At 37.7% G+C, this 57,671-nt stretch carries 43 protein-coding genes, 3 tRNA genes and 3 pseudogenes (1 of these 49 running past the window's edge); 14 read left to right on the top strand and 35 right to left on the bottom strand.

All coding sequences use genetic code 11. The features are described 5' to 3' along the window. Positions 1 to 211 (top strand): annotated as a pseudogene (locus tag H4J66_RS08815) (hypothetical protein); the annotation flags it as partial. Positions 212 to 669: 458 nt separating this feature from the next. Here the strand turns inward: H4J66_RS08815 and H4J66_RS08820 are convergent. Beyond that, on the bottom strand, positions 670 to 1,143 hold the full coding sequence (locus tag H4J66_RS08820; protein ID WP_182173327.1) for a hypothetical protein: 474 nt from the start codon (positions 1,141 to 1,143) through the stop codon (positions 670 to 672). 402 nt (positions 1,144 to 1,545) lie between these two features. On the opposite strand from H4J66_RS08820, the gene H4J66_RS08825 reads away from it, so the two are divergent. After that, the gene (locus H4J66_RS08825) at positions 1,546 to 2,958 is read left to right on the top strand and encodes a 2OG-Fe(II) oxygenase (protein ID WP_182173330.1); all 1,413 of its coding nucleotides are present in this window, start codon (positions 1,546 to 1,548) and stop codon (positions 2,956 to 2,958) included. 200 nt (positions 2,959 to 3,158) lie between these two features. On the opposite strand, the gene H4J66_RS20620 is transcribed toward H4J66_RS08825, so the two are convergent. Next, positions 3,159 to 5,993, bottom strand: a complete 2,835-nt coding sequence (locus H4J66_RS20620) for a cellulose-binding domain-containing protein (protein ID WP_182173333.1) — start codon at positions 5,991 to 5,993, stop codon at positions 3,159 to 3,161. A 465-nt stretch (positions 5,994 to 6,458) separates the two neighbouring features. Here H4J66_RS20620 and H4J66_RS20780 point away from each other — a divergent pair. Continuing rightward, a pseudogene (locus H4J66_RS20780) lies at positions 6,459 to 7,415 on the top strand (IS1595 family transposase). A 1,269-nt stretch (positions 7,416 to 8,684) separates the two neighbouring features. On the opposite strand, the gene nhaC reads toward H4J66_RS20780, so the two are convergent. Beyond that, positions 8,685 to 10,220 carry a Na+/H+ antiporter NhaC gene (gene nhaC, locus H4J66_RS08840; protein ID WP_182173336.1) on the bottom strand — a complete coding sequence of 512 codons (1,536 nt, stop codon included), beginning with the start codon at positions 10,218 to 10,220 and terminating at the stop codon, positions 8,685 to 8,687. Positions 10,221 to 10,358: 138 nt separating this feature from the next. Next, the gene (locus H4J66_RS08845; RefSeq protein ID WP_182173339.1) at positions 10,359 to 10,814 is read right to left on the bottom strand and encodes a hypothetical protein; all 456 of its coding nucleotides are present in this window, start codon (positions 10,812 to 10,814) and stop codon (positions 10,359 to 10,361) included. Between the two features lie 445 nt (positions 10,815 to 11,259). On the opposite strand from H4J66_RS08845, the gene H4J66_RS08850 reads away from it, so the two are divergent. Then, positions 11,260 to 11,463 carry a hypothetical protein gene (locus H4J66_RS08850; RefSeq protein WP_182173342.1) on the top strand — a complete coding sequence of 68 codons (204 nt, stop codon included), beginning with the start codon at positions 11,260 to 11,262 and terminating at the stop codon, positions 11,461 to 11,463. A 333-nt stretch (positions 11,464 to 11,796) separates the two neighbouring features. Here the strand turns inward: H4J66_RS08850 and H4J66_RS08855 are convergent, their stop codons facing one another. From H4J66_RS08855 to H4J66_RS08895, 9 genes are all read right to left on the bottom strand, one after another. After that, entirely contained in the window at positions 11,797 to 12,525 is a 729-nt protein-coding gene (locus tag H4J66_RS08855) for a PRC-barrel domain-containing protein (RefSeq protein WP_182173345.1), read from the bottom strand. 244 nt (positions 12,526 to 12,769) lie between these two features. Beyond that, complete coding sequence (locus tag H4J66_RS08860; protein ID WP_182173348.1) at positions 12,770 to 15,811, bottom strand: efflux RND transporter permease subunit; 3,042 nt, start codon at positions 15,809 to 15,811, stop codon at positions 12,770 to 12,772. 2 nt (positions 15,812 to 15,813) lie between these two features. Then, positions 15,814 to 16,932 (bottom strand): efflux RND transporter periplasmic adaptor subunit, encoded by a 1,119-nt coding sequence (locus tag H4J66_RS08865; protein WP_182173351.1) that lies wholly within the window; start codon positions 16,930 to 16,932, stop codon positions 15,814 to 15,816. Between the two features lie 90 nt (positions 16,933 to 17,022). Beyond that, positions 17,023 to 17,493 (bottom strand): Dps family protein, encoded by a 471-nt coding sequence (locus H4J66_RS08870; RefSeq protein WP_182173354.1) that lies wholly within the window; start codon positions 17,491 to 17,493, stop codon positions 17,023 to 17,025. Between the two features lie 226 nt (positions 17,494 to 17,719). After that, positions 17,720 to 21,544: a bifunctional proline dehydrogenase/L-glutamate gamma-semialdehyde dehydrogenase PutA gene (putA, locus tag H4J66_RS08875; RefSeq protein ID WP_182173357.1), complete on the bottom strand. Its 3,825-nt coding sequence runs from the start codon at positions 21,542 to 21,544 to the stop codon at positions 17,720 to 17,722. 133 nt (positions 21,545 to 21,677) lie between these two features. After that, positions 21,678 to 23,363 (bottom strand): thiamine pyrophosphate-dependent enzyme, encoded by a 1,686-nt coding sequence (locus tag H4J66_RS08880; protein ID WP_182173359.1) that lies wholly within the window; start codon positions 23,361 to 23,363, stop codon positions 21,678 to 21,680. Between the two features lie 98 nt (positions 23,364 to 23,461). Beyond that, positions 23,462 to 23,959: a pyridoxamine 5'-phosphate oxidase family protein gene (locus tag H4J66_RS08885; protein ID WP_182173362.1), complete on the bottom strand. Its 498-nt coding sequence runs from the start codon at positions 23,957 to 23,959 to the stop codon at positions 23,462 to 23,464. A gap of 331 nt (positions 23,960 to 24,290) precedes the next feature. After that, positions 24,291 to 24,998 (bottom strand): Crp/Fnr family transcriptional regulator, encoded by a 708-nt coding sequence (locus tag H4J66_RS08890; RefSeq protein WP_182173365.1) that lies wholly within the window; start codon positions 24,996 to 24,998, stop codon positions 24,291 to 24,293. A 413-nt stretch (positions 24,999 to 25,411) separates the two neighbouring features. Further along, on the bottom strand, positions 25,412 to 26,176 hold the full coding sequence (locus H4J66_RS08895) for a Crp/Fnr family transcriptional regulator (RefSeq protein WP_182173368.1): 765 nt from the start codon (positions 26,174 to 26,176) through the stop codon (positions 25,412 to 25,414). Positions 26,177 to 26,713: 537 nt separating this feature from the next. On the opposite strand from H4J66_RS08895, the gene H4J66_RS08900 reads away from it, so the two are divergent. Both H4J66_RS08900 and acnA read left to right on the top strand, forming a co-directional pair. Beyond that, positions 26,714 to 27,163, top strand: a complete 450-nt coding sequence (locus H4J66_RS08900; RefSeq protein ID WP_182173371.1) for a universal stress protein — start codon at positions 26,714 to 26,716, stop codon at positions 27,161 to 27,163. 391 nt (positions 27,164 to 27,554) lie between these two features. After that, positions 27,555 to 30,293 carry an aconitate hydratase AcnA gene (gene acnA, locus H4J66_RS08905; RefSeq protein ID WP_182173374.1) on the top strand — a complete coding sequence of 913 codons (2,739 nt, stop codon included), beginning with the start codon at positions 27,555 to 27,557 and terminating at the stop codon, positions 30,291 to 30,293. A 229-nt stretch (positions 30,294 to 30,522) separates the two neighbouring features. On the opposite strand, the gene H4J66_RS08910 is transcribed toward acnA, so the two are convergent. The 4 genes from H4J66_RS08910 to H4J66_RS08925 all read right to left on the bottom strand — a co-directional run bounded on the left by H4J66_RS08910 (position 30,523) and on the right by H4J66_RS08925 (position 33,891). Beyond that, positions 30,523 to 30,675 (bottom strand): hypothetical protein, encoded by a 153-nt coding sequence (locus tag H4J66_RS08910; RefSeq protein ID WP_310650643.1) that lies wholly within the window; start codon positions 30,673 to 30,675, stop codon positions 30,523 to 30,525. Positions 30,676 to 30,813: 138 nt separating this feature from the next. After that, positions 30,814 to 31,797: a protease modulator HflC gene (gene hflC, locus H4J66_RS08915; protein WP_182173377.1), complete on the bottom strand. Its 984-nt coding sequence runs from the start codon at positions 31,795 to 31,797 to the stop codon at positions 30,814 to 30,816. Then, positions 31,794 to 32,912 carry an FtsH protease activity modulator HflK gene (gene hflK, locus H4J66_RS08920; protein ID WP_182173380.1) on the bottom strand — a complete coding sequence of 373 codons (1,119 nt, stop codon included), beginning with the start codon at positions 32,910 to 32,912 and terminating at the stop codon, positions 31,794 to 31,796. The genes hflC and hflK overlap by 4 nt, the downstream gene beginning before the upstream one ends. 469 nt (positions 32,913 to 33,381) lie before the next feature. Next, complete coding sequence (locus H4J66_RS08925) at positions 33,382 to 33,891, bottom strand: hypothetical protein (RefSeq protein ID WP_070373523.1); 510 nt, start codon at positions 33,889 to 33,891, stop codon at positions 33,382 to 33,384. Between the two features lie 584 nt (positions 33,892 to 34,475). On the opposite strand from H4J66_RS08925, the gene H4J66_RS08930 reads away from it, so the two are divergent. The 4 genes and pseudogenes from H4J66_RS08930 to H4J66_RS20785 all read left to right on the top strand — a co-directional run. After that, complete coding sequence (locus H4J66_RS08930; RefSeq protein ID WP_182173383.1) at positions 34,476 to 34,931, top strand: cytochrome C; 456 nt, start codon at positions 34,476 to 34,478, stop codon at positions 34,929 to 34,931. A gap of 17 nt (positions 34,932 to 34,948) precedes the next feature. Next, positions 34,949 to 35,305, top strand: a complete 357-nt coding sequence (locus tag H4J66_RS19985; RefSeq protein WP_220463256.1) for an MBL fold metallo-hydrolase — start codon at positions 34,949 to 34,951, stop codon at positions 35,303 to 35,305. A 549-nt stretch (positions 35,306 to 35,854) separates the two neighbouring features. After that, the gene (locus H4J66_RS19990; protein WP_409049361.1) at positions 35,855 to 36,160 is read left to right on the top strand and encodes a hypothetical protein; all 306 of its coding nucleotides are present in this window, start codon (positions 35,855 to 35,857) and stop codon (positions 36,158 to 36,160) included. Between the two features lie 12 nt (positions 36,161 to 36,172). Continuing rightward, positions 36,173 to 36,262, top strand: a pseudogene (locus H4J66_RS20785) (MBL fold metallo-hydrolase RNA specificity domain-containing protein); the annotation flags it as partial. A 190-nt stretch (positions 36,263 to 36,452) separates the two neighbouring features. Here H4J66_RS20785 and H4J66_RS08940 read toward each other — a convergent pair. From H4J66_RS08940 to rlmKL, 10 genes are all read right to left on the bottom strand, one after another. Continuing rightward, positions 36,453 to 36,692: a CDGSH iron-sulfur domain-containing protein gene (locus H4J66_RS08940; RefSeq protein WP_182173385.1), complete on the bottom strand. Its 240-nt coding sequence runs from the start codon at positions 36,690 to 36,692 to the stop codon at positions 36,453 to 36,455. 359 nt (positions 36,693 to 37,051) lie between these two features. Then, positions 37,052 to 37,903, bottom strand: a complete 852-nt coding sequence (locus tag H4J66_RS08945; protein WP_182173389.1) for a LytTR family DNA-binding domain-containing protein — start codon at positions 37,901 to 37,903, stop codon at positions 37,052 to 37,054. Beyond that, entirely contained in the window at positions 37,900 to 38,973 is a 1,074-nt protein-coding gene (locus H4J66_RS08950) for a histidine kinase (RefSeq protein WP_310650644.1), read from the bottom strand. The genes H4J66_RS08945 and H4J66_RS08950 overlap by 4 nt, the downstream gene beginning before the upstream one ends. 120 nt (positions 38,974 to 39,093) lie before the next feature. Next, complete coding sequence (locus H4J66_RS08955) at positions 39,094 to 39,444, bottom strand: HIT domain-containing protein (protein WP_182173395.1); 351 nt, start codon at positions 39,442 to 39,444, stop codon at positions 39,094 to 39,096. A 102-nt stretch (positions 39,445 to 39,546) separates the two neighbouring features. Continuing rightward, the gene (locus tag H4J66_RS20340) at positions 39,547 to 39,735 is read right to left on the bottom strand and encodes a nitroreductase family protein (RefSeq protein WP_259368592.1); all 189 of its coding nucleotides are present in this window, start codon (positions 39,733 to 39,735) and stop codon (positions 39,547 to 39,549) included. A 5-nt stretch (positions 39,736 to 39,740) separates the two neighbouring features. Beyond that, on the bottom strand, positions 39,741 to 40,163 hold the full coding sequence (locus tag H4J66_RS20345) for a nitroreductase family protein (protein WP_259369096.1): 423 nt from the start codon (positions 40,161 to 40,163) through the stop codon (positions 39,741 to 39,743). A gap of 58 nt (positions 40,164 to 40,221) precedes the next feature. Then, complete coding sequence (locus tag H4J66_RS08965) at positions 40,222 to 42,018, bottom strand: DUF3466 family protein (RefSeq protein ID WP_182173398.1); 1,797 nt, start codon at positions 42,016 to 42,018, stop codon at positions 40,222 to 40,224. Between the two features lie 24 nt (positions 42,019 to 42,042). Then, positions 42,043 to 43,950, bottom strand: a complete 1,908-nt coding sequence (locus H4J66_RS08970; RefSeq protein WP_182173401.1) for an ABC transporter ATP-binding protein — start codon at positions 43,948 to 43,950, stop codon at positions 42,043 to 42,045. 3 nt (positions 43,951 to 43,953) lie between these two features. Further along, on the bottom strand, positions 43,954 to 44,199 hold the full coding sequence (locus H4J66_RS08975) for a glutaredoxin family protein (RefSeq protein ID WP_182173404.1): 246 nt from the start codon (positions 44,197 to 44,199) through the stop codon (positions 43,954 to 43,956). Continuing rightward, positions 44,199 to 46,334: a bifunctional 23S rRNA (guanine(2069)-N(7))-methyltransferase RlmK/23S rRNA (guanine(2445)-N(2))-methyltransferase RlmL gene (gene rlmKL, locus H4J66_RS08980; RefSeq protein ID WP_182173407.1), complete on the bottom strand. Its 2,136-nt coding sequence runs from the start codon at positions 46,332 to 46,334 to the stop codon at positions 44,199 to 44,201. The genes H4J66_RS08975 and rlmKL overlap by 1 nt, the downstream gene beginning before the upstream one ends. Before the next feature lie 363 nt (positions 46,335 to 46,697). On the opposite strand from rlmKL, the gene H4J66_RS08985 reads away from it, so the two are divergent. The 3 genes from H4J66_RS08985 (at position 46,698) to H4J66_RS08995 (ending at position 47,237) form a co-directional block, all read left to right on the top strand. Next, positions 46,698 to 46,774 (top strand) — tRNA-Met (locus H4J66_RS08985). Between the two features lie 150 nt (positions 46,775 to 46,924). Further along, positions 46,925 to 47,001: transfer RNA gene (locus tag H4J66_RS08990), tRNA-Met, on the top strand. Between the two features lie 159 nt (positions 47,002 to 47,160). Further along, positions 47,161 to 47,237 (top strand) — tRNA-Met (locus H4J66_RS08995). A 360-nt stretch (positions 47,238 to 47,597) separates the two neighbouring features. Here the strand turns inward: H4J66_RS08995 and H4J66_RS09000 are convergent. The 5 genes from H4J66_RS09000 to H4J66_RS09020 form a co-directional block, all read right to left on the bottom strand. Next, positions 47,598 to 48,662: a metal-dependent hydrolase gene (locus H4J66_RS09000; protein ID WP_182173410.1), complete on the bottom strand. Its 1,065-nt coding sequence runs from the start codon at positions 48,660 to 48,662 to the stop codon at positions 47,598 to 47,600. Positions 48,663 to 48,998: 336 nt separating this feature from the next. Then, positions 48,999 to 49,826 carry a prohibitin family protein gene (locus H4J66_RS09005; protein WP_404842793.1) on the bottom strand — a complete coding sequence of 276 codons (828 nt, stop codon included), beginning with the start codon at positions 49,824 to 49,826 and terminating at the stop codon, positions 48,999 to 49,001. A 302-nt stretch (positions 49,827 to 50,128) separates the two neighbouring features. After that, positions 50,129 to 52,627, bottom strand: coding sequence for a hypothetical protein (locus tag H4J66_RS09010; protein WP_182173415.1), 2,499 nt, complete (start codon positions 52,625 to 52,627; stop codon positions 50,129 to 50,131). Between the two features lie 254 nt (positions 52,628 to 52,881). Further along, on the bottom strand, positions 52,882 to 53,355 hold the full coding sequence (locus tag H4J66_RS09015; protein WP_182173418.1) for a hypothetical protein: 474 nt from the start codon (positions 53,353 to 53,355) through the stop codon (positions 52,882 to 52,884). A 35-nt stretch (positions 53,356 to 53,390) separates the two neighbouring features. Then, the gene (locus tag H4J66_RS09020) at positions 53,391 to 54,068 is read right to left on the bottom strand and encodes a 2OG-Fe(II) oxygenase (RefSeq protein WP_220463258.1); all 678 of its coding nucleotides are present in this window, start codon (positions 54,066 to 54,068) and stop codon (positions 53,391 to 53,393) included. Between the two features lie 297 nt (positions 54,069 to 54,365). Between H4J66_RS09020 and H4J66_RS09025 the strand changes: the two genes are divergently transcribed. After that, positions 54,366 to 55,595 carry an HD domain-containing phosphohydrolase gene (locus H4J66_RS09025; RefSeq protein WP_182173421.1) on the top strand — a complete coding sequence of 410 codons (1,230 nt, stop codon included), beginning with the start codon at positions 54,366 to 54,368 and terminating at the stop codon, positions 55,593 to 55,595. 56 nt (positions 55,596 to 55,651) lie between these two features. On the opposite strand, the gene H4J66_RS09030 is transcribed toward H4J66_RS09025, so the two are convergent. The 3 genes from H4J66_RS09030 to H4J66_RS09040 form a co-directional block, all read right to left on the bottom strand. After that, a complete protein-coding gene (locus H4J66_RS09030; RefSeq protein WP_182173424.1) occupies positions 55,652 to 56,179 on the bottom strand; it encodes a DUF3750 domain-containing protein in 528 nt (175 codons plus the stop codon). Positions 56,180 to 56,391: 212 nt separating this feature from the next. Next, positions 56,392 to 56,661: a hypothetical protein gene (locus tag H4J66_RS09035; protein WP_182173427.1), complete on the bottom strand. Its 270-nt coding sequence runs from the start codon at positions 56,659 to 56,661 to the stop codon at positions 56,392 to 56,394. Positions 56,662 to 57,151: 490 nt separating this feature from the next. Then, positions 57,152 to 57,671, bottom strand: partial view of an acyl-CoA dehydrogenase C-terminal domain-containing protein gene (locus H4J66_RS09040; protein ID WP_182173430.1) — the end only. The gene runs 1,277 nt beyond the window's last position; only the last 520 of its 1,797 coding nucleotides appear in the window; the start codon falls outside the window, past its right edge; the stop codon is at positions 57,152 to 57,154.

The following is a 57,671-nucleotide window of genomic DNA, read 5'->3' on the forward strand; positions in this document are numbered from 1 at the left end:
GCCGACTCCGACGCCGACTCCGACGCCGACGCCGACGCCGATAGAAACTGCATATGTAGCTGGTACTTCTTATGTTGCAGGTGAAATTGTTAGTAATGTTGGAAATATGTACCAATGTGATATAGCTGGATGGTGTTCATCAGTTTCTGCTTATCATTACGCTCCTGGAACAGGTAGTGCTTGGACAAGTGCATGGTCATTAGTAGAGTAAGAAATACAACGCTTACCACAACTGATTCAACAGCGAAAATACCGGTGTCGAATCAGTAATATTTAAATGATAGGGGTGGGGAAGGTATACCTTTTTCAATAATAATCCCTTAAAAGGCCTATTCGAAAGATTAGGCCTTTTTTATGTGTTAGCTATAAAAGCAAAATTCAAGCGCTTTGCCCTGATTTATTTTCTCTACGTACAACAAGATCACAAACTTAATGACAATGGTATTAAACGAAACTTAATATAATTTAACTATTGGGTATTGGGAAATCAATGTACTACTGGATTTACTCGAATTATTTTGGAGGGTGTTGTACTTAATAATCAATTAGAAGTTAATAGCAATGCGGATAAGAAGCTTCTTCAGTCGCTTTAATTAATAATAAAACGCCTGAAGCATAGAGATAGAAAATCAATAATTATTTACCTACTGCCACAACACCTTCTTAATCTTACTGCTGGGTTTTCTTGGTGCTGTCTTCAGGTAAGTCAGAACGGGGATCATCAAGCATCACCACTAATTTATCACAAAGACTTTTTTTACCTATTTGATCAAGCTTACTATGTTGTATTTTAGTTTGTTGTTTTGCATGGGCTAAGCTTTGGATTTTAAATTTGCTATAATGTGCTTTAAACCCTTCATTCTCATCGGCAGATTTTTCCATTAATAACCAATAGATCTGCCAGCGATTAGCATTACGCTTTTGCCAAGTTTTTAGACTGCTATTTAATGCTTGTTTATCAACAAAGTTATATGACATGCATTGGTTAAAGTAACTTTCCCACATATCTTTAGCAGTATGAGCCTGCAATGGAATTGCCAGTGGATTTAAATTAGCTTGGTTATTTTTTGCCGCAATAGTACTTATTGGGTTTGCTGCGATAAGAGCTAATAGGCTTGATGTCATTATTTTTTTTATATTCATATAATCCCCCGTTGAACAACGTTGCAATAAACCTAATTACTTAAATAAAAAAGGTTAATTATACCGTTTTTTGGAAAAACTAATGCCATTTACCAAGCATTTAAAGTGCCATTATTATAACCTATTAGTCGACTATTAACGGTACTGTTTTTGGTAAGGTTTAGTTGTTTTTTCGTTTAGAGATAGCAAAATAGCGCAGGGTTACTCTGAACCGTTATTTAAACTTGAATTCGGAAAGTTAACTCTGATGTTTATTGTTATTATGTTGTTGTTATTTAATGGATTATATTGATATTACCTGTTGGTTTTTTGCCTTTTTATAACACTGGTATATTAGGTTGTAAAAGGTCAAGATAAGAGGACAAAAATAATTATAATAAAGTAAGTTCAGGAGTAATAACCATGAAGAGTACCTTTGACACAGGATGGCAGGATTGGATAGAAATCAACATTAATCGCAGCTGCGATATTATAGGTATGTATGACATTTTATTAGAACACGATTTCTGTCCAATACTTATAAAAAGTCGATTAAAGCTAACTGATCAAGATATAGAAAAATCGAACAAAACATCTAAAAAAAGTACAAAAAAAGATAGCGTACAGGCTAAATTATTACAACAAACTACGGAAATTATCGAGGCTGAAGACCGCGTATTTTTGCCAAACGCTGAAAAAATTGTTACTGATAATAAATTAGAATTATTCAAAATTGATAACTTTCTTAATTCTCATGAATGTATTGAGCTCATATCCCTTATTCGCGATAATCTCCGCCAATCAACAACAACAAATGAGTCTGGAGATCTTAAAAATTACCGCACGAGTAAAACCTGCGATTTAAGTTTACTCAACCATCCGCTTGTGAACGATATTGATCGACGCATATGTAATGCGCTTGGTTTTGACTCCAGCTATTCTGAGGGTATTCAAGCACAATGGTATGACGTAAACCAAGAGTTTAAACCTCACACCGATTATTTTGAACCCAATAGCAAAGAGTTTGAAGACCATGCCAGAGTAAGAGGTCAACGGACTTGGACTTTTATGCTTTTCCTCAATAATACCCTTGAAGGTGGCGCAACCCAATTTACCCGTGTAGATAAGACTTTTTCACCTAAACGAGGAACCGCTTTATTATGGAACAGTCTAACTCCTGAAGGTAGAGAAAACATTGAAAGCATGCATTGGGGCATGCCTGTTGAAGATGGCTTTAAAGTTATCATTACCAAATGGTTTCGCCTTAAAGGTAAAGGTAAACGTTTTATAAAAGAGCCTAATGAATATATACCCGCCTACACAGACGAAGGTTTCCTCAAAGCAAGGTTACCGGGGGCTTTATTTAAGAAGGTTTATGACTTTTATCAAGCGAATGAAAATACGGTGATAAATGAGCATGTCGAAGGATTTATTACCAGTAAAGCAGAGCAGGTACCTAGCGAACTTATCCCTCTTACAGATGACTTAAAGAAAGAAATTCATCAAGTGCTGCAACCTTTGGTAGAGGCGTGGATTGGCCATTATCTCAAACCAAGTTATGTCTTTGGGATCCGCAGGTATCGAAATGGCGCCGTATTAAAAGAACACCGAGACCGAGGTAAAACGCATGTTGCGAGTGTGATTATTAACATTGAACAGTTGGTTAGGCAACCTTGGCCGTTAGTCATTGAAGACCATAACTACCGTAAACATCACCTTTTACTCAGCCCTGGCGATATGGTCTTTTATGAAGGTGCAAAGCTTACTCATGGGCGACCTATCGCTTTTGATGGCGATGAGTTTTGTAATGTGTTTGTCCATTACCAACTGACTTAACCTCTTTTACGAAAGTTAAGCATTATCGATATACATAAACCTTCTACAAGGATGGACAATTACATTATGTAGTTGCCTGTTTTTCTTGTGGTGAACTTAATTTTTAGTGTGTTTATTAAAATAAAAGATGCCTGTCAGTGCTAAACCGACAGGCATTTTTCAGGGATAAAGACTATCCCTGTAATGTTCTATTATTTACATTACTGTGGATTGAGTCCTAACTTTTGAAGTACTAGTTTGAAGTTAGCACGGCGTTCTTCAATTGCGTGAACTTCACCACTAACTGGGCAATGATCATCTGGACAACCACGGTTGACGATACCAGAAACAGCATCAACAAACTCTGTACCTACCATACCACCATCAACATATTTTTTAAGTTCTGCATGATAGTTCCAATCGGCATATGGGCCACCTACATTATCGTAAGCTTGAACAGAACTAACCCAAAAGAATAAACCAGCAATCCACTTAATTTCTTTATGTTCTTCAGAGCTACAAATTAATCCAGGGTTTGAACATAAATCTAAATCAGCGTATAGCGGGCTATCAGGTGCAGCTTCAACAGTCGTTCCATCTATCGTAGTTCCAATGGTATCTGGGTCAACGTGAGAACGACCTACAAAATGGTTTAGTGTACCAAAGTTCTGACGACCTGTGGTTTGAATTACACCACGTCCCCACCAGCCACAGCCTTGAACACTTTCATCGCTACCATCCCAAATAAAGCTACCGGCTTTTTGACCAATATACTGCTTACATTCTTCACGTTCAAACACTTGCTTAGAGGTATCAATAGCGGTAGGTACCGTATTACAGTGACCTGCGTTAGTCCAACGACCAACTTTACCATTAACTAAAAGACCCTGCTCTGCAAGTACTGCGTCTGGCGCTGCAAAGATTGGTGCTGGCGCACCGTACCATTTGGCGTGAGTCTTAGCCGTTTGTTCCATTTTATCATCGCGAGGACAAGAATAGGCATGGTCTTTACCTGATACAGGATGAGTACCATAATCTGCATATTTCTGACCTAATTGGCCACAACTTGCTGTCATAGGGTAATCTACTTTTGCGCCGTATTTAACTTCAGACCAATTATTCTCATCACAAGCATCGAAACGTATAGTTTCTTGCATACTTTGTGAAAGGAATGCGGCAATAGCTACTTTTGCATACATAGCATTGGTTGCATCATCAGCGGTGCTATCTACTAACCAGAATTTATCGCCCGCTACACCAACATTGTGCATCGAATTTAAGCCTGTTAGGAAGTCAGCCCATTTATAGATAGTTGATGGTACCCAAGATGAAGCCGGTGTTTCATAAAGAAATACCTGACTATCCATTACTGACTCAATACCCGATAAATCACTATTTAGTGCAGCAATACTTGTTAATGGATTAACACCTGAGCCAGCACCTACATAATAAAGAGGCACTTTACTACTTTGGTAATTTGCCATTTTAGTGGTTAAAGCAGCGCTATCAGTATCGAATAAAATCGCGAAGATATTATTGTGTGCAGCTTTACGTATTTTACTCTCACCAGGCGTATTACCCATGAAGTAAGTTGTTGCTTGGGCTGTTGGCACTGATGACAACATTGCAGGAGCTTGTACAAAATCAGTAACTTGTTTCACGTATTCTAATGCGTTGTGCCATTGCTCACTTGATAAGCTTGCAGAGGCACTTGATTTAGTAAAGGCAATAAAGTTAGCTTTTGAAGCGCCTTTGTAAAGTGCTAACTTATCAAGAAGATCTGACGTTGCTTTAGAGGCAGAATTCCATACAGACCTTTTGCCAGAGTGCGTAGCATAAGCAAAATCACCAATGCTTAATGACCAACCAAAAGTAGCGTTTGTAGCAAGTGTCGACAGTATTAGGTTTTGAGCTTGAGCCCAACCCTTGGCATCATCAGTTAGTGCGTTAATGTCACTAACGCTGATACTGTTGGTATTCGTTGAGGCTAAAGCGGCCGTTAAGGCTTGTTTGACTTCAACTGTACCTAAAGATACGCCCTTATCTGCAGTAATGTTATCAAGTACATTGCTGTTAATAATGACAGATTCAGAGCCAAGCAGCTTGGCTGTTTCAATTAATGAAACGAAACCATTGGTTAGCTTGGTTATATCTGATAATTCATCGCTGTTGATTGCGTTAATTGTATACGTATCAGGTGCTGTGGAAGTAGGGCTTGCAACAACAAAATCACTCGGCCAGCCATTAACTTTCAAGCTTACCGGATCTTTAGCATTAGGAAGCGATAATAAAGGCGCAGTGCCTTGTTCAGTGCCATCACAGTTAACTTTCCAAGTCCACGTATCATCATTGCCTGGACGAGAAGATGTTTCCCATTTAGCGGTAAAAGCTATGTAGTCATTATTAACAAGAATATCGCCAGCTTTAGCTGTTTCACCCTGAGACCACACACTGAAGTCAGCACATAAACCGTCTGGCGTTGGCGTAGGTGTAGGTGTTGGCGTCGGTGTTGGTGTTGGCGTTGGCGTAGTGCCACCCACTAGAGTCCATGCGCTTTCCCACGCAGAACCAGTACCCGGTGCGTAAGCCCAACCAGATTCGGAAGAACACCAGCCAGCAACATCACAACGGTATGATTGACCACCATTGCTCACAATATCATCTGCAGCATAAGCTGTGCCAGCTACATACGTACCTGTCGGCGTAGGAGTCGGCGTTGGTGTAGGAGTTGGCGTTGGTGTAGGTGTAGGAGTTGGTGTAGGCGTAGGAGTTACATCACCAGAACATTCATGTTTTAGAGACCAACTATCGTCACTTCCCGGTGTTGATTTTGTCCACCACATAGCACTGTAAGCATTGCCATTAAATTGCATAACATCACCGAGAATAGCGTGTTCAGGGTTTCCCTCCCAGTCTACTTGAGGAAAATCGGGGTAAACATTGATGCCCTCACAGCTTTGTGCTGCAAATGTATTTGTTGAGATCACTGTGGTTGCAGCAAGTGATAACGCGATAAAAGTTTTATTTGGCCTGAAGCCTGCTTGTTTGAGTTTCATTAAAATTCCCATATTTAATTTATTATTATTTTTTGTTTAATACCGCATGGATCATACTTGAAGATCTTTTAAATAGTCCCTGTGTTTTTCTTGCCCGTTATGTTTATTTTTCATGCGTATTTCAAACTATCACGCTATTGACAGCGCTGTCAACTAGCTATTTTATTTGATGTTGCTATAAATTTAAAAATATACTTAAGGATAAAATAAATATAAACAGCTAATAAATAACAAGTAAGTAAAAAATCACTAAAACATTGATGGGTTTTGATGGAGGGAGTTATTGAAAGTAGGATAAAACCAATTCTAAATACTTTTCTAGTGAAATCTCATCATTGGAGCAGACTATCCAACCTAATTGTTATATGTTCCCCATCAAAATTTTGAGAGTAAATAAATGGCTCTGTTCCATCTAATTGTTGTCTTTACCTTAAAAAAGAGTTTAACTTATTTAAGGTAAAGACAATGAAGACAAAATCATTTCGATGCCAACTTAACCATATCACTAAAACACTTTTAGCCATGACACCAGCTCAAAGGCTGACTGTTCAGCAAGTTATTCAAGCATTTCAACCCGAAATCACTATTAATGAGCTGATACAACCTATTTTCGATTCTTCGCCTCAATGCCCGCATTGTAATTGTCTTCACTTTACTAAGTGGGGAAAAGCAGTATCAGTACAGCGTTATAGGTGCTCTTCATGCCATAAAACATTCAATAATAAAACAAAAACACCTTTAACCCAATTACATAAGTGTGAGTTGTGGGATAAATATGCAGAATGTATGTCGTAAAGACTTACGCTACGAGAAGCTACTGCTATTTGTAACATTAACTTAAAGACATCATTTCATTGGCGTCATCGTTTCTTAATGGCTCAATCGGCGCATAATCATGAAAAACTATCCGGTATTATTGAAGCTGATGAATTTTTTATGGCGTACTCTGAAAAAGGTAGCAAGCAACTAAAATACAACCGAAAAGCGAATAAACATGGCGGTCAAATGAGTAAAAAACATAACAAGAGTAAAGTGACTGTTCTACTTTCAATAGATCGCAGTGAACATATGTTAAGTCAGGTATTAGAGGCAAATACTAAAGCAGAAATACAGGCACATTTACAGCCATATATAGCTCAAGAGTCAGTCTTATGTCGTGATGATGCTCATGCCTATGAGGATAGCGAAAGTGGTAAAATGCGAACACAAGCGACTTATTAGTACAAAAAATAGAGTTATTGATAAGGTTTATCATATCCAAACAGTTAATGGTGCTATAGCCCACTTTAAAGATTGGACTGAAAGAAGAATGCGGAGTATTGCCACGAAGTATTTACCTCATTATCTCGCTTGGTTTAAAGAAACGAGAGCTAATCTAGATAAAAGCAAATATTGGCAGCTTCATATCAGCACCAACATTAATATGGAACAGAGCCAAATAAATATAGGGTGAAGTCTTGATTTATGAACTCTAAAGTTATTAAATTTCAAAATTTATTCTGTACTTCCTCCATATATTCAAGAAGCAGAAATTGAGCTTTAAACGTTGTTAATGTAGATAAAGTGATGCTTAGCTTTTATCTCACAATGGGGGCGATTGCGCCACAGAGTGTTTAATCTAAATTTATTTAAAACTTACGTGATTCAATCTCAGCTTTGGAGATTTGAGATCTAATTCAGTGCAAAAATTTTAGGCACAATCTCAATTGTGAATGGATGCGAATTTTTATATAAAAACGATAACTTTACGACCCCTGACCTGCCGTTTTCAACTCAAAAACTAACTTCCGCTTTTGGCTAGCTGAAGTCATAAGGTATTCATTGATGCTAATGTCTGCAATGTCAGATCAGAAGTCATCAGTGTATGATTAATATTGCCGACTGCTTTAAGTTTTGGAGGTGACGTTAGTAACGTTAGCACTACCATCAACAATGTGCACATTTTGACATTAGGTGACCTCTGATGAATCTTAATATTCTTGGAATGATTGCTAAAGGCAGTCGCTGCCAAAAAAGAAGTCATAGTATCCAGTGCCTGCCCCCCCTTTTAGGGGCAAAGCGAACAAAGAACAGGGTGACTTAAACCGAATATTAAGAATTTATCCATGGTAACATCAAAAGTTTGTATTTGATTTCTCAGACTTCGTTATGCTCAAAGTAAATATTAATAATAGAGTTTTCAGTACTTGGGTACGTTCTAAAGAATCTAAGGCTTAAATATTGTTAAGTAAAAACCATTATATGACTTTATCAATTGTAGATACTCTAAATATGTTAACTTAGGCATAATGCGATAACGTCATATGTTTTTTAGGGAAAAGGTAGGATATTATTCAGGAACTGCTCTACAGCCCTTTAAAATCGAAGAGGCATTTTAATGACCTTTAATGCCCATGCAAACAAACAGAATGCTATTTATTCCTTTACAATTCATATATTTAGTCACCAATCTCAATATATTTGACATCTGATTATTAGTGTTTTATACCAATAAAATCAATGATTTATGTATTTTTAATGTATTTAACAAAACTATCTTGAGCTATTTTTATAAGAAGGTAAAGAATAACTCTCGATAGAAAGTTACTTTATATCAAACTAAATTTAATGGCGTAATAAATCATATCAACACCACCAATTAAAATAATAGAAATTTACTGTTCCCACAGACTAAGGACTTAAATAACGCCACTATGACTTTTTCGTGTCTGAGTCGTTATCTCCATCATCTTTCTCAATATCTTCAATTTTTGGTGTACCGTTAGCATTAAATTCAGCTATCGCTTCACCAGAAGATTCCCAATGTTCTCTTTCTTCTTCCGTTGCTTTGGGCGAGAATAGCCCAGTAAAAGCATAGAAGATCCCAATAAGTGGTGCCATCCAGCAAGCAAAAGCAAGGGGAATATACAAAAGGTTTTCTATGTTGCCGTCAGCAATACCAAGACCTAGCGCTGAAATTACAAATGCACCACCCGCATTCCATGGAATAAGGGGAGACATTAATGTTCCACCTTCTTCGATTCCACGTGATAGATTTAAGGTTGAATAGCCCATACCACGATAAACAGGCGAGTACATTCGTCCCGGTAAAGCAATCGATAAATAAGGGTCACCGGCAACTAGGTTAGTCGCAAAGGCAGTACCAATCGCTGCAGTTTGAATACCGGCAAAACTACTCACCTTACTTTTAATAGCATTAATAATTGACTTCAAACAACCTGTTTTTTCGAGTGCACCGCCAAAGCCTAGTGCAATTAATATCAAGGAAATGGTCCACATCATCGATTGTATGCCCCCCCTATTTAACAAGCTGTCAATTTCTTCAATCCCTGTACTTATCGAGTAGCCATTATTGGCAAAATCAAAAATTGATTGCAAACTCTGCCCCTGTACAACCATTGCCGTTGCACCACCCGCAACAACGCCAGCGAATAATGATGGCATAGGGGGATATTTTTTTATCGCTAAACCCATGACAACCAAAGCAGGTAATAATACCCATCCTGAAATATAAAAGTTTTCGTCTAAGGTGTTAGTAATAGCGTCAATTCTTTCAAATGAAATGCTTTGAGTGTTGATGACGAAAAATCCAACCAACAAATAGATGATAAGAGCGATGAGCATAGCTGGGATGGTCGTTGCCATCATATTTTTTATATGAGAAAAAACATCGGTTCCAGTCACTGCAGGGGCCAAATTAGTTGTGTCGGAAAGTGGTGAAATTTTATCACCAAAAAAAGCACCAGAAACTACAGCGCCAGCTGTCCAATATGCAGGAATGTTAAAACCTTCGCCAATGCCCATTAAGGCCAAACCAACCGTACCGACACTCGCCCAACTAGTGCCAAGAGAAAGTGAAACAACAGCACAAATGACCATACCCGCAGCCAGAAATATTTCAGGCGAAAGGACCTTTAAGCCATAATAAATAATGCTGGGTACCGTACCGCTAGCAATCCAGACCCCAATAATCATCCCAACCGTTATTAAAACAGACACTGAAGGTAAAGCGACGTGAATAACGTGAAAAATTCCTCTTTCAATATCTTTCCATTTCAGCCCTAACTTAATGCCAACAATACTGGTAATGGCTAAACCAATGGCAAGGGGAATGTGTGGTTCGAAAACGCCAAAGTAAAATATTTGTGTCCCAAGAAGAAGCAGAGTTAACACGACAGGCGTCAAGGCAAGTAATAAACCCGGATTGGCATTTTTTGTCCGTTTCATTTAAGTACCTCATGTTTTGTTATTCATAGATTAGGTGAAGAACCGTCATCGTGATGGGTAAAGCAATAGGCAAATTTAACTTGTTACGGCTTTGAAAGCATCACTACATCGTCGATATAAAGGATAACAAAGGTAGGGTCACACATCATTCATCCTTTGAAGGCCATGCATTATTTGCTGATTTTTTTGATGTAAATTATTGATCAAATCCATAAGATACTCTTTACTATAATTGTTAATTATCAAGGGTAAAATAGATCTTAACCACATTTCTATCTTCTCATTTACCTCTAGCATTACAGTGGTTATTTTTCCACTGTTTGCATTAGGAGCTAACGCTAGTGTTTCTATATAAACTAATAACTGCTCGTCAATATCGTCATCGAACCACATTTCAAATGTTTTAATAGGCGCCTCTGTCAATGAGGTGATTAAATATTGATTTCTGACTTTTTGCTTGTCTGTTAAATAATGTAAAAACATTCTAGCTCGCTCTTGCTCTGTCACTTTAAGACTTCTCTCATAAAACGCTAGCGTTGCGGTATTCAATGTTATTAGGTGTTCAAATACTTCACTTAACTGGTGATAACGCATAACTTTCCTTCCTATTCTAAATTTTTGTGAGCCTATTTTCGAAGAACCTAACGATCAACTTATAAATTAAACAACGCCACTTGAATTTTCTGCTTATGAATAATTTAGTCATGTAGGATTTATTTTTACAACTTAAAGTAACAAAATATCAGCCTGCTAGATGTGCGCTAGCGCACATACTTAATTGATGTAGTAGAACAAAAATCAATTTTTAGCATTATAAAAAGCCTAAAGGGGGAGATGTTACTTATACCGCCAACATACATATTTAGATATAACCTAAACTACTGAAAATATTACAATATAGGGGTAATAAGCTTTGTAAATAAAAAAACCGTTAAGTTTTGTGTGATGGCGTACATATTTATTATCACATTCCGTGCAAAATAAAAGCCATAACCTAAAACTTAACTAATTTAACTGAACGTAACTATTGGGATTTAATATGAGTAATGAAAACGAACACAGTATCGCGACTTTTGCGGCTTTAAAAACTTGCATAGCAAATGGTGAAGTACAATCAGTAAAAGAATTATTAGCAAAGCAGCCAATACAAGCACTTGAGAAAAGCTATCTTATTGATTTGGCGTTGTTAAATAACAACCCCACTATAATAGAACTGATTAAAGAGAGTCCAATAAGAAAATAAATGTATTAAAAAATTAACATCACAAGTTAACGAGTGCCAAATAGAAACACCAAGCATTCAATGGAATTACTTTTAACTTACAGGGCTGGGAAGCAACAAGAAAGGCTAGTCTCTATATTATTGATTACTTCATTCTATTGATAACAATGCGGCTATAGGCAAGAATGTTAAGCGATACGAAAAAGCTTTATCGTCTTAAATAGTCGCGCAACTTAACCTATTACTACGTTAGAGTTTAAGAATGGGGAAGGTATCGTAATATATTATCCATTTTTGTTAGCCAACGCTTATTTACCTTGGCTAACGGTAACCCTTAACAAAGTTTAATAACTTTTAATAATACTTACGGAGCTCGTTTTCATATTCAGGGTCAATAAACCGTTCCAGATCGAATGGTGGATTTTCCATTATTTTCTCAGCATTTACATTAACGGTTATAGAACAGTCAGTCCAATTGACTGCCTCAATACATTTATGACTAATCAAAACCTTGCGACCACCAGGTGCCCAATTACGCGTATCTATGACGATATACGAAATAGTCCAATTATCGTCATTTAAAATAAAGTCTTCAATATGGCCAATTTTTTGATCTTTCGCATAGATCTCAAATTTCTTAACGTCATTGGTTGAGTGTAAATGCCAATCTTCTGATTTTATTTGAGTATTATCCTTAGATAACCTTGTATCAACTAAGGGTTTGGGACTAGGAGAAGTTCTCCATAATCCTTCGTTCATCCAATAGTAAGCATAACCATAGAATTGAAATAATGTAGTTTCATATTCATGAGATATTTGTTGGTGTTCTTCAAGTGGAGGACTATTTTTAATTTTTTGTTGAGTTAAATCAACAGGGAATTTGTACTGTTCCCACTGAGGTTCTTGCAGTGAGATTGTGCTGATTAATATTTTTCGTTCTCCACAGAGCCATTTTTTAGTATCAGGAACTATGTAACGTATTACCCATAATTTATCGTCAAAGAGGAAATATTTGCAAAGACCTATTTTTGTGTCAATACCTTGTAATTGAAAACGCATAAGTTCATTGAGACTTCGTAACATTGTCCTACCCTTCTATATTAATTAAACTTTAATTGTCGAAAGTCATGACTTTTATCATACTCGGTCAGTTATTTTTCGTATGTACGTCAACGCACTTAAGGCTGATATTTTCATTCCCAAATATGGAGATTTATACGCTTGTTCTGCTCGATATAGATATAAATAATGGCAAATTCAATCAACGTGAACTTTCTTATAAAGAAAGTTCACTCTTGCATAGTGGTAGCTTTGTCGTTTGAGGTCCTTATTCTTCCTGATTTGACGTCTGAATTTTCTTTGCTAGCACAATGTAGAACGCTGGCAACACGTACAATGTTAATATAGTGCCAATACCAAGCCCTGCAACAATAGTAATACCAATCGCAAAGCGCGACTGTGCGCCTGGACCAACGGCAATTAATAGTGGGATCATAGCCACAATAAGTGCCAGCGACGTCATAATAATGGGTCTCAAGCGAATCGCAGCCGCTTCAATTACCGCCTCGCGTTTATCACGCCCTCGCTGTTGAAGAGTATTCGCGAATTCCACGATGAGAATACCATTTTTTGCGACTACACCAATTAGAGTGATCAGGCCCACTTGCGTATAAATATTCATTGAAGCAAAACCAAGCATAATAAAAGCCATAGCGCCGGCAATAGACATAGGTACAGACACCAGTATAATAAGGGGATCGCGCCAACTCTCAAATTGTGCCGCCAGCACAAGGTAGATAACGAGTAACGATATAAAGAAGGTAACGATTAGTGCGCTACCAGAATTTTCGAATTGCCTAGACTCGCCCTTAAAATCGTAGCTAAAGCCCCGTGGCAAGATATCAGCAGCCTTGGCTTTCATAAAACCAACAGCATCTCCCATGGGTACTGATGGCACAGGAATACCTTCAATTGTGATCGAATTTAGCTGATTAAATTGTGTCCTTGACGAGGGTTCTACATCATGTTCGAAATTAACGACCGAGCCAAGTGGAACCAACTCGCCAGAGTCAGCCCGGATGTAATAATCGTTTATTGCCAGCTCACTATCTCTAGCGTAACGCTCAATCTGAGGAATAACTTCGTAGGAGCGCCCTTCCATATTAAAACGATTAATATAGCCACCGCCAAGCATACTACTGAGCTCCTGGCCAATTTCCTCCATCGACAAACCTAAATCTGCAGCGCGATCTCTGTCAACCTTTACCCGAGTAACTGGCTTGTCGATATCGATTGATTTTTGCACGAAGGTAAAATTGCCACTTTGCATGGCGGCTCCAACCAATTCATCTGCCACCTGGTTAAGCTGATTAAAATCACTCCCTGAAGTCACTACAAACTGAAAAGGTAAACCACCACTGGAACCAGGCAAGGAGGGGATCGGGAATAATGCTGTTTTTAAACCAGTAATATTTGCCACAGATGCCTGTAGTTGAGGCATTATGTCGAACTGCGATATATCACGTTCGCTCCAAGGTTTCATTTTGAAACCACCAAATACAGCATCTGAGCTTGTCATACCCACCAGCATAAATGTCTCGTCGTAACCTGGCACCTGCTCAAACGCTGTCTGCATTTCAGCGCCATACTTTTGCAAGTATTCAAGGGTAGCAGTCTGTGGCCCTTTGCCCTGAAATAGAATAATGCCACGGTCTTCAGTGGGTGCCAGCTCTTTTTCACTTAACATGACCATAAAAAATATCGACACGAGAACAACCAATGCAAACATGATCACAGGTGACACTGCCTTAACAACGATAGTCAATGAGCGCTGATAAACGTTGGCGAGCTTTTCAAACAAGCCTTCTACAGCACTTTCAAAACGCGACGACTCTCCATGAGGTTTCAGTACCTTGCTAGCTAGCATAGGCGATAAGGTCAAGGCGATGATCCCTGAAATAACGACCGCGCCTGCAAGGGTGAAAGCAAACTCAGTAAATAGCGAGCCAACTAACCCTCCCATAAAGCCAATAGGTGCATAAACAGCAACCAGCGTGATTGTCATCGCAATGATTGGACTTGCCATTTCTCGCGCGCCAATGATCGCAGCCTCCTTCTTTGACTTACCATTAACGATGTGACGATGGATATTTTCGACAATAATAATCGCATCGTCGACGACTAAGCCAATGGCCAAAACAAGTGAAAGTAATGTCAGTAAATTGAGTGAGAAACCCAGTACAAGCATTATAAAGGCACTACCAATCAGTGAGAGTGGAACCGCTAGTGATGGAATGATGGCAGCGCGAAGGGAGCCAAGACACAAAAACACAATAACAAGCACAATACCTATTGCCTCGATCAACGTTTTAATGACCTCATTAATTGAATCGTCGATAAATTCTGATGCATCGTAAGGCAGCTCAACCTGCAAACCAGACGGTAGCTGAGACTTAATATCAGGAAGAAGTTCTTTTACCCGTTCTGCCACAGACAGCGGATTTGAGCCAGGAGAGAGGCTAATAGCCACGTAGGTCGATGGTTTTCCTTTGTATAATGCAATGTTCTCGTAGGTTTGCGATCCAAGTTCCACCCTCGCAACATCCTTGAGACGAATAATCGTGTCTTCAGTTGATTTGATAACAAGATTCTTGAACTGTTCAGTGTTAGAAACGTCAGTGTTACTGGTAAGACTAATCTTTATTAACTCTCCTTTTGTTTGTCCAACACCAGAGAGATAATTGTTTTCGCGCAGGGTCTGAACAATCTCGGTCGAGGTAAGATTAACCGCAGCAAGTCTTTGGGGGTCTAACCAAACTCTCAGAGCAAAACGCCGTCCTAAAAGTTCAGCTTTACCCACACCCGATAGTGCCTGTAGTTTTGGCTGTACTTCACGAGCAAGATAATCGGTGATTTCTGGTACCCGCATAGTCTCACTGAAGAAAGCAATGTACATAAGCGCGCGACCTTCACCTGTTGTCGAATTAATAACAGGGTCTTGAGCGTTTACAGGTAATGCGTTCCGCTGACTAGCGACTTTAGATTGGATCTCGGCTAACGCGTCATTAGCATCATAATTAAGTTCCATCTGTGCTTCGATAGTTGAAAACCCCTGCGTGCTCGAAGAGCTTAAGAAGTCGATGCCTTTAGCTTCGGCGATGGCCTGCTGCAAAGGTTGGGTGATAAACCCCTGAATTAGTTCGCTGCTAGCACCTGGATATGCAGTCGTAACCGTGACTTTAGTGCTTTCTAGCAAAGGATATTCGCGGATCTCCATTTCCATGATGGACCGTACACCAACCAGTAATATCAGCAAGCTTACTACCGTGGATAAAACGGGCCGTTTTATGAATATGTCTGTAAAACGCATGGCTATTTTACTCCTGTGCTAACAGAAGCAGGGTCGCGTGAGGAGTCGTTCTGCTTGATTTTTACTTGCTGGCCAGCCCTGAGGCGCAAGAGGCCTGAGGCAATAATACGCTCTCCAGCTTCAAGTCCTTGCCTAACTTCTGTCATACTTACTCGTTTAAAACCTGTTTCTAATGTTCGGCGCTCAGTAACTAGTTGACCCGCTGAATTTTCTGTTAATACATAGGCAAAGTTACCGTAGGTGTTGAATGATATTGACGTGTTTGGGATCGCTACCACCTCTCGAGGACCTTCTGCGAAGGTTCTGACAGTAGCAAACATTCCAGGTTTGAGTCCTTGTTGTAAATTAAGAAGCTGAGCACGTAATTTAACGGTCCGTGTTTCAGGTGTGACCGAACTGTTGATAGCGGTAACAGACCCCTTAAATACCTCAGAACCTTTTGCCGCAACAGTGACTTCAACAGGATCTCCGATATCAACACTGAACAGCTCTATTTCAGAAAGTGTATATTCGACAAGAATTGGGTTAAGCATATTGATTTCAACGATAGGCGTACCTACGAATAGATATTGGCCAATGTCGGCTAAACGGAGTCCGAGAACACCATTGAATGGTGCTGTAATGACTTTTTTGCCAAGTTGTGCCTCTGCCTCTTGCACCCTCGCTCTGGCAGAATCTTCCGCAGCCTTAGCTTTATCATAGGCTAACTGTGAAACAGCTCGTGTGAAAATCAGCTCGACGTGATGTTGAAATTCTTTCGATGCAAGCTGTTCCTCAGCCCTACTTTTTTTAAGTACGGCTTGTTCTATTTCGCTATTCAGTCGAATAAGGATGTCACCTTTTTCAACACGCTGACCCGATTCGAATAAAACCTCAGTCACAACGCCAGGCATCTCATTGGCGATCCGGACACCATTTATAGCCCTAATACTGCCAATTGATTGAATGCTCGTTTGCCAGTTAGCAATAACAACCTCTGTGGCTTCAACAACCGCAGGTGATCGTGGCTGAGAGAACTTCGCCTTTATTTGCTCTAGTTGATAGAACTTGTAGCCAAATACGCCACCAAGCAAAACAAGCAGTAAAACTATAGCCATTGCAAAGCGTGAAAAAGTGCCCATTCTGGTGATATCCTTTTGAGTAAAATAGGTGAATAACGTTGAAATATATAACGAGTTTAATTTCAGAAAATTGAAGAGTGAATACTCAACCTACTTATTTGAAGCTCTTAGCACCCACGATGTTTTTTCATGAATTCGCATTCGGTCAGAAACAAGCGATACCGTTGATTCATCGTCTAATTGATGAGCCACTTTTAAAACGTCACGTGCGGTCTTTATAATTGTTTCATGCCCAACAGTTAATACTGCAATCATTTCCGTGGCATTAGGAACACCATCCACCTCGTGGATTGAGCTTAATCTGTAAAATTCTTTATAAGTGCCTGGCGCGGCAACATCAAGCGTTCTAATACGTTCAGCAATGTCGTCTACAGCAATTGCCAATTCTGTATATTGATCCTCAAACATTAAGTGTAACTCTCTAAACCTCAACCCCGTAACATTCCAGTGAAAGTTATGTGTTTGTAAATAAAGCGTATAAGAGTCTGCTAGTAATTTTTTTAATCCTTCAGCGATTTTACTTCTATCTTTTTCATCAATACCAATATCAATGATGCTCATAATTACTTTTCCTTTTTTCATTAAAAAAATCAGTATAGGGAGGCGATTTTTACCGCTCCACCAAAAACATAGTGTACGACTTTATCGATTTAGGCTCTGTGCGATATCGAACCAAAAAACGTTTGGCTGATGAGTATACGGTGAATAACTCTATTGGCTTTAGGTTGCCTGCCGATAGTTATTGTAGATTTATAACAATATCTAACGGCTAACAATGGGTTATTAACTAATATTCTTCCTCTAAAGTCATAAGCGATGTGTTACCACCAGCAGCGGTAGTATCAATGCTAACTGATTTTTCTGTTAATAAACGCTGAATTAAATTATCCAAATATTCAGAACTGATCACCGGTAATATTGCGCCTTGACGTTCCGCTAACTTCTCACTGATATAATGTTTTCGGTCGCAATGACTATCAACAACAACACCTGACAAAGCAGGATGCGCTAACAGCGCTGATAAATGACATAACTTGGCAACTTGAAAAACATTTTCATCTTCGCCTGTTGCAACAAACTTATCTCTAAAGGCTAAAGCTTCCTGATAAAATAAATCAGAGACAACCGTAATAACCGTATTACCCGTTGCCAACGCCGTTATAATAGACATCAACAAAAACTGAAAGCTGACATTTTTATCCGCAAAACAAATAATATTACCGCGGTTTTCTAAATACAACATATTAGACTCACCTGTTGGCCCAGGCAGAGTTAGTGGTTTTTTCAGGTGCTTTTCAATACGTATTAATTGTTCACGAGCCGCTGTTAACGTAAGATTTAGGTCATCAAATAAATCATCAACAATATCAACATCAGCAATTTTGGCTAACAATTGACGCACGCAAGAAATACGCGTATTTAACTCTGTTAAACGCCAGCATTTTTGCGCAACATCGGCCTTATCCATAAGTAAAACCGCCTCTTTTTCAGCTTTTTCATCTCCCTCTAACACTGTCTCTTGTGATGGCGATATATTAAGTTTCGCCGCATCAGGGGTAGATTTTTCTTTCACTAAGCGCGTTAAATAATTGGGACCCCCTGCTTTTGGCCCCGTCCCCGAAAGACCTCGACCACCAAAAGGTTGGACACCAACAATGGCGCCAATGATATTACGGTTGATATAAACATTACCGGCACGTGACCGCTTAGCTAAATCAAAGGCACGGTGTTCTATACGCGTATGAATACCCATGGTTAAACCAAAACCTGTACCATTAATTTTATCGATAACCCCTTCTATCTCTTTACCTTTAAAACGTACAATGTGCACACAAGGACCAAAGACTTCTTTTTCTAACACACTAATATCTTCAATTTCATAAAGACGCGGGGCAAAAAAGAAATGCTCATTATTCTCTACCTCGGCAGATATTTCACATTGATATAATAACTGACCATGTGTTTTCATATAATCGCTGTGTGCATTTAAAACGCCGAGTGCTTTTTTATCTATAACGGGCCCTACGTCAGTGCTTAAGTACGCTGGATTACCGACATGTAATTCTGCTAAGGCGCCTTTAAGCATTAAAATCACATTATCAGCAATATCTTCTTGTAAAAATAATACCCTAAGCGCAGAACAGCGTTGACCTGCCGATTGAAATCCTGAAGAAATAACATCGTCAACAACTTGCTCAGGCAAGGCAGTTGAGTCAACTATCATACAATTTTGTCCACCCGTTTCAGCGATAAAAGGCACCTGATCGCCACCTCTAACAGCCAAGGTTTGCGAAATTATTGTCGCTGTGTCACTAGAGCCAGTAAAAATAACGGTTTTAATACGATCATCTGTAATAATCACACTACCCACTTTACTACCACGGGCAATAACCTCTTGCACAACGCCTTCAGGTAGTCCAACAGATTTCATCAGTTCAATGGTGCGCAGTGCAATCAAACTGGTTTGTTCAGCGGGTTTTGCCAATACAGTATTACCCGTAACAATGGCTGCAGCGATCTGCCCTAAAAATATCGCTAATGGGAAATTCCATGGGCTGATACAGAGCACTACACCACGAGCTTCGAAACGTTCGTCTTCTGCAAGAATAATAGCTTTTTCAGCGTAATAACGACAAAAATCAACCGCTTCACGTACTTCATCGATGCCATCTTGAGCTGTTTTACCCGCTTCTTTAATACATAAGGCGATAAGCTCGTCCATATGATGTTCAAGAATATCGGCAACGCGGCACAATAACGCTGCGCGTTCAGATACTGGTGTTTGTGACCATGATGAAAATGCTGTTTTAGCCAACGTTATCATTGCCAGCATTTCATCTTCGTTGTGATGAAGATAAAAGCCTATTATTTCAGTTTGGTTGGCAGGATTTTTAACGGCTACAGCGCCTTCTGGAACGTTACTTTCAGAGAGTAGATGATCAGTAAACCAGCTATCTAAAAACGACTTTAAGGGTGTGATTGTATTAATATCAGCTAAATCGACGCCTTTAGAATTATCACGACCAAGACCTTTTTCATCATGGTATAAGGCTATGGGTTTGGTGATTTTGTTGTTATATTTATCTTTTAAACGCTGCGTTTTTTCAACGGGATCTCTCAGTAAAGATTCAACCGGTTGAGTCTCATCAACAATGGCATTAACAAATGAAGAGTTAGCTCCATTTTCTAGCAAACGCCGCACTAAATAAGCTAATAGCTCTTCATGATGACCAACTGGGGCGTAGATGCGACATTGAATATTTTCACTAGAAACTATTTGATCATACAAAGAGTTCCCCATGCCATGTAAACATTGAAATTCAAACCCCTCTTTATTGCCATCAACGAGTTCAAGAATGGCGGCAACAGTGTATGCATTATGCGTAGCAAACTGTGGATAAATGGTATCTCTGTAGGCTAATAATTTCTTTGCACAAGCGCGGAAAGAAACATCAGTAGAAGATTTTCGCGTAAATACAGTGAAATGCTGATGGCCATCTTTTTGAGCATTTTTAATTTCAGTATCCCAATAAGCGCCTTTTACTAAGCGGACCATCATTTTTCGGTCAACTCGCACCGTTAATTCACGTAACCAATCAACGACAAAGATAGCCCGCTTTTGATAAGCTTGTAATGCCATACCAAAGCCAGTCCAATTTGCTAAATCACTATCACTAAAAACCGCTTCAATAATATCAAGTGATATATCTAAGCGTTCAGACTCTTCGGCATCAACGGTTAAACCAATATTGTAGCTTTTAGCTTGTAAACAAAGCGCCTTAAGTTTTGGCACAACTTCAGCCATAACGCGTTCTTTGTGGTTAAATTCATAACGAGGATGAATAGCAGAAAGCTTCACTGAAATACCCGGAACTTTACGAGGATCATTTTTATCCGTAGCACGCGCTACATTCCCAATCGCGTCTATTGCCTCTTGATAAGCTTTAAAATACTTATCAGCATCATTCATCGTACGGGCACCTTCACCGAGCATGTCAAATGAATAGACATAGCCTTGCTGCTCTTTATCGGCAGCACGCTCAGTTGCGGCAATGATTGTTTCGCCCATCACAAACTGCTTACCCATAATTTTCATGGCGTAGTTCATTGATTTACGAATAACTGGTTCACCTAAACGACCGACAATCTTTTTCAATAACCCAAAGCTTTCCTTTTTGCGTTTATCGGCATAATTCACCATAGTGCCGGTAATTAACAAGCCCCATGAAGAGGCATTAACGAACAATGATTCACTGCTGCCTAAATGACTGTTCCATTGCCCTTGAGAAATTTTGTCACGAATTAAAGCATCTTGAGTATGTTTGTCTGGTACTCGTAACAAGGCTTCGGCCAAACACATTAAAACCACACCTTCTTCACTTGAGAGTGTGTATTCTTTTAATAAGGCGTCTATTGCACCATTACCTGACTCGACTTTACGAATTTGAACAGCCATTTTACGCGCTCTTTCCCACGCTCGACTTCTGGCTCCAACATTTACTTCTGCCAATGGTAAGATATGATCTACCGCGATTTTTTCATCGATACGGTAAAACTCACGAATTTTCTGACGAAAAGGACAGTCTGTATTAAACGAACCATTGAAAAGCATATAGTTATCCTTAAAAAATTATTAAATAGTCTTTTATAATCACTTAAGTGATTACAATTTAATTTATGCTACGAATGCTTTGTTAGCTCTTTGTCAATCATCGCCGACAAGATACGTAACAAAGTCTGTCCTTTTAATTTAAAAACTCTTTAGCTTTAGCAATCGAATAATTTACGGCTTGTGACAGTTCAAGTTTGGGCGGCATAACCAATTCATTTGGATCGACATGGACATCAAGCACACAGGCCTCAGTACGAGTAAATGCCTCTTTCAATGCGTCGACTAGCATTTCAGGGCGTTCTACACTCCAACCCTCACCACCACATAATCGAGCAAATTCAGCAAAATCTGGATTTTTTAATGCCGTTTTATAATTGGGGTAACCGCTGCTTTCTTGTTCCAGTTGAATTAGTCCCAATTTGGCATTGTTAAAAATAATAACCTTTATCGGTAATTTCCGATTGACCACGGTAATAAATTCTTGCATTAACATACTAAAACCACCATCCCCGATAAGTACTATTATCTGGCGATCAGGAAATTTTAATTGTGCGCCTATCGCGCCAGCCATGCTAAAGGCCATCGTGGCCAAGTTACCTGAAAGGGTAAATAGTTGGTGTTCAGTTACGGGTAAATGACGTGCAGCCCAAGCAGTCACCGTGCCAGTATCACAAAGAAAAATAGCATCTTTATTGGCAAGTTCGCCGATTGTTCGTGCTAGAAACTGAGGTTTTATTGGCGCTACTTGCGAGCTTTCTTTTTCGCCTTGTTCTCTTGACCATTTTATTTTCTGGTGACGACATTCATCAAGAAAATTTTTGTCATCTTTTTGGGGTAAATCAATAATTAATTGCTCTAGCACGCCACTTACCTCTCCAACTATCGATACATCGACAGGGCAACGTCGACCTATGTGTCGAATATCCTTGTCCACTTGAATGACTTTGGCTTTTCCAGGGTAATATTCTTTGTAGGGAAAATCAGTACCGAGCATAATAAGTAAATCACAATTATTTATTGCCTCAATTGATGGTCCCGTACCAAGTAAGCCAAGTCCTCCTAAGGAATATTCATGCTCATCTGGCAGTAATACTTTTGCTTTTAATGTTCTAATAAGTGGTGCATTGCATTTTTTCAACAAAGTAAGTAGCTGTTGACGCGCTGGAATAGCCCCTACACCCGCAAGAACTACAATTTTATTAGCTTGCTCAATTAGGCTAAGTGTATTGTTTAATGCTGATGCTAAAGGTTTTGTACTACCCGTTTCAGTGCCCGCGATTGGATGACAAGTAATACCTGCTTCTATTTGCTCCGTGGCTACATCTACAGGTAGGGCAATATGAGCAACTCCACTTTCAGTAATCGCACTATTACACGCTTGCTGGATGATCTCAGGGACACGATCAGCAGCAAACAAGGTTTGATTAAACACAGCGACATCAGAAAAAAGAGCGGATGAATTGATTTCTTGATGTGAGTTATTACCTATTTCAGAACGCGGTAACTGCCCCGTTATCGCTAGGACAGGAGCATGGTCGAGCTTAGCGTCGTACAACCCATTGAGTAAATGTATGGCTCCACCTCCAGCAGTACCGACACAAACGGCAAGCTTTCCGGTTAATTTTGCTTGGGCTGATGCGGCAAACGCCCCACTTTCTTCATGACGGACCTGGATGAATTCTATCTTTCCATTGCGGCGTATAGCATCCATCAAATCATTAATCGCATCACCTGGAATACCAAAGACATGGCGGACACCATATTTGTAAAGTGTCTCTACAATGTGGTCGACAACTTTACGTTTTTTGATTGTAGACATGTATTCCCCTTTCAATTTCAAATAAGTTCATCGATATTTACTTTAATAAAGCACAACGCTCATAGCGTTATGAATTTAACTATTATATTTACTCACTATTAACGACTTTCATCAGGCTCAATTGATTCATGAACATTATTTACTGCTGAAACTCCCGGAGTAAATAGTTGTCTGATGCTGCTTAACATCGTGTTATGTTTCCAATGCTCTGCTCGCACTAAACTCACTTTCAATAAAGCAATGTCTGGGTTATCCAATCCATCTTGAATCCATGTTTCATAACGTGACTCCCATAATTTAATCAACATAGCTTTACTTTTAATTACCTGAGTGATCCCAGATACCGAAATAAAATGGTTATCTTCTTTGATAAAACTAAGATTGACGAAGCTGTTTTCAGTCAATTCACCAATCAACTCTGAAGATAGCGTTGTAAAAAAGAAGAGTTCTCCTTCAGCACTAACTTCAACGGTTTCCATCGGTCGACTTTTCATTACTCCATCAGCAGACCTAGAAACGAGCATTGCTACATCACCTATATTAATGAGCTTTTGAATATGTGAGATCTCTCTCTGTAAATGCTTTTCACTTTGCATGCTAATTTTCTCCGATTAAATGTATTCAACGGTGATCTGTTTTTAGAGACGGCTAAGACAGTTAACATAAAAACAGTTAGATTTGATTTATTAAGCTAAATCTAAAAATATTATACGATGACAAGGGGGAAGGCTCTGTACGTTAGCGTACTGTCTAAAAAATGGCTTTTACCTAAACGGCTTAAAACTAATGCTGGTAAGTTGAAACAGAGGGTTTTTAAAGTGGTCTTAGCGCTGATTAACAGACTAAAAATAGTGTAAAATACTGTTTGAGGTTATAAAAAAAGTCTTTATTAACGATTATTTAAAACAAACGAATAGCTAAAGTGGTCTAGTTTAACCTATGGGTATAATTACCTTTCATCAGCTGATAACACTCACAAGCTTCCCGCTCTAAGCCCTTACGATTAAGTATCTGAATGGTACCTCGTGTATAGCTAATTAACTTTTTATCTTTTAATAAGCAAGCGGCTACTGTTATACCGCTTCTTCGAACGCCAAGCATATCAGCAAGAAATTGATGTGTTAGATTTAAATGAGTAGAATGTGCCCTATCATCAGTCATGAGTAACCAACGAGCAAGACGAGATGCTATGGGATGAAATCGCATGCAGACTAATGATTGAGAACCTTGCACAAACAAAATATAAAGGTAATCATTCAATCTTTTTAACAGTAATGGAAAGTTTTTCAGTTGATACTGAAATTGCTTAACAGATAAGCGCAGCGCCGTTCCAGACCCCTGAACAACAGCTCTATCAGGAGCCGATTGTACCCCTGAAATATTGGAAATACCCAACATACCTTCATTACCAATAATACACAATTCAAGCGGTGGGTGTCTCGTACCTGTAGTGACCAGTGAAATATACCCTGTTAAAGGATAAAATATGTACTCAATGCCTTGCCCACGCTCATGCAATATATCACCGGAGGTTAAATGAACCTGCTCGCATTGCGCTAGAATAGTTTTTCTGAGTTTATTTGGTAGCCCATCTAACAACTCATTGGTGACTTCTTGCTTTTCTTTTGATCGCATATGTTTGCTCTCTGATACAGAAAAATAATATTGCCTTAAATAATTAAAATTTAATTTATAGCAGCAATAGTCAAGTGTAAGCGTTATAAAATAGAGGATCTGTGCGCTGGCAAACATTACTTACTTATATGACTTTATAACTTACATATTTAAAATGATTAGTTCACTAAGCAATAGCGGTGTCTATAATGTCGCGAGATGTCGCGAGGTTTTCTTCAATGCCAGCGCTAAAGTCTTAACGTTTTGATGCGGATATTGCAGGAAAATTTTTGATAAAAGTCAATGGCGTGACAGCCTTATTTAGCGCAATAGCTATTATTGTACTGAACATTACAAATCAATTAAAAAACATTAATAATCATATGCTTATGAAGATAAAAGACAGTCTTACTCACTAGGATAAATACCGTTAATTAAAGATTAATAACGTTTTTTGAGTGATAATAAACTTTTTCGTTTTCATGAGGGAGCAATCGGTCGGTTTCTTTTTTTACAACCGCGTAGCATTCACAACTTAAGCTTTCAAGTTTCTGCCTATTTAACACGGTAATATGACCGCGATGATAATCAATGACACCCAACTTCTGCAGTTTTCCCGCAGCTTCTGTCACCCCTTCTCGGCGAACCCCTAACATATTACCAATAAGTTCCTGAGTCATCACTAGGGTATTATCGGGTAAACGGTCAAGCGACAGTAAAAGAAAACGGCATAATTGCTGATCAATCGTATGGTGGCGATTACATACTGCAGTCTGTGACATTTGAGTAATAAGGGATTGGGTATAACGAAGCATTACACCTAACAATTTTCCATGACGATGGAACTCTTGGGTTAAGCGTTTTCCTTTAAGCCGATAAGCATAACCTGCACTTTGAACCACAGCTCGGCTGGACGTACTTTCTCCGCCCATAAACAACGCAATACCAACAACGCCTTCGTTACCTACCACAGAAATTTCTGCCGAAGCGCCACTCTCCATTACGTATAATAAAGAAACAATAGAGTCAACGGGAAAGTATACATTAGCGAGCTTATCACCAGCTTCGTACATCACCTCGCCTAACTCTAGCTTTACTAATTCAACAAAAGGAAAGAGTCGTTCTTTTACTTCATCAGGCAAAACAGCTAATAAGTGATTTTGTAAGGGGGAAATTTGAATGTCGATTATTTTTTGCATCGTGTGCGTCCCTTCTTAAGAATTAAATCAAGCTACTAAATAATATTATATCTTAACAAAAAAAATTTCGCTGTTCGGTTCGATACCGTACACAACACTCTTTTTAGATGATCATTTTTATTTTAGGTAATAAAAGTATATATCGCACTAATCAACATTTAGACCACCCGAAGTAGAAGCGCTTACATTCAGATAACAACATAGCAAACAACAATAACATTTAAAGACAAAAACTTAAACTTTCCACTACGGTAAAGTCTAACGAAGAAATAGCCTGCTGTTCTAGTGGCTTTCGCATGAAAAATAGTACGATAATTATTAGGTTATGTGTGACAGCGTACAGATATATCTTTACGTAAAGTACAAGGTAGTGTTTAGAGCTTAGCGTTATAAAATTTTATTCATTAGTGGAATGGACAAGACCATAAAAGTTTTACTTCAGTAAAAGAAGTAGCACCCTTTAAAACAGGTAAAACAACAAGTTAATGCTTTGCCAGCCACCAATAAGACCCTTATGATTTAATAGAGGAAAACGTTATGTATAAACATATTTTATTTGCCACAGAACTTCATGATTCAAAAAACTATATTGAAGATAAAGTCGCTCAATTACAACAGTTCACCGATGCTAAACTCAGTATTATTCATGTGGTAGAGCCGATACCTAATTATGGTGGAGCACTTGGTGTTGTTCCGAGTCCAGACCCAGTTGGCAGTTTTGGTAATACAGAAAAACTAAAAGAACAAGCCAAAGAAATACTTCAACCATTAGCTAAAAGGCTGAATATCACCGAACAACACTTGTGTATATCGGTCGGATATATTAGCGAAGAAATATTAGCTTTCGCAGAGCACGAAAATGTCGATTTAATTATAACAGGTAGCCATGGCGTCCATGGTTTACGTTTATTATTAGGCTCTACCGCAAATGCCATTTTACACGGCGCAAAATGTGATGTATTGGCAGTGCGTTATAAAGAGCAATAAGCATTGATTTAAGCAATAAATATATTGCTTTGAATATTATGATGGTAACGAACCTGCTGTGATCGAGCCAATCAATTAAGTCGGCAATTAATATAATGTCGTTAATTATCTATCGGTTGCAGCAAGACTTACCTTTCCATAACAGGTGTTCATCGAGGGTCGTATCACTAATTTATCCTGTCTTATTAAATCGACCTATCATGATAAATTATTTGACTCGAGTCTCATTTGTAATAAACACCCTACTGATTGTTATATAACTATACATGTTACCAGCCCTTTATTTTGGCTGCCACATTATGTTTTCGTCCATGTATGCTAGGGTATATTAACTACGTTTATCATTATGCGTATACCAATCAGATTAATACTTTTAATAGAGATAACGACAATGGCCAACTCTATACAACGTTTAAAGCAACTTGAAATTAATGGTGAAATTTGCCACTACCACAGTTTTGATGGTTTAGCGGATAAGTATGACCTTTCACGTTTGCCTTTTGCCGCTAAAATCCTTTTAGAAAACTTATTACGACATGCAGATAGTGATTTTGTCCAACAAGGGGATATTGAAACCTTAGCCAATTGGGATGTAGACAACTGGCAGGATACTGAAATTGCCTTTGTACCTGCTCGCGTAATTTTGCAAGACTTTACTGGGGTACCCGCCGTAGTTGATTTAGCGGCTATGCGAGATGCGATAGTAAAAATGGGTGGAAAAGCCGAAAAAATAAACCCATTAAATCCAGTCGAATTGGTCATCGACCATTCAGTTATGGTCGATGTGTTTGGTCAAGCTGATGCGATGGAAAAAAACACCGCAATTGAGTTTCAGCGTAATCGTGAACGCTATCAGTTTTTACGCTGGGGTCAGCAAAGTTTTGATAATTTTAAAGTGGTACCACCGGGCCGTGGTATTGTACATCAGGTAAATCTCGAATATTTAGCCCGCGTAGTATTCAAAAAGCCCGACGAGAATAATTTACTTTACCCAGATACCTTGGTTGGTACCGATTCACATACCACCATGATTAATGGCTTAGGTGTGTTAGGTTGGGGAGTCGGCGGTATCGAAGCTGAAGCGGCGATGTTGGGACAACCGGTGACCATGTTAATACCTGAAATTGTTGGTTTTGAATTAACGGGAAAATTACCTGCAGGAACTACAGCGACTGACTTAGTCTTAACGGTAACCGAACAATTACGTGCTGCAGGTGTAGTAGGTAAGTTTGTCGAGTTCTTTGGTACTGGGGTGAATGAACTGACCTTGGCTGACCGAGCAACCATAGCCAATATGGCGCCAGAATATGGGGCAACGTGTGGAATTTTCCCCATCGATCATCAAACTACCGATTATCTGCAATTAACCGGGCGTGACAGTGACCACATTGAACGCGTAGAGTCCTATTTAAAAACGATGGATATGTGGGGAACGCAGTCTCAACAGCATGCTGTTTATCATAGCCGATTATCATTAAAACTAGATGAAGTAGTGCCTTCTATTGCTGGTCCTAAACGTCCTCAAGACAGAATTTCACTGGACCGTGCCGGTCTGGCGTATCGTGACTGGTTAGCTTTACAACACGGTATAAAACAAGCAGTCTCGAGCGATAGTGAAAGTGGCTTTGAAAGTGAAGGCGGACAACCTTCAGTGCTATTACCTGCTAGTAATGAAGATTCAGGCGTTCCCTGTCAGTATGCTGATGAAGACTTTGTATTAAAACACGGATCCGTCGTTATAGCGGCAATTACCAGTTGCACTAACACCTCAAATCCATCGGTATTAATTGCCGCTGGACTATTAGCCAGAAATGCCCGGCTGCGAAGATTAACGGTTAAACCTTGGGTAAAAACCAGTTTTGCACCTGGTTCACAAGTGGTCACTGATTATCTGCTTAAATCTGGCTTAAATGAAGATTTAGATGCCCTTGGTTTTCAGTTAGTCGGATACGGTTGTACTACCTGTATTGGTAACTCCGGCCCTTTACCTACCGAAATTAGCGACGCTATTCATCAAGGTGATTTATCTGTTACCTCTGTTTTATCGGGTAATCGTAACTTTGAAGGTCGTATTCACCCAGAAGTCCAAGCTAATTATTTAGCCTCTCCTCCTTTGGTCGTTGCTTATGCTTTAGCGGGTAATATGAAGATAGATATTACCACGGGCTCACTAGGTGATGACCCTACAGGTAAACCGGTTTATTTACATGACATCTGGCCAGATAGTCAGGAAATTAAACAAGTTATCGAAAAAGTTATCGACAGTTCAATGTTTATTTCCCGATATGAAGATGTGTATAGCGGTAATAAAGACTGGCAAGCGCTGGATATAGTACAAAGCCAAAAATATGATTGGCCAGCTTCTACCTACGTTAAATTGCCACCATTTTTTAATAATATTAGCGCAAAAATACCAACTATTAACCCAATTAAAAATGCTCGATGTTTATTAAAACTGGGTGATAGTGTCACTACTGACCATATATCTCCTGCCGGTTCGATTGCGCTAGATAGCCCCGCGGCTGAGTATTTACAAAGTGAAGGCGTCTCACCCAAAGACTTTAATTCTTATGGCTCTAGACGCGGTAATCATGAAGTGATGATGCGCGGTACTTTTGCCAATGTTCGTTTACGTAATTTATTAGCACCCGGCACTGAGGGCTGTTGGACGACACTGATGCCATCAGGTGAAAAAATGAGTGTTTTTGATGCGGCGATGCAATATCAACAACAAAACATTGCTTCAATTGTCTTAGCTGGAAAAGAGTATGGTACGGGCAGTTCTCGTGATTGGGCCGCCAAAGGGCCAGCTTTATTGGGCGTTAAAGCGGTTATTGCACAGAGTTACGAACGTATTCATCGCTCTAATTTAGTCGGCATGGGGATATTACCATTGCAATTTATGCCAGATGATAATGCCGAGTCACTAAAGCTAACAGGTGAAGAGCAATTCAGTATTCCTGCCGTGAGTATTGGGCAGAAAACGGTGACAATATCCGTTCAAACTGAAGAGGGTAATGAACGTTCCTTTGAAGTAAAAATTCGTATTGATACACCCAACGAATTCAAATACTACCAACATGGTGGCATATTACATTATGTACTACGAAATTTAGCATCGACAGACTAATTTTGTTACCCTTCTTAATTAATTTTGAAGGGTAAATTTTTAGAATAATGCATAAACAGGTCATATTGTTGACCTGTTTATTATTCATTGTTGTAGAGGTTAACATTCAACTGTAGATTTTAAATGTAAATGCCTGAATCCTAGTCAATATTAACGATACTAATGGCCTATTCCTTAACAGGAATACCTTCGAGTAGCTTGATGATAAAGGGGTTTTTGTTTATATAGGCTAAATTAATGAGGTGTTTTTTTCAAGATCTTGCATGGATTGATTTGCTAGTAAGTTTTTTATTAATAACGCTTCGCCATTTCCTATTGCAGTTTTCAAAGCAGAGAAGTTCACGGTAGCGTGTTTATTTTGATTGGTATGATGAGATCCCATGATAACACTCCGTTAATTATTCGTTATGATAGTCACCGCTACTCCTAGCATCTAACGATGCAAATTAGGAGTACCAGTAAAGCAGTTTTTTATATAGACTTATTTGTATTGATGCTATTTAACATATCAATGTATCGTTTACTTTTCGATGATATTTTTTGGTGGGGTGGCATTGTGTAAATATTTAAATAAGTCACTGTTAGTCGACAGTACTAATGTCGTATCTTCGCCAATAGCAAGTTCATAGGCTTGCAAGGTTCGTGTAAAAGCATAAAATTCAATAGATTCTTGACTTTGGCTGTGTGCTGTAGAATAAATTCCAGCGGCTTTAGCATCGGCTTTACCGCGAATTTCTACAACTTGACGATAAGCTTCTGATTGAATTTTATTTAAATCGCGTTCGCGGTTGCCTAATATCCTAGCTGCTTCACCTTTTCCTTCAGATAGAAACCTTTCGGCAATTTGGCGACGTTCACTGATCATGCGCTCATAAATTTTTGGTCGTACACTTTCATTATAATTAATGCGCTTAAAACGAATATCTAATAGTTCGATACCAAACACCTTAACCTTTTCTGCCGCAGCGTTAAATATGTCTTGTTCGACAAGTTTCCTACCTTTATGGATCGGCACTAAACTGCCCATATCTAATGCTTTTTCTGCATCAGTTAACAATGGGTCACGCAGAGGTTGACGGCCTTTAGTGGTCCGAATAATTTCAATTAGTTTATGTGTTGCTACCGCGTTTCGTGTCTCACTACCAAAAATATCATCTAATCTCGACTGCGCACTACGTTCATCCCCCAGACGTAAAAAATACGGCAATGGGTCGGTTATCTGCCAACGCGCATATAAGCTAACAGAAATATATAACTTGTCCTTTGTCGGCATATCTGAAGGTGTACCTTCCCATTCCAATACACGTTTATCAATCGAATTAACCTGTTGTATATAAGGTAATTTAAACTTAATACCTGCATCAACAACCGGCTCACCAACGGGACGACCAAATTGGGTAATAATGACTTGTTCAACTTCATTTACGGTGTAAAAGGCGCCATAAAGTAAGGTAATAATAACGAATAGCAAAATACTCGTGAATAAGCTTAAATAACGTTTCATGGTTTTCTCCCTTCAATAGATGTTAAATCAAGCAAAGGTAAAACATCTATTGTGCCACTATCAATGATAATTTTGTTGCTTATGGTTGGCATTACTTTTTGCATGGTCTCCACGTAAATGCGCCTGCGCGTTACCTCTGGCGCCAACTTAAATTGGTCATATAGTGCATTAAAACGTAATACATCACCTTCTGCTTCATTAATTCGTTTTATTCTATAGCCATCTGCTTCGCGAATACGTTGATCTCGCTCGCCTTCTGCCAATGGGATAATACGATTGTAATCTCGGCGCGCTTCATTAATCAGCTTTTCCTTTTCTTGTTGAGCCTGATTTACCTCATTAAACGAGGCTTGAACGGGCTTCGGCGGATTAATATTCTTTAATTGAACTTGGTCAATACTGATGCCCATTACATATTTAGTTGCCAAAGCCTGCATTTTTTTAAGTGCTTCAACTTCAATTTCTTGACGGCCAATAGTGATCACTTCGTCAACGGTTCTATCACCTACCACTTCACGCATTACTGATTCAGAAACATAGCGTAACGTACCTGCTGGATCACGTACTTCAAATAAGTAATTTTTGGGATCAGCAATTCGATACTGAATGACCCATTCCACCAGTGCTGTATTCAAATCTCCCGTCACCATTTGCGTTTCTCCCACTTGATTACTTGCTATGGCTAAGTCACGCTCACGAGCACTACGGCCTATATTCTTTAAAGAATCATTGAACGAGTTGTTTATGGAGATATTTTGGTCAGGGTCTTTAGCACCAGGCGTTGAAAAGCCAAACTCTTGCTTCAACTGCCGCTTTGTTGGCACTATGTTCACTTGCTCTATACCTAAAGGTAATTTGAAATGTAAACCCGCAGGGAAAATAGCTTCAAACTTACCAAATCTCAGTACAACAGCTACAGAATCGCTAGGAACTGTGTATACCGCGGTATAAATACCACCAGTGAGCAATATAACTGCAAGGATAATCCATCCAGGTTTTTTGCCACTACTCGTTGGCAGTAATGCTTGATACTTTTGAAAAAATTTACAGACTACTTTGCTTAGATCAGGTAGCTCTGATTTGGGCTTTTTAGCGTTGTTATTATCTGGCGTCATAGGCTCCTCTATTTATTAACTAACTTTCGAAAAATAGGTTTTAACTTTATAATTAATAACTGCCCATCCTATCAAACTGTATTATATAACTTTAATTAAATAATCGTATTATATTATTTGTTTTTGGATAGACACACTTTGTAATTTCCGACTCAGGCTCATCAGATAATTCTACGATAAATAATATTAGTTTTCTGTTCGATACCACACGTAGTCGTCATAAATTATTTCAGTCAATACAGCCTGTGATAGATAGAACATCATCACAAATAATGAATTTTGATTGAAGTTGAGTGTTGAAATAACGTTTTCACAGGCTAGATTTATTAGATAACTTTCCATTGAATCTGAGGAAATTCAAATGGTGATTTTTTATTTTTTATAAGTGCTTACGTTAACCCTTGATGTGGCCAGTAGTAGATAATTACTGACGCACTTGTGCAGGTAATGTCTCTATTTAAAAGGAGGGCTAAAGCGGTGGTACAGTAATTTCTGTTTGACGAATCTCAACCAGCGGACAAACACTGGCTACTTTATTGTGATATACCTCAATCTGGTGATCAGCTGGAACATCCAACATCATCAGCACTTCGCCATTACTAATTGCAGTTTCGCATGCAACCTTCTCCTGATCACTTAAACCAGCGCCTACCATACCTGAGACCCAAGCACCAAAACTCGCACCTGCGACGGTAAAGCCTAAAATAGCTGCACCACCAAGGGCTAAACCCGTAGCCGGAAGGGTTATAACCGCCAGGCCTGCCAATAATCCAGTTGTCCCACCAGCTATAACACCCCGTTTGATCGCTGGGTACAAGTCGGAATCATCCAATGCATCCGCTTTGGGGAGATCGCTTAAATCGATTTTATCGTTTGCTATTAGATGCATTTGACTATCGCTAATGCCATCAGCGCGAAACAGGTTTACCAATTCACATGTAACCTTAACATCGGGGGCTAGAAAATAAATACGTTTCATTTGTTGCTCCTGTGTGCATCTACACTGGCTAAAAAACTATAATGTTAACAGGCAATGAGCTGCAGTATTTTATTAAAATAATTGCATATTTTAATCATTAAAAAAAGATGGAAAAATTTTAATAATTTCCCTATCGATAAAGTGCATGTATATCCATAACTCATCATAAATTGATATCAACAAAGTGTCTGTGCGTTGCCACACATTGTTTAATGAAGTGATCTAAAGTCATAAATTGCATTGCTTAAGCTATGATAAACAACGCCAAAATTTGGCTATCTACTCATCAATGAGATCATAACTAACAACAAGCTGATTGATCTGTATTAACCTTGATACAGATAAACTAGCGCTCTTTATCAACGGTAACTAGACTAAAAATCAATCGATTAGTAGAAGCTACTACCTCTACCTTTGCTAAAGTATCTTGTTAATTTATTCTACTATTTAATGAAATACCCCTGATATGATTAGAAATTTTTTAAATTATCAATGGGCAAGAACCGATTCTCTATTTTTTCATATAGCGCAGAGTGTTAACTAGCTGGCTATTAATTCAACCTAAAAATGATTAAGGAATAATAATGAATTACTTTCTATTGAGTTTACTTGTCGTTATGTCATTAACGCTGTTCAGTTGTGGTAAAGGAATTGACTCGCCAAGAGGATTTAGTCTGCCTACAGGGAATATTAAAGCAGGTAAAATAGCTTTCTTAAAATATCAATGTTTAGCCTGCCACACACTTGATGGTGTTAAGGATGATAGTATTGCAAATCAGCAAACCCTTTCAGTTTCTCTGGGTGGTAACAAAACTAAAATTGTCATTTATGCTGAATTGGTTACCTCTATTATTAATCCATCCCATAAATTTTCAAATTTACATTCACCACAGTTTAGAACACCTCAAGGTGAATCAAAGATGAAAGTCTTTAATGATGTAATGACTGTGACTGAACTCATTGATTTAGTATCCTTTTTACAACCTAACTATTTATTAAAACCTTATCAACAAACCAGATATCAATATTATCCACATTAAAAGGTATGGGAGTTAACATGAACATTAAATTTTTTGGAACCACTAGAGAAGTCACTGGCTCTTGCTATTTGGTACAGGGTAATAACAAAAACATACTGATTGAATATGGTATGTTTCAAGGTTCTCATCACCATGAAAAACACAACCATCACCCCTTCCATTTTGATGTTAGTGAGTTAGATGCCGTGGTGATCACTCATGCACACCTTGACCACTCGGGTCGATTACCCATATTAATCAAGGAGGGTTTTCACGGTTCTATTTATACCCATAATACCACGGCAGATTTATGTAAAATTATGTTAATCGACTCCGGCCACATACACGAAAAAGAAGCGAGCTGGGAAAATAAAAACGTCAGTGTAAAGGGTTAACATTAATAGAACCTCTTTATACGAAGGCAGAAGCAAAAACAGCATGTCAGTACTTCAAAGGGCTTACCTATGATGATGAATTAGAAATATGTGATGGTGTCAAACTAACCCTTAGAGATGCCGGCCATATTATTGGCTCAGCCATTCTTGAATTAACACTTGTCAAAGGTGGAGTGAGTAAAAAATCGTCTTTAGTGGTGATTTAGGCCATAAAGACGCGGCTATTTTACGCAATCCCTTTATCGTTAAACATGCTGACCTTGTTATCATGGAAAGTACCTATGGCGATAGAACACACCTAAACTGGCAAGAAAGGGGTAAAATAATAGCTCAAGCAAAAAGCAGCAAAGGCAATATTCTTATACCTGTTTTTACAGTGGGACGAACCCAGGAGCTTATTTATGAATTTCAGCATCACTTCAAGGCGTGACAACTGGCAGACTGGCAAATTTTGCTCTACAGTCCTACGGGGATAAAAGCGACTAAGGTTTACGCCAAACACCGTGAGTTTATGATAAAAAAGCTGTTGGTATTCATCATGATGAAGGAATATTTAATTTACCGAACCTGCACATGTCAGAAACAACTCAGTCTTCAATGAAAATCAATAAAATGTCCTCTGGAGCTATTATAGCGGGTAGCGGTATGTGTACGGGTGGTAGAATTAAACACCATTTTAAACATAACATCTGGTGTCAAAATGCGCATGTGATTATTGGCGGCTTTCAAGCAAGAGGAACATTAGGCCAAGCTCTTATTGAGGGTTGTCAGCACGTTAATTTATGGGGAGAAAAAGTACACGTTGAAGCAAATATACACAACCTTAGCGGTTTTTCAGCTCATGCTGATCAATAAGGATTACTTGAGTGGTATCAAGGGTTTGAAAATAAACCACCCGTAGTGCTAGTTCATGGAGAAAAAGAAGCGATGGATATACTAGAGAAAAAATTACCATAATTGCATCAGGCTAATGTAACCCAAGCAGGTTATAGGCAAAATATTATAATCTAACGGGTGTGTCAAATGATATGGCCATTGACCAAGACGTTATTATAACGAAGAGAATGGTTTCTCGACGTTACTGATAAAACTAGGGTCAAACAAAACAGCGTTTGTCTTAACCTAGTCGCAGATAAAAAATTTTAGCTTAAGATTTTTTATGACTACCATCACACATCGGCTGAGATGCTGTTTGTTTACAGCCACAAAAAAATACTTTTTTTGACTCTGTTGCGGTATATCTTACTGGCGAAAATTCTGAGCCTTTATGAGAGCCATCACAAAAGGGTTGTTTTTGGCTTTCCCCACAAGAACACCAAGAATATTTTTTACCTTCTTCAACGTCGACTGCAAAAGGTGTGTCAGATGCTCGTACTGGTGTAGACATAGTAAATCTCCATTAATTGATATATATATAGCGCCCGATAAAGAGGCAAGTAACTGATATTTAAAGTAAGCGATAAAGCAATAAAAGCCAACTGTTATTTACCCCAGTTGAACTTTAATTATCTGTTGAGTAAAAATCTATGAGGAAACTGCATTAAAGTCCAAGGTCAATAAAGGGATTCTAAAATTTTATCCTCTGACATTTGAAGAATAACTATGCCAAGTGAAATAACAATAATAAAGTTAACAAAAAAGACTAAAGCCATTAAAAACATGGCTACTTAAGGAATAGCGTTCAATGAAAAGGTGGATTGAAACAAAACCTGCGCTGCTTAATAAGAGAGGCGTCAAGTAAATAATTCAATCGGAAAGACTAATTTTGACGCTTTGGATACCAACAGCTTGTTTAACTTTTTCTTTGTAACTTCGACTCACTTTTAATTCTTTGCCATTACTCATCACTAAGTAATATTCGCCGTTAAGTTGGCTACAAAACTTATCAACATAATTTTTATTGACTATGGTTGAGCGATGAATGCGTACAAATTGCTTTGGGTCTAATATTTCTTCAAGCTGTTTCATTGTTTTACGTAATATATGTGTAGCGCTATGGGTATGAACACACATATAGTCTCCCGCAGCGTCAATCCATAAAATGTCTTTAACTGGGACTCTACTCACTTCTCCTGCATCTTTTATAGCTAAGATATCAGAGTAAGAAGATAAACTTACCGGTTGATTATTTGCGAGCTCAGCTAAAATTTTGTCACAATCATTACCGGTAACATCACAGACTAGCTGAATAAGTTTAGATTTATGAGCAGCATTTTCTGAGCTGATCAGGCTCTGCCTAACCTTGTCCATAGAGTCAGCTAAGCGAGTTTCATCAGCAGGCTTTAACAGGTAGTCTTGTGCGTGAACTTCAAAGGCTTGTAAGGCATATTGATCAAAGGCGGTGACAAAAATAACAATGGGTAGCTTTAATCCTCTTTCAATAATAGCTTGCACGACTTCAAAACCATTGAGGCCTGGCATTTGAATATCAAGAAACATTAAATCAGGTTCATAGGCTCGCACGGCTTCAAGTGCTTCACGACCATTATGGCATTGTGCAATAATATCAACGTCTTTATGTTCCGCTAATCTTACGGCAAGGCCTTTCCTTGCTAAAGGTTCATCATCAACTATGATTGTTGACAGAAGCTTTGTCATGTATTTATCTCTAGTTCATAGGGCATTCTAATGCTCACTTTAACACCTTTTGGCGTATTATTGGCAACAACTAAAGAAAAATCACTACCGTACAATGCAGCTAATCTTTCTCGGCTGTTTGCGAGGCCAACACCATTTTCACGATAAATATTACCATTTTTAATTTCAGCACCTGGACCATCATCGGCAAGTTCTAATAATAAGTCATTGGCAAAGCGGGTCACCGTAACTTTAATGGTACCGCCACTCTCTTGAGAAGCAATAGCATACTTAATAGAATTTTCAGCAATAGGTTGTAATATCATACTGGGTACTAAGGCATCTTTACAATCATCCGCTGCGGTAAACTCTACACATAATCGGTCTTCGAATCTAACTTTTTCTATATCTAGGTAAAGTTTTAATGCATGCAACTCACTATTTAAGGTGACTTTTTTCATCGGATCTTTATCAAGAGAATAGCGAAGAAACTCACTTAATTTAGTCACCATACCATTGGCTATTTTATTTTCATTAACCAAAACAAGGGTAGAGATTGCATTAAGAGTATTAAACAAAAAATGAGGATTGAGCTGATAACGCAGCATTTTAAGCTGAGCCTGGTGAGCGACGCTGTTAGCCTCTAGAACATTTTGTTTTTCTTTTTGCAGCATTTGATAATATTTTGTACCAAAGTATAAACCACTCCAGCTCAAAATAATAAAAAATGAATAAACACTGTTAGTGGTGTAGTACAGCCAAAAATCAGGGCGATAACCGTGCTTGTATATTTCCCAATGATTAATGTTTTTAACAACTTGCCAAAGTACGCCAACCAAATAAGAGGCGACTATGACCACAACGGCTATTTTTGCAGGACTAAAATTCCAGACTCTACGATATAGGTAGCGCAAAGGCACAGTGAACAGCCAACCTGCATAAGCATTGAGAAAAATTATCACGACAAAAATATCACGAGGATCATGTAATAATGATCCTAAATAATGCACTAAAGCAAATCCAAACCAACTTGTGCTATGCACTAACCAAAAAAGTCGGTTCTTATTTTCTAATAATTCTTTCCAATTCACGCAGTATAACCAATAAAAAATCTTATAATAATTATGAAGTAGCTTTGCCATTCTCGCATTACCATTGACCGTAGCATTTCAGCGACTCAACTCATTTGTATTCAATATAAATACAAAGCTTTAAAGCGCGATCATTTTACCTAAACGTTGCCCACCGACTAGGTGCATGTGAATGTGATAAACCTCTTGGCCGCCATGCTCATTACAGTTAATAATAAGGCGGTAGCCATTTTCAGCAATGCCCTCTTCTTTAGCTATTTTTTTAGCGACAGTGATCATACGTCCTAGAGTGAGTTCGTCATCGTCAGTGACATCATTGATCGTCGGAATTAATTTATTCGGAATAATAAGGACATGGGTACTCGCTTGTGGTGTTATGTCTCTAAATGCTGTCACGAGTTCATCTTGATAGAGTAAAGGTGTCAGTATTTCTTGTCTGATTATTTTTGAAAAGATAGTTTCTTCTGTCATGATATGCTCCGTTGTATCTGTTAGTTTACTTCTTGTGTCCACTTATTATAGTGTATCGCGTTATCAACTGAACGTCTCGGCAGACACCCTGCACTTTCTAATTTAGGTTTTTTTAAAATGTGTGACATAACCGATGCATAAATAAGCAATAATTTCAATTTTTGCGGGAATATTCAAAGCATCTCTAAGCTTCTCATCTTCAATAATACTTACCCAGCCAACGCCTAAATTTTCTGCTCTTGCGGCAAGCCATAAGTTTTGTACAGCGCAAACTGCACTGTATAAATCCATTTCAGCTATGATCGGTTTCCTAAGACAACTGGGCCATTTCTTTCTCTATCACATGTGACACATATTCCTATCGGCGCTTCTAAAATCCCTTCAATTTTTAATTTTTGATAGCTTTGTTGTTTATTATCTGCAAACATTTTTTTAGAGACCGAATTTGCTTGCTCAAATCCATGCTTAATTTTTTGTTTTGTTTCTTTATCATTAATAACGATAAAGTCCCACGGTTGCATAAAACCAACACTGGGGGCATGATGCGCAGCGGTTAATACCCGCTTTAAAACATCTTCTGGGATTGATTTGTTAATAAAATCGCTTCTAACATCTCGACGTGAAAAGATAGTTTTATAAACGGCGTCTCTTTCTTGTTCATAAATATGCATTTGAATAATTTTTGCTTGAGGAAAATGAAATAAATAACAATGTTGCATAAAAAAGGTCTAGGTTAATAATTAACCTAGACCTAATCATATATTTAAAAACTCATCGTTAGCTTTTTTTCAACACTCGTCGAGTAAAGCCAAAGGTTAATAGAGCGAATAAACTGATAAAGCCTAAACCAGCGCCTTCTCTTTCTATTTTTTCCTCAACCGCTGAACAGTCATCTATCTCACCCGCTAACGGTCTCAATGTGACAGCACGAACAACATCTTCGACAAGCTGCTCGCCAGTATCTAAATCAAACATCAATTCACCTTTTGCGTCACGGCGAGGTGCTTTAACAAGTGCTGAAGCAGATATTTCATTTTTATCGTTAATGTCACGCGCTTCGATAATTGTGTACTGAGAGTCACAAGTTAAAAAGTCATTAAGATCGGTAAAAGTCTTACTGGCAATCTCATACATAAAAGCATGTCTACGACGAGGAGATTGCTGATCGTTATGTGTTTCAACTTCACCCTCACCAACAATAATACCATTTTCGTTAATAGCACGTGCAGTACTTGATGAGCCCTTGAAAAAGTCATCAGGCATTATCATTTGCATACCACTATCAAAATCATTGGTATCTACATGAAAGAATTTTGTACGCGTATTACCATTAACCACAGTTTTAGTGTGGCCGATAGCAATACCAGCATTATTAATACCGTAAGTACGAGAATCAAAAAACTTACTATGATCATCGGTGAAGTCTTTTACTTGGCCATTTTTATAAACTACCGCATATAAATTTCGACGTTCATTTCTGCTTGGTTCGGTTTCGTTCTCATCCACCCAACCATGAGCAAAACCAACAGCAACGCCATCATTATTAATAGCCTGTGCGTAGTTAAGAAATTCTCTTGTATCATCAACATTTGGCGTAACTAAGTGTCCTAAAGTCTCGGTCTTTGTTGCCCCTTCCAAATTTAGCGTCCACTTTATTGCTTCAGTGCTATACATACTCGACACAGCATTTTGAATACAAATTTCGAACGGAGCATTTGCTAAAATAGCAGGGTCTGCACAGCCACCCGTTTCATCAAAAATAAAATCAAGCGCTTCTTGATCGATACTCGTACTGGCATAACCGACAGCAAATAAAGATTCACTCATGTCTAAAATAGCAGAATCACCGCCTAAGCGAAGATTTTCAGCAACATCGTCACCTTCAGTCGGTGGCTTTAACTCAATAATGGTATTGCCAGCATCAGGAGAATAAAAGGCTCTTGAGGTAAAATCACGAACCCAATAGACAACTGGGTTATTATCAGTGCCCGTAAATGGCAATGCAGTATATGGAGCTGAGCCGTTACCATAAATCCAGCCATCATTAGTAATACCGTTTACATAATCAACCGTTGAACGCGTCAATGTTGTGGTATCTGGAAAATATTGGTCAAATACAGCAAAGCTTTCAGTATCACCCGCTTTACCTGTTAAGTTACGCATAGCCAAGATATTACCAATTTTTTGATAAAACCTAGCTGAGCTACTGCTGTTTTGACTAGTCAAATACAGGACAGCCCAAGCTAAATCGTTAGCGGTTGGATTGCCTAACCTTAAGTCGTTTTCGTTTTCAATATCGACTAAGCCATCAACATCTTCATATTGTAAATTGGCAAATCTAACAATACTATCAAAATCATTAGTATCAAAGTACTGAAATTGAACGGGAAAATTATAAATATCTGAGCCAGAAATAGCCATTTGATTTTGGTTGTTTTCTTGCTGAGCATAACTATATTTAACTATATCAATGCCACCTTTATCGATAACTTCATATTTAGCTGCCTGTGCCATTGATAAACTTAACGCACTGCTAATTCCTAAAACTAATACAGATTTTACAAATTTGTTCATATACTACTTAACTCTCATTTCTTGTTATAATTCATCTAGCTCTTGCCATCTTGCGAAAGCGATTTCGAGTTTTGACTCACTTTCTTCAAGCTGGTTCAATATATTTTTTGTTTTATCGCTATCTTGAGCAAAAAAGTTAGCGTCGTTGACTTGTTCTTGCAATAAATTTATTAATGCTTCAAGTTCATCAACCTGCCCAGGTAGCGCTTCTAATTCACGATTATCTTTGAACGATAATTTTTTTTTAGTCGGTACATTAACTGCGGTTTTACTCTCATTCACTGAATTAACGGGGGCTTTTATACCTTCAGCTAACTGCTTACGCTGTTCAGCTTTGTATGCTAAATAACTATCAACATCATCATAACCACCAACAATATTTGTTATTTCACCACTGCCATCAAAGTAAAGACAACTATTTACACAATTATTAACAAAATCGCGATCATGGCTTACTAAAATAACGGTTCCTGCATAATTTGCAACGACTTCTTCTAATAATTCTAAAGTTTCTATATCTAGATCATTAGTTGGTTCATCGAGAATAAGTAAGTTGCTGGGTCTTAAAAATAGACGTGCTAATAACAAGCGATTTTTTTCACCACCTGAAAGCGCACGTACAGGAGTTCTGGCACGTTTGGGACTGAATAAGAAATCTTGCAAATATCCCAATACATGGCGTGTTACCCCATTAACAGTGACTTCTTGCTTGCCTTCGGCAACGGTGTCCTGAACGGTCATACTCAAGTCTAAAGCATCGCGATGTTGATCAAAATAAGCCACATCTAAATTAACACCAACACGCATCTTTCCTGAGCTGGGTTGTTGTTGTTCCATGATTAATTTGATTAACGTTGACTTACCCGTACCGTTGGCACCAATAAGCGCTAAACGGTCACCACGGGTTATAAGTAAATCTAAACCATTGAAAATGGTTTTATCACCAAACGCCATATGCAAGTTTTCACACTCAAAGACTAACTTACCTGAGCGATCACCGGTTGATATATTAATATCACCCTGTTTCTTAACTTCACGTCGTTCTTGGCGTTCGACTCGTAATTTTTCAAGTGAACGAACTCTGCCTTCGTTACGCGTTCTGCGAGCCTTAACCCCTTGTCTTATCCATACTTCTTCTTCAGCTAGACGCTTATCAAAAAGGGCATTTTGTGTGGACTCAACTTCTAAGTCGTGAGCTTTTTGTTCGATATAAAGATCATAGTTACCAGGGTAGCTAACGAGCTGACCACGGTCTAAGTCTAAAATACGGGTCGCTAAACCACGAATAAATGCTCTATCATGGCTAATGAATATAATAGTGCCTTTAAAGTCTTTTAAAAATTGCTCTAACCACAACACGCTACTAATGTCTAAATGGTTAGTAGGCTCATCAAGTAATAGCACATCAGGCTCGCTGACTAATGCTTTCGCTAATGCCAGTTTACGTAACCAACCACCAGAGAGATCGCAAATCATTTTGTCTGCTTCTAACGCTAGCGTGGTTAATACTTTATCGATACGTTGTTCATCTTGCCAAGCATTCGCTTGGTCAAGTTGTTGTTGAACGTTCGATAATTTATTAAGATTCTTCTCTGAAGGGTCTTCACCAATAATATGAATTATATGGTGATATTGCTTAATCAATTCTGCATTTTCAGCAACACCTTGAGCAACATAATCAAAAACGCTCATTTCAGATGACTCAGGCGGATCTTGCTCTAACATCGCTAACTTAATGTTACTCGACATCAAAATTTGACCATCGTCTAGGTTCTGTTTACCCATTAACACTTTCATTAATGAAGACTTACCTGCGCCATTCTTACCAACTAAACAGACACGTTCACCCGTTTTTATCGTTAAGTCTGTCTTATCTAAAATACTGTCTTCACCGAAGGCTAATTCGCCTTGAGCTATTCGGATTAATTCCATGGTTTATATCAACTCTACTACTTGTGATTGTTCGAAAGGCCAGAATAATAGTGTGTTATCACTCAAGCGCTCTAATACGGGAATATGAACACCGTATAAATTTACTAAATTATTTTCGCTGCTGGTGTCATCATCAATAATATCGACCACCTTAATTTGGTGATCGGGTATTATATCAACAATTAACTCTGCAGCTTGCTCACAAAGGTGGCAACCGGCACTGCTATATAAGTGAAATAAAACACTCATTAAGCCGTAACTTTTTTACGGGTAATTAACCAACTGTTATGGATGTGCTTATTACGCTGAAAATCTTTATCGCGGGTTAACGCTGAAATTGACTTCACCTCAAAATTTAAAGCAGCAACAGCGTCAAAGTCCATTTTGAAGTTTCGTTTATTATTCGTGAAAATAAGCTCGCCGTTTTCAGCAACACATTTCATTGCGTCAGTAATTAACGCCACGTGATCACTTTGCACATCAAAACTGTCTTCCATACGCTTAGAATTTGAGAAAGTTGGCGGATCAACGAAAACAACATCATAAGTGCCCCTATGCTCTTTTAACCAAGTTAAACAATCAGCTTGTACAAATTGGTATTTATGACCTGACAATTTATTTAAGGCGAAGTTTTCTTGTGCCCAGTTCAAGTAAGTATTAGACATATCAACAGTAGTAATACTAGTTGCGCCATGCAGTGCGGCTTGCAATGAAACAGAACCGGTATACGCAAATAAATTAAGCAATGATTTGTTTTTAGCTTTCTGTGCAACAATTTGCCTGGTTTTGCGGTGATCTAAAAATAAGCCTGTATCTAGGTAGTCCCATAAATTAATTTTTAATTTTGCACCATGTTCGTTGATAATCATCGACTGTTTACTTTGATCAACACGTTGATATTGGTCACTGCCCTTTTGCTTGGCACGGGTTTTTAATATCACCTTATCGGTAGGAACACCGAGTACCTTAGGAGCAAAATAGATAACTTCTTGTAAACGTTTGGCTACTTTACTTTCTTCGATAATTTTAGGTGCTGAATACTCTTGAATAACCAAATACTCACCATAAACGTCTACCGCGACATTATATTCTGGAATATCGGCATCGTATAAACGATAACATTCAATATTTTCTTTTTTCAGCCAGCTTTTTAAATTTTTCTTATTTTTTAATAAGCGATTACCAAAATCCGAATCTTTATCTTCAAATTCTGCATCGTTATTTTGCCCTGAAGCTTGTTTTTCATCGACGTTATAAAGAGCAAGTTGACAATCTAATGGACCATTCTTAAATTTATAGCGTTTGTTACTGGCTAGCTTCATCATCGAAAGTAATTCAACATTCGCTGTTAAAATAGCAATACGCCAATCCACAAATTGTGCTTTTAGTTTTCGACCTAATAAAACAAAATTTTCAACAAGCTCTGGTAATTCACCAATACGCTCTCCGTAAGGAGGGTTGAGTAAAAAAGTACCATTGTGGCCAAAACCATTATTTAAATTATTTATATCTTTACATGAAAATTCAATAAACTTTTGAACACCGGCATTACGTGCATTAACTTGTGCGGTATTTATCACTCGGCTATCAATATCAATACCAAAAACTTTCGCTTTTAATTCTTCAAGGCCAAGATGTGATTTTTGTTTAGCTTGAGTTAATTGTGCTTGCCACGGGTATAATTGATGACCAAGCCAGCAATCAAATCCCCATTTTACTCTGTCGATACCCGGTGCGTAACCTGCGGCCATCATTATAGCTTCAATTAAAATCGTGCCAGAACCACACATAGGATCAACAAGCGGTTTAGTGGTATCATCTAACCAGCCTGAACGAGTAATAATAGCCGCTGCTAGATGCTCTTTTAATGGCGCAGCACCCGAGTGCTCGCGATAGCCACGCTTAAATAAACTACGACCAGAGAAATCAAGATAGATAACAACCTTTTCTCTTAACAAACGCGCTTGAAAACTGATGTCTGGCGAGCTTTTGTCAACAGAAGGTCTATCCATACCTTGGTCACGAAAATGATCAACTAGCGCATCTTTTATTGTAAGCGCACCAAACTGGGTATTTCTGATTTCATCACTTGACCCGACAAAGTCAATAGCAAAGGTATGGTTACTCGAAAATTGTTCAGACCAATTAACACTTTGCGCGGTTGCAAAAAGTTTATCTTTATTTTCAGCATCACCTTCAGCAAGTTTTAATAAAATTCGCGTTGATAAGCGACAATAGAGACAGATTTTATAGGCCTCTTCAATTGTTGCCATAAAATATACGCCTTCAGGCTTTTGCACGACTTGTGATGCTTTTAAATCTTTTAGCTCTTGAGCTAATAAAATTTCTATACCAGGAGATGTTAATGCTAAAAATTGCTGCATGAGTGTTTTCCAGACCGATTTATGCACCTAATTATAAACAAAGACGCTAACTACTTATATAGAGACGTGCATAAAACACCAATATTCACTGATATATATTTTAAAATATTTTTAATAACCGTATTAGCAGACTTTAAAGGTCATAAAACCACCGTTTAGGCTACAATTAGGGCAATTAACTGCCTTTTTCTAATAGATGTAAAAATGTTAAAGAAACGCCTTGCAATGTGATGTAACTATCCTTAAGATACGCATCGATTTCAAGGGCTGATGCTTTTGAAATGGATTCGTTAATAACAAGAATTAAAACAGTTATGGCTTGTTTATGTGTAACCTTTAATGGGAATACTTAAACCATTCGGACGCGGGATGGAGCAGTCTGGTAGCTCGTCGGGCTCATAACCCGAAGGTCGTCAGTTCAAATCTGGCTCCCGCAACCAACTTAAGATATAAGTATAAAATCAGGTCGTCAGTTCACTTTAGAAAGATATGGGCTTCGATAACCAACTTTAACTCAAGTATAAAGAGTTAATTCTTAAGTTTGAATCAAAACAACTTGGCTTTCCTAAGAAGGTATTAGGACATTCGGACGCGGGATGGAGCAGTCTGGTAGCTCGTCGGGCTCATAACCCGAAGGTCGTCAGTTCAAATCTGGCTCCCGCAACCAACTTAACTCAAGTATAAAGAGTATTTGCATTGAAAGTCGTCAGTTCCCTTTCGAAAGATATGGGCTCACGCAACCAACTTACGCTTAAGTATAAAAAGCAAATTCTTAAGTTTGAATTAAAAAAATTGGCTTTCCTAAAAAGGTATTAGGACATTCGGACGCGGGATGGAGCAGCCTGGTAGCTCGTCGGGCTCATAACCCGAAGGTCGTCAGTTCAAATCTGGCTCCCGCAACCAACTTCAACTCAAGTATAAAGAGTGTTTTTACTGAAAGTCGTCTGTCCCTTTCAATTAGATATCGGCTCCGATAACCAACTTAAGATATAAATGTAAAATCTGGTCATCAGTTCATTCTACAAAAAACATTCCCCTGATACAAAATCAAAATTTCATTGTTAGATAAAACCCAGTCACTCTACGACTAAAACGTTTTCCAATAACATATTGATTTAATTAAAATTCAACCTTATTTTCTGTCTATCCTGTTAAACTTTAATAATATTATTCATTACTCACTTTAATTATAAATCACCACTAACAAGCCCAATATTAATATAAGTAAGGTGCGAGCCATACACATAAAGTGTACTCAGCTGATTAAGCTTTCTTAGAAGATAAATTTTTACTGTTAGCACAAACACCGTTTTCTCTACGAGGTGACAAAGAAACTGATGGATCCCAAATTCGCTGCCAAACACTACCAAGCATACTAAAATCAGGCCTCGCACTTACCTTCTCAGCATGACTCTTAACAATACCCATACTTGTTTGCTCACCAACAATAAAATTAAACACATAGCTGCATTCCGCACCCATGCGTAAATCAGATAAAACAATATACTGCTCTTCTTGTTTTACTGAATAAAAGCCTTTCGTGAACCATTGTAGTCGTTGTACATTCCATTCATCTTTAAGGTTAGTAAGTAGAGAGTCTGACGATTGATAAGCTTCCAAACTTACCTCCGATGCTGAGTCAAACACAGAGACATAGCCCTCATAATATTGACCATCAGACATAACCAATACCCGCCAAAGTAGCGTAGAAAAAGGCGCAGGTGTACTCAAATAATGATGTATTTTTATCTGTCGTTCGTTCAGCGCTGTGGTGACTTTATCGTCTATATAAAGCTTTACCACCAAAGACCAACAGATATAAAGTGTACTTATCGTTAATGCAAAAGTATTGATTTTTAAAGCACTTGCCGGTTTAACTCTGGGCAGAAAAATAACAATAAAGGCAAACAACAGCGGTAAGGTATAAATGGGGTCAATGATAAACAAATTAGAGACTGCAAAGGGATATTCCGTAATAGGCCACAACAATTGTGTACCGTAAACAGTGAAGCTGTCCAAAATCCCATGAGTAGATAAACACAAAAACACCAACAAAAACCAGTGTTTCTTATAAATGGCTGTAGCTTGATGGCATTTAGTTATTAACCAGGCAATTAAAGGGCTAATAAACAACTGTACTAATAACGAGTGGCTAAATCCTCGATGGTAAGTAAAAGCTTCGACATCACCGCTATATGGCAAGAATACATCTAAGTCAGGCAATGTTCCTAAAACGGCACCATAAATAGCCGCTTTAGGACCAACTTTATTACCTAATACCGCATAGCCTACCGCGCCGCCCAAGACAGCTTGTGTTAATGAATCCATAATGACCTTGCCGATTTATCAATTATTATTTTAATACGCCTTTATCTATAATTCTAGATCAATCGAGACAGCAAATTTCCTTTGGTTTTTCATACTGTTTCAATGGCTAATAAACTATATGCATTGAGTTTACTGACAATTTTAACAATAGGCTTGTTGTAGTTCAAAGAGCATTAACATGACATAAACTTTCTATGGCGTTTAACTCATATAATATAGTCATGACAGAGATAGAATAACTAAGGTGATGATTGACATCTTGTTCGACAATCAAAATTTCATTATTCCTAGATAAAAAAACCGCAATTAAGCGGCTTATATTATTATGCAGTAGACTTATTTTGCTCTCATATCTAATATTGGCATATTACTACTACCTAAAATTGTTGCTGGAAGCTTGCCATCCCAGTTTTGAGCTTCTGTTAGTTTAACAATTAAAGGGTTGTTACCCAGTGCTTTAGCTTTAGCCGTAATCGCTTCAGCTTCAGCTAAGCCTTTAATTCGAATAGATTCAGCTTCTGCTATAGCAACAAGCTTAATACCGTCTGCTTTTGCTTTTGCCGTATTTACGTCACGTTGCGCTTCTAAATTTTGACGTGCTAGTTTATGTTTCTCCGCATCAGCCAGATTTTTTTCTGTTTGTTTAGTTTCAATAGAAGTTAAATACTTAGCCGGTAATTGAATGTTTTCAATTTGAATGTTGTCAACAGTAACAGGAAAGTCTTTCATTTCTTCGATAAAGCTTGCTTCAATTGCTTGAATGGCACTTGCTCTATCTTGTATTAATTTCTCTGCATCATACTGTGGGATAACATCTTTAGTGGCAGATCTAAAACGAGGATCAAGAATTCTATTTTCAAATTGCTTTAAACCACCGTACTGGCGAAAAAGTTCAAGCGCAGCTGTCTTATCTACTGTCCAGTTAACTGAAACGATAACAGTTACTGGCATTTGCTCTTTGGTGCTTGATGCCATTTTTTCTTCATTTTTCCGTGTTCTAACTTCTATCTCTTCAACGCTATCAATAAAAGGTACTTTAAAGTGTAAACCAGGGTTAACTTGCTCTTTAGCTTCACTGAATCGTTTGACAATACCGATATGTCCTTCATTGACGGTGTAAACAGAGCTGAAAAATAGGGTAACAGCAATCGTGACCGTAATTATTGATTTAGTTGGGATATTTAATTTATCTATATTCACTTTTTTACCTCAGAGGCTTAATTAGGTGCCCGTATTTAAAGACACATTAGTTAAATATTACAGCATGTTATTCGCTATGCAGAGACCATAACCTTTTAAGTGACTTAACGTCAAACTTACACCCGAGTCAACCAGCCCTTCAAAGTATAAAAATCGATAAAATTAACCATTAGTAAGTTAATTTTATCAGTGAGCTGAACCTCAAAAGCGTTGTATTAGTATTTTTCTGCTGGTCATTCAATAAAAATTGATAGGTCGATAGTAATTTATGTCGCATTAGCAATCATCTTAATAGCAATATCAGTTAAATCGGTCACTTCTCCGATACCTATAGTACTTTCTAATTGAGTTTCAAGTTCATCAGCTAAATCTTTATCTAGACTTTTTAAATAACTGATCTCGTCACGGTAATACATATTTTGTACTTTATCACTTTTTTTCAATTCAACTTTTAAAATTGCCGGTTTACCGTGATTAGATAATTTCTGGGTATATTCTTTCAATTGGCCCGATTTTTTCAATACTGATAAGTCACGATACCAAAAGGAATACTCTTCTTTATCATTTTTATCTTTAGGTAAAACAAGAATATAAAATGCACGAGCAGGTAATTTTTTATAAGCAAGTACCGCAATAATTGATAAGCAAGAATCTCTAAACTTTTGATTGCTCAATAAGTTAAGAATAATTTCTTCACTATTTTCATTTTTATAGACAAGGTGCTTAAGTGTAGAGTTACCACTAAAGCTCGCCGCATTAATGTATTGTTGGTGCTTAGTTGCTTTTAAGTAGAATGGTATAGAGAAATGATTGTGTGCATATACGTTCCTCATCGCTTTCTGCAGACCATAAATACGACTGCCGCGTTTTCCGCATGCTTCAAGGGTATCAATGTGTTGATAAATATACTTTCTTATCGCTCTGCAAGCTAAATGTTTACTTTCAATTGTATTCATTAACAATCGAACAGCGCCATGGCTGTCATAACCTAAAACAATATATTTCTGTTTTTGTATTGTTCTATCTTGTTCTAAAAAAGGCACGGTTAATTCAATTTCAATTTCTTCACCGGCTTTAAATTTAGTTTCTTTTACTAGGTTAACTAACAAACCTTGTATAGAGATATTTTTAGTAATACCGGGAATATGAGTAACAACATTATTACTGCGTGTAATTGCCATTTTAAAAGATAACACAAAGCGGTCTTCACCTCTAGAGTCATCATTTTCTGCTGTTACAATTTCGGTTTCATCAAGTGAGTCAACCGCACTCAGTTGAAAACGTTTTGGTAATAAATTTTCTAATTCAGTTATTTCTTCACTGACCGGTTTATGTATTATTTCATACAAGCTAGTAATATCTGATAGGGTGATCATATGATCGCAATTACTTATCATATCTATGGCCGCTTTCGGGATTGCCCTATTTAGAACAGCCATTTTAGGATGAACATGACAAGGTAAAGCTGAGGGAACATAAGCATCTTCTACAGAATTAATAAACGATGAGGATATTTTGACTACTCTAAACAAGCTATTTTTAAAATAATTATTAAAAACAGTTTTCACGCTTCTATTATTAACAAAGTCGTCATACCAAATAAGGGAATAAATGAAGGTATCTTTATATTTAGATTTTAATATAAAAGCATATTTATCAACCGTATTCTTCTCGTCTAGCGCCTTTTGTATACCTTCATTACCCAATAGTACGGGTAAATGAAAACTTTCATCTGCACCACTAAAAAATCGCCAAAACGCATCATTACCCGATGTTTTCATTGCAACTTTCACATGCCATGCATCATTATTTTTATAACAAAGTAACGGAATGTCGTGAGTTTTATTTAGATATAGTTGCTCGTAACCTTTAGAGGTAACAGAGTCAAATAAAGGAGTAATAAATCGTTCTGTAGGACCAATAATAGCCAATTTTTTTTGTCTTAGGTAATGAGCAAACAAAACCCGCATTTGCTGATCTGTTAATGGACTTGAAAATTTCAATAAGTATTCAAACTTATTATTTACAGAAGATTTTTGACTATCAATAATAACAAATCCGAGTTCAAGTTCTTCAGTGAAATCTATTTCGGTATGATGGTCATATAGCCACAGGTACACTTTATTTGCTATAATACCCGGTATTTCGTGAGAGGTCTGAATAATAACTTTTTGATTATTCATCTTTTCGATGTTAGCCGTAAAACCAACCTCTTTTTTACCTTGGCTGGTCATCCCCATAATTGGGTTGATAAAAACTTTACAAGCAGAGTTAAGTTTTTTAAGTTCGTTAATTATTCTATTTTTATTTACTAAGGGTTTAGGTTCGGTTTTATCTATTTTAAATTCTGAAAATTCACTTTCATTTTCATTTTCAAGATTATATTTGCTGACACCTTTATCTTTATTAGCAGCTCTCTTTTGAGCGTCTTCATAAACTTCATAGTAAAGTGCTGTTGTATAAAGGTTTTGATATTCAACAAGTTTTTCATTGAATAGCTTTTTACCCGCTATATCCAAATAATGATTAATTTTATTGTGTGTAACTATTTGACAATCAGCAAAGATCAGCCGCAAATCTATTGGTTTATTAGCTTGTTGGGCAAGTTTTTTGATTTCATTTTTAACAGCAAGGTGTTGGCCAGAGTTTTCATCAGGTAGAAGTTTTTTAACTAAATATTCCAATCTATCATTGCTGGCATAGGGGACCAAACTTAAGATTTGTTTTTCAAACTTTTGTAAGTGAGAACTAATAACACTACTCATTAATCGTGGTACCTCGTATTTTTAAGCTAAACACATTGGAAGGTATTCAATTCATAAACCATTAACGTTGATGGTTTAATCCTAGAGCATATTAATAAATAAGACTAAATTAATGTTGCCATGTTGGCTAGTTGTTTTATTGGTATGTAGTTATCGGCACAACCACCATTAGTCTTTATTCTTTATTAAGCGCCTATGTTGATATAATCAAAAGGCATAATAGAGAGCGCGTATTTATTGCTTGCTCCTCTTCGCTAGAGGTCGATAGTTCTAATTAAAAAATAAGCAGGCCAAATTTCGCGTACCTGGCACTCCCACTGAATATCCACCTTACCATTAGGTGATTGTAAAAACCAATACCTCGCCCATTTACTAACAACTTTTCCTGACTTACTTAATTTTAATGGCGAAAACCGACGTTGGTATCGGTTGCCTTCATACTCAACAATTGCGTTATTTCTTGCTCTTTTATGTAAGCTATCTAAAGCCGTACTAATGAGTTCGACCTTTGATAATGCCAATATACCTTGTTCTTTTAAACAAGCTAATATCGCCGCTTTTTTTATACTTGTCTGCATGTAATCATCTATATGAGGAGTATAAACCATGCCCGTTAAACCATAAATAGCGGCTCGCTCTCTATCAGCAAGTACTTTTAATGGGATAATTAGCTGATTAATTTCATCTAATTCAGTGATGATATGCAATTTTATAGGTAATTTAGACAATGCCTACGCCTTTATAAATACTCATTGATTTCTCATTAATTTGGCGGATCTATATTATTATCAATGCTGTTATTTAAGCGGAACCACCCTGCTATAGAGTATCTATCGCGTTTAGCGGGTAATACTTCATGCGGAAACTCTTCGCTTAAAAACACAACTATTGTACCGAAGCTGGGCAATACTTTAATTTTACTGTTATCAACGACAGCGGAGGCTGGTATTTTTTTATCATAAATCACTAACTCGCCTCCATCATCAGCGGACCAATGCTGATTAAGGTAGACAACAACAGATAGCACCCGATTACCCTCACCTTTAAAAGCATCTTTGTGCTTCTTATAAAAGTCGCCTTTAGCATAATGAGCAAAATGACTTTCAAAAGAAAATAATCCGAGAAACAACCGGCGATTAAGATAAGCTTGCAGTGACTCGGTCCACGTTATCCAAGCACAACTGGCTTGGTTGTTACTGGTTATCCAGCTTATTTCATCTGTCCGTATAAAATTATTAATCATATGATCTTTGGCACGACCTATTCCAGCACGTTTGAATTTTTCAGTAGGTAATTCAATGATATGATTTAATAACAGATGTGTTAATTCTTCAGGCAAAGCATAAGGACGGATACTATAGCCCTTTTCAACAATATCATTGGATATTGACTCGAACAGTGATGAGTCACCACCAGAGTAAGTTATTTGAGCTAGGTTCAACTACATCCTATCTTAGGAAGTAAAACTAACATTTTCTTGATAATCTAATAAAATAACGAATATTCTATACTAGCACTTTGAATATATTAGTGTGAGCATTCGTTTTAATAAATGATTTAATCTTTTGCGATAGTAGATGTGATTGGTTAGAAAGTTACAACGTTACAACGTTACAAGCGGATAGAGTAAAGCCAAATCAGATAAAATAGTAAGACACTTTGCTAATAGCTAAAATCATTCCTACAGTTAACGCATAGAACTGCCAGTAGACAGTTAATTCAAGGAACGAATGTGCAAGTGACTAATCAACTTATTAAAGAAACATCCAAACAGTTTTCGACTCATATTTTAAATTCGGGAATGGAATGCGGCATCAGTCAAGATATTACAGACCCACAAGGAAAAAGAGTTTTTTTAAAAGCGGGTACTGAAATTACGGAAAAAATCCGTTTAAAATTAACTAACTTGCAACAAGAGGGGATCATCGGCCATGAAGATGTAATTTCTCTTACAGAAGATACCAGTAATGAAAATTTATTTGCGCCGATCCTAGACTTAGCTAAAACAAATCCTGTGATAAATAACTTTAAGCTAAATGAAACACTGGTAACCATTGGCGACTTTATAAAAGGCGGTTCAATTCCAAAGAAAATTATTGATCACCTCAGTATATTTTCACACCTCAACCCCTCTGCATACCAAAATACTTTAATCAATTTGATATTTGGCACCCATATCGGTAAAGCAAACAACTATTCTCCAACCGAATTAACTGAACTGATCTCTGTTTTGTTTTTTGAAAATATTGGTTACGCAAGACTTAACAATACAATGAAAGATGCAAAGTTAGTTCACCCTATCTTAAGTAAAGAAATAGTCAGACTTGCGGGCTTAGAGAGTAAGTTAGTCTTAGAATCGATAGAACAGCATGAAGAGAAATTGGATGGCTCTGGTTATCCAAAAAAGTTAACACAAATTCACGAATACGCTCAAATTTCACAAATAGCAAATCAATATTCTCAGATCACTAGAAAAAGTAAAAATATTAACACGGCCATCGGAGAGCTTTGTTTGTTAGCCGAAGGATTTGACTTTAGGACCAGTCAAAAAACGCAGGCTATTTATTCTTATCACTTACAAAGGCCCCTATTAGCAATAATGCAAGAAAGTATACAAACAGTTACCCATCAGCAAGCCTACGGAAACCATTTATACGACCAATTATCAAAAGTCATAAAGTGGACAAACACCTTAAATGCAAACAACCCAGAAATGAATTTTATTCAAGCTAAACTTAGGAGCACATTATGGGTGTCAGAATCATCACAGCAGCCATTCCAAATAAAAAGAGAAGAGCTTAAAGATAATCAAGTTTGTAAAATGTTCATAAATGACGCACGAAGATTAGTACTACAAATTTCACAATTTGCCAATTATTTCAATCAGATACTCCATTACCCGATTAAAATTGATAATATATCAACCAATAAAGAATATTTTTTGAAGTTAATCAATCCAGTCATTTAATTTTCTTAACAATGACTTAATATCAATTACCGCTGATTTTTTTGGTTAAAGTGCAACTAGTTTGCATACCCACTGCCAATAGCAGTAAATGGCAGTTCGAGTTCAAGCTCAGGGACTTGTAAACCTATCCAGGCGACAAAAGTATTACTATTAGGACCTGGAAAGATGCTGTATTCATTTACCCAAGGATAGCGGGCAATTGCGGCCTTAATTTTAGGAATTAGTTTAACCGCTTTATCACCTTTAATAGAAAGTAATAATACCGGTTTTGAGCCATACCAATACCTATCTGGTGTTAATGTTTGATACTGTCTTATTGCAGATAACCCCCGATTTACTTGCCAACCAGTCACTTCATAAACACTATACTTTGCTGCTTTTTCTTCTTTGATTGCAAGCCAAGGATGAACAGCAAACCAACCGCGCCAACTAAAAGCATCTGCGACATAAAACTCTATAACCGCCCTACCGTCTTCAGTTGGTAGCGTTGCAATACCAGCAGGCTCTCTGCTCGCGCTTCGCCAGTTGTTATGGGTACAAGCACTCAGTAGGAGTACAATACAAATAATCGTCCAAAATCTCATATGCGCTATTATTACACCGGTTTAAGCCTAGATTATATTGCTTAGGCTTGGTTTGATAAAATTTAACCAATATTCTTATTGGCAATAAAAATCCTATTACTTTAAAATCAGAATACACTTTTTTGTGCAAATAAAACCAATCAGTTGGCCAAATTTGAACCATAGAATAAGTTTCAGATGAATATTTACGACACTTTAATCACTTTAAAGCCTCACTTAAGCTGAGCTTTTTTCTTCGACAGTGTAAAGTTTGCATAAAAAGTAGTCACGACCCCCGCGACAAGAGAAAGCATTGCTAAGCCAAATAATGCGTTATCTTGAGATTCAAAGGCTAATAGATATACCCCCAACACAACACAGAATAAACCAACATAAATAAAAACCTGAGGGTGTGAAATAATTAGACCCGTAGATTCGGTATTTTTTCCTTTATTGGATTTAGTATGTGATGAAGCTTTTCGTTTATGTTTATTTGTTGGCATCGCCAATTCCTTAATTTTTATAACAATATGTTATCGGTACATCTCAATGATGCCCTCGTTATAACTAGTAATTAATTTATACTAATATTAGATAAGATCAAATAATTATCTCTAGCTGAAAATGACTCAATAACGTTAAGACGATATAAAACAAAAAACAATTAAAAACGCATCATAAATATTCGGAGATAATGTATACAGTCACGTCAACTTGAATGACGAATCGAAGCACCCCAACTTATTAGCGTACCCAAGTACTTACATTAACCGTCGTTAATTGCCTAAACAGTCATTTAGCAAGGCACCATTCGTTAATGGGTTATTTTACGTTACTGTAAAATAAAAAATGCCTAATATTAAGATTTAAATCTAAATATTAGGCATGAGTTTAACAGACCATCATAAATATCTTAACCGTGAAAAGTGGCTAAATATTTATCTGTTTACTAATAATTATTTTTCAAAAATTATTAGTAAAGCTAGTGCTTAATTAAAATGCAAAGTCTTCACTGGCTAGAGCCATCATCGAGTCTACACCACCTTCCATACAAGCTGCATGACCTTGAGCTCTAGGAAGTATACGATGAAAGTAAAATGCTGCTGTTTTAATTTTAGCTTGATAAAACGCTTTATCTTCACCCGCGTCTTTTAGTTTACTTTGCGCTACAGAGGCCATTTTTGCCCAGAAGTAGCCTAAGGTTACATAACCGGCAAACATTAAGTAATCAACCGAAGCACCACCAATCTCATCCGGGTTCTTCATGGCTTTTTGACCAATATCACCCGTGATCATTTGCCATTGTTTAGCGTATGAGTTTAGGGTACTAACATACTCACTCATTGCTGGGTTGTCGGCATTGTCTTTCGAAAAAATAGCGATGTCTGTCATAAATGGCTTCAAAATTTGACCTTTACTGCCTAAAATTTTACGGGCTAATAAATCTAACGCTTGAATACCCGTTGTGCCTTCATAAATACAACTAATTTTAGTGTCACGCAGAAGCTGTTCC

This window comes from Colwellia sp. MB3u-55 (assembly GCF_014076785.1).
GTDB lineage: Bacteria > Pseudomonadota > Gammaproteobacteria > Enterobacterales > Alteromonadaceae > Colwellia_A.

Coding starts and splice junctions, on each gene's coding strand:
- H4J66_RS08870 (WP_182173354.1), bottom strand. CDS start 17,493: ATGAGCATCATTGATATTGGTATTGATGAAAAAGATAGAAGTAAAATC.
- H4J66_RS08860 (WP_182173348.1), bottom strand. CDS start 15,811: ATGCGTTTTACAGACATATTCATAAAACGGCCCGTTTTATCCACGGTA.
- H4J66_RS08820 (WP_182173327.1), bottom strand. CDS start 1,143: ATGAATATAAAAAAAATAATGACATCAAGCCTATTAGCTCTTATCGCA.
- H4J66_RS09030 (WP_182173424.1), bottom strand. CDS start 56,179: ATGAGATTTTGGACGATTATTTGTATTGTACTCCTACTGAGTGCTTGT.
- H4J66_RS08910 (WP_310650643.1), bottom strand. CDS start 30,675: ATGGGATCTCATCATACCAATCAAAATAAACACGCTACCGTGAACTTC.
- rlmKL (WP_182173407.1), bottom strand. CDS start 46,334: ATGCAGCAATTTTTAGCATTAACATCTCCTGGTATAGAAATTTTATTA.
- H4J66_RS08865 (WP_182173351.1), bottom strand. CDS start 16,932: ATGGGCACTTTTTCACGCTTTGCAATGGCTATAGTTTTACTGCTTGTT.
- H4J66_RS08945 (WP_182173389.1), bottom strand. CDS start 37,903: ATGACAAAGCTTCTGTCAACAATCATAGTTGATGATGAACCTTTAGCA.
- H4J66_RS08845 (WP_182173339.1), bottom strand. CDS start 10,814: ATGCGTTATCACCAGTTAAGTGAAGTATTTGAACACCTAATAACATTG.
- H4J66_RS19985 (WP_220463256.1), top strand. CDS start 34,949: ATGAACATTAAATTTTTTGGAACCACTAGAGAAGTCACTGGCTCTTGC.
- H4J66_RS08955 (WP_182173395.1), bottom strand. CDS start 39,444: ATGACAGAAGAAACTATCTTTTCAAAAATAATCAGACAAGAAATACTG.
- H4J66_RS08855 (WP_182173345.1), bottom strand. CDS start 12,525: ATGTTACGAAGTCTCAATGAACTTATGCGTTTTCAATTACAAGGTATT.
- hflK (WP_182173380.1), bottom strand. CDS start 32,912: ATGACGCCAGATAATAACAACGCTAAAAAGCCCAAATCAGAGCTACCT.
- H4J66_RS08890 (WP_182173365.1), bottom strand. CDS start 24,998: ATGCGATCAAAAGAAAAGCAAGAAGTCACCAATGAGTTGTTAGATGGG.
- H4J66_RS20345 (WP_259369096.1), bottom strand. CDS start 40,163: ATGCAACATTGTTATTTATTTCATTTTCCTCAAGCAAAAATTATTCAA.
- H4J66_RS08965 (WP_182173398.1), bottom strand. CDS start 42,018: ATGAACAAATTTGTAAAATCTGTATTAGTTTTAGGAATTAGCAGTGCG.
- H4J66_RS08925 (WP_070373523.1), bottom strand. CDS start 33,891: ATGAAACGTATTTATTTTCTAGCCCCCGATGTTAAGGTTACATGTGAA.
- H4J66_RS08880 (WP_182173359.1), bottom strand. CDS start 23,363: ATGTCTACAATCAAAAAACGTAAAGTTGTCGACCACATTGTAGAGACA.
- H4J66_RS08850 (WP_182173342.1), top strand. CDS start 11,260: ATGAGTAATGAAAACGAACACAGTATCGCGACTTTTGCGGCTTTAAAA.
- H4J66_RS20620 (WP_182173333.1), bottom strand. CDS start 5,993: ATGAAACTCAAACAAGCAGGCTTCAGGCCAAATAAAACTTTTATCGCG.
- acnA (WP_182173374.1), top strand. CDS start 27,555: ATGGCCAACTCTATACAACGTTTAAAGCAACTTGAAATTAATGGTGAA.
- H4J66_RS08885 (WP_182173362.1), bottom strand. CDS start 23,959: ATGCAAAGTGAAAAGCATTTACAGAGAGAGATCTCACATATTCAAAAG.
- H4J66_RS08895 (WP_182173368.1), bottom strand. CDS start 26,176: ATGCAAAAAATAATCGACATTCAAATTTCCCCCTTACAAAATCACTTA.
- H4J66_RS08930 (WP_182173383.1), top strand. CDS start 34,476: ATGAATTACTTTCTATTGAGTTTACTTGTCGTTATGTCATTAACGCTG.
- H4J66_RS09035 (WP_182173427.1), bottom strand. CDS start 56,661: ATGCCAACAAATAAACATAAACGAAAAGCTTCATCACATACTAAATCC.
- H4J66_RS08940 (WP_182173385.1), bottom strand. CDS start 36,692: ATGTCTACACCAGTACGAGCATCTGACACACCTTTTGCAGTCGACGTT.
- H4J66_RS08900 (WP_182173371.1), top strand. CDS start 26,714: ATGTATAAACATATTTTATTTGCCACAGAACTTCATGATTCAAAAAAC.
- nhaC (WP_182173336.1), bottom strand. CDS start 10,220: ATGAAACGGACAAAAAATGCCAATCCGGGTTTATTACTTGCCTTGACG.
- putA (WP_182173357.1), bottom strand. CDS start 21,544: ATGCTTTTCAATGGTTCGTTTAATACAGACTGTCCTTTTCGTCAGAAA.
- hflC (WP_182173377.1), bottom strand. CDS start 31,797: ATGAAACGTTATTTAAGCTTATTCACGAGTATTTTGCTATTCGTTATT.
- H4J66_RS09000 (WP_182173410.1), bottom strand. CDS start 48,662: ATGGATTCATTAACACAAGCTGTCTTGGGCGGCGCGGTAGGCTATGCG.
- H4J66_RS09010 (WP_182173415.1), bottom strand. CDS start 52,627: ATGAGTAGTGTTATTAGTTCTCACTTACAAAAGTTTGAAAAACAAATC.
- H4J66_RS08970 (WP_182173401.1), bottom strand. CDS start 43,950: ATGGAATTAATCCGAATAGCTCAAGGCGAATTAGCCTTCGGTGAAGAC.
- H4J66_RS08825 (WP_182173330.1), top strand. CDS start 1,546: ATGAAGAGTACCTTTGACACAGGATGGCAGGATTGGATAGAAATCAAC.
- H4J66_RS08975 (WP_182173404.1), bottom strand. CDS start 44,199: ATGAGTGTTTTATTTCACTTATATAGCAGTGCCGGTTGCCACCTTTGT.
- H4J66_RS20340 (WP_259368592.1), bottom strand. CDS start 39,735: ATGGATTTATACAGTGCAGTTTGCGCTGTACAAAACTTATGGCTTGCC.